Origin of the sequence: Escherichia sp. HH41S (assembly GCF_009820115.1) — a bacterium.
Lineage (GTDB): Bacteria > Pseudomonadota > Gammaproteobacteria > Enterobacterales > Enterobacteriaceae > Escherichia > Escherichia coli_F.
On the sequence record NZ_VNXE01000068.1, the window covers coordinates 1 to 57,671 of the forward strand.

Consider the following 57,671-nt stretch of genomic DNA (forward strand, 5'->3'; position numbering starts at 1 on the left):
TTTTATTACATAACTGAAGAAAGCATTGCATTCCGGGAGCGTCCATATATGTTACCTCGCGCCCGACCCGGTAGCCGTAAGGGATAAGCCGAGGGCACCGCGCAGCGGCGATTATGTTCGCCAGAGCCCGGGGGTGCAGGGGGCGGCGGCGACTGGTCGCCCCCTGCGCGCTCCTTGCGCTAGTGATTATATGAAGCAATGTACATGACAGGAGCGCAACAGGATGAGAGACTGAAATATTCTCGTTATTTTCGGATCTGATGACGTTAATTAATTTTAAAATATCATCTTAAATACGCCAGTCACCACCAGTAGTCCAATCAGGAAAATAATCAATACAGCCCAGAGTATAATTTTCATTGGCGTTCCTTTATTTGTGAGTGTCGAATAAGTATAGGAAAAAACGAAGCCCTTTGCCTTTACTCATAAGTGATTAAGATAAATCGGAGAATATCATTCACTTACTGTATATTTTTCTGAATATGTCGTTTTATTGCCACTGATGTATTGCCACGCGAAACTAAAAAATATATTGCATCACACGGTAATCTCCGCGCACCTTTTCTTACCTGACTATTCCTCCATGAATCGTGATTCCTTTTACCCAGCCATCGCCTGTTTTCCTCTGTTACTGATGCTGGCCGGGTGTGCGCCTATGCATGAAACCCGCCAGGCGTTAAGCCAGCAAACACCCGCTGCGCAAGTTGACACCGCATTACCCACGGCGCTGAAAAATGGTTGGCCAGACAGCCAATGGTGGCTGGAGTATCACGATAATCAACTTACTTCATTAATTAACAATGCACTGCAGAACGCACCGGATATGCAGGTGGCTGAACAGCGCATTCAGCTGGCTGAAGCCCAGGCGAAGGCAGTTGCCACTCAGGATGGCCCTCAGATCGATTTTTCTGCGGATATGGAGCGGCAAAAAATGTCGGCAGAAGGGCTAATGGGGCCGTTTGCTCTGAACGATCCTGCCGCAGGTACGACCGGTCCGTGGTACACCAATGGTACTTTTGGCTTAACGGCGGGCTGGCATCTTGATATTTGGGGAAAGAATCGGGCGGAGGTTACTGCTCGCCTGGGTACAGTTAAAGCACGGGCGGCGGAACGCGAGCAAACCCGCCAATTGCTGGCTGGCAGCGTTGCCCGCCTTTACTGGGAGTGGCAAACCCAGGCAGCGTTAAACACTGTTTTGCAGCAAATCGAAAAAGAGCAGAACACCATTATCGCGACCGATCGCCAGCTATATCAGAACGGGATTACTTCTTCAGTTGAAGGTGTGGAAACCGATATTAATGCCAGCAAGACCCGGCAGCAGCTCAACGATGTCGTGGGAAAAATGAAAATTATTGAGGCACGGTTAAGCGCACTTACAAATCACCAGATAAAGTCATTGAAGCTTAAACCGGTTGAGTTGCCGAAAGTGGCAAGTCAGCTTCCAGATGAACTGGGGTATTCATTGCTGGCACGGCGGGCAGATTTGCAGGCAGCGCATTGGTACGTTGAGTCATCGTTAAGCACCATTGATGCGGCAAAAGCGGCATTTTACCCTGACATCAACCTGATGGCCTTCCTGCAACAGGATTCATTGCACTTAAGCGACCTGTTCCGTCATTCCGCGCAGCAAATGGGCGTTACGGCAGGCCTGACACTACCCATTTTTGATAGCGGTCGTCTTAACGCCAATCTGGATATCGCGAAAGCCGAAAGCAACTTGTCGATCGCCAGCTACAACAAAGCGGTGGTTGAAGCGGTGAATGATGTGGCGCGGGCTGCCAGTCAGGTTCAGACATTGGCCGAGAAAAACCTGCATCAGGCGCAAATTGAACGCGATGCCTTACGTGTGGTAGGTCTTGCACAGGCGCGCTTTAACGCGGGCATCATTGCCGGTTCCCGCGTCAGCGAAGCCAGAATCCCGGCGCTGCGTGAGCGTGCCAATGGCCTGTTATTGCAAGGGCAGTGGCTGGATGCCTCCATTCAACTCACTGGTGCGTTGGGCGGGGGTTACAAACGCTGATGATATACGCCTTCTATACTTAACGTTTATTCAGCGTTAAGTGGAGAACTCGATGGCACAGGTCGCGATTATTACCGCCTCCGATTCGGGGATCGGCAAAGAGTGCGCGTTATTACTGGCGCAGCAGGGGTTTGATATTGGTATTACCTGGCACTCAGATGAAGAAGGGGCAAAAGATACCGCGCGTGAGGTGGTAAGCCACGGCGTACGTGCGGAGATGGTGCAGCTGGATCTCGGTAAACTGCCAGAGGGGGCACTGGCGCTGGAGAAACTTATTCAACGGCTGGGGCGCATCGATGTGCTCGTGAATAATGCGGGCACAATGACCAAAGCGCCGTTTCTTGATATGGCTTTCGATGAGTGGCGCAAGATTTTTACCGTTGATGTTGATGGTGCATTTTTATGCTCGCAAATTGCGGCCCGCCAGATGGTGAAACAAGGGCAGGGCGGTCGCATCATCAACATTACGTCGGTACATGAACATACGCCGCTGCCGGATGCCAGCGCCTATACTGCCGCTAAACATGCACTCGGTGGGCTAACCAAAGCGATGGCGCTTGAGCTGGTCAGGCATAAGATTTTGGTGAATGCAGTCGCGCCTGGGGCTATCGCCACGCCAATGAATGGCTTGGATGACGGCGACGTGAAGCCCGACGCGGAGCCTTCGATTCCCCTGCGGCGTTTCGGCGCAACGCATGAGATTGCCAGCCTGGTGGCGTGGTTATGCTCTGAAGGCGCAAATTACACCACCGGGCAGTCGTTAATTGTCGATGGTGGCTTTATGCTGGCGAATCCGCAGTTCAACCCAGAATAGCACTGTGAGGTGCGTGGTTATTTCAATGGGTAATATTTGGTAGGCATGATAAGACGTGCAAGCGTCGCATCAGGCATAGTGCGACGGATGTCGGATGCGGCGCAAACCGCCTTATCCGAGGCAATGGTTTTACGCCTGATCATCCGGCTTTTTCTTCCCGCGCCGTTTCAGCCACCAGCGCACGCCAACCACCAGAACCACGACCAGAATCAACCAGACCCAGTGCTTCAAATGCTGGTCGAGATTGTGCAACCACGGCGCAATCACCTGACCACCAGCATAACCGATAGTGGTAAAAATCAACGCCCAGGCAAATGCGCCGAGAATATTCAGCGGCAGAAAGATTTTCGGCGGCAGCTGGCTGGCACCAATCAGCGTCGGGCCAATGACCCGAAAGCCATACATAAAACGCGTACCAATGACAAACAGATACGGATGGCGCTGGATAAGTTTCTGCGCCCGCTCAATTTTATCCTGATGCTTAGAGAAGCGGCGTAACAGCTTGCCACCAAACCGCCGCCCGCACAGATAAAGCACCTGGTCGCCAATCATGCCGCCAAGCGCTACAGAAAGTACCACCAGCGGGAACTTTAATAACCCCTGATGTGCCGCAACGCCTCCCAGCAACGTCACGGTTTCACCTTCCGCCAGACTTCCGAGCACCAGCGCAGCATAACCATATTGTGAGATGAGTGTATTGAGATCCATAGGCCCGTCTGTCTCCCTTTGGTTGCCTGTAAGCATACACCCTGTGAATCATTCACGCTGAAAAAGGACGCTCATCAGACGGTGCAAATTCTATGAATGCACAAAAAATAATCACAAGCTGACTTATACTTGAACTGTCAGGTTCATGAACTCACAACAAGGGGGCGGTATGAGCCATGTCTGGGGACTGTTTTCCCATCCCGATCGTGAAATGCAGGTGATTAATCGCGAAAACGAAACGATTTCTCATCACTACACCCACCACGTTTTGCTGATGGCGGCAATTCCGGTGATTTGCGCCTTCATTGGCACCACGCAAATTGGCTGGAATTTTGGCGATGGCACTATCCTGAAGTTATCCTGGTTCACCGGACTGGCGCTGGCCGTCTTGTTTTATGGCGTTATGCTGGCTGGGGTCGCGGTGATGGGGCGGGTCATCTGGTGGATGGCGCGCAATTATCCGCAGCGTCCGTCACTTGCGCACTGCATGGTCTTTGCGGGCTACGTTGCAACTCCGCTGTTTTTAAGCGGTCTGGTGGCGCTTTATCCGCTGGTCTGGTTGTGTGCGCTGGTCGGCACGGTGGCGCTGTTTTACACCGGCTACCTGCTTTACCTCGGTATTCCAAGCTTCCTGAATATCAACAAAGAGGAAGGCCTTAGCTTCTCCAGTTCGACGCTGGCGATTGGCGTGCTGGTACTGGAAGTGCTGCTCGCCCTTACCGTTATACTATGGGGCTACGGTTATCGTTTGTTCTAGAAAGTTCCTTTGTGTTGCATTGCTGGCGTAAATGTCAGCAATGCAGCATTTCCTCACGATTCTCCTTTGACGATCGCACTTTTTGCTCGTTATGATGGCGTCGCTAGCCTCAGTAAATCCTTACTCCGGCGGTGCGCAACCTGTGCGCGTGAACCACTATCTGAATGCTCATCATGCCGAAATTTCGAGTTTCTTTATTTAGCCTGGCCCTGATGCTGGCTGTGCCTTTTGCGCCGCAGGCCGTTGCGAAAACGGCAGCCGCTACCACCGCTTCACAACCGGAAATTGCCTCCGGTAGCGCGATGATTGTTGATCTGAATACCAACAAAGTGATCTATTCGAACCACCCGGATTTGGTGCGTCCGATTGCGTCTATCAGTAAATTAATGACCGCGATGGTTGTGCTGGATGCACGATTGCCGCTGGATGAAAAACTGAAAGTGGATATCAGCCAGACGCCGGAGATGAAAGGGGTCTATTCGCGCGTACGACTGAACAGCGAAATCAGCCGTAAAGATATGCTGTTGCTGGCGCTGATGTCTTCAGAAAACCGCGCGGCGGCAAGCCTTGCGCACCATTATCCCGGTGGTTACAAAGCATTTATTAAGGCGATGAATGCGAAAGCGAAATCGCTCGGAATGAACAACACGCGCTTTGTTGAACCGACCGGATTGTCGGTGCATAACGTTTCAACCGCTCGTGATTTAACCAAACTGCTCATTGCCAGCAAACAATATCCGTTGATTGGTCAGTTAAGTACTACCAGGGAAGATATGGCAACCTTCTCTAACCCGACGTATACGCTGCCGTTCCGCAATACTAACCATCTGGTGTATCGCGATAACTGGAATATTCAGTTAACCAAAACCGGTTTTACCAATGCGGCGGGCCATTGTCTGGTGATGCGCACGGTTATCAATAATAAACCGGTGGCGCTGGTAGTGATGGATGCGTTTGGCAAATATACCCATTTTGCCGATGCCAGCCGCCTGCGTACCTGGATTGAAACCGGTAAAGTGATGCCTGTTCCGGCAGCAGCGTTGAGCTATAAAAAACAAAAAGCTGCTCAGATGGCGGCGGCGGGGCAGACGGCGCAGAACGATTAAGGGTAGGCAGGATAAGGCGTTTACGCCGCATCCGGCATTCGGAGCACAATGCCTGATGCGATGCTTGCGCATCTTATCAGGCCTACAAACGTGACGCGTCCGTAGGCAGGATAAGGCGTTCACGCCGCATCCGGCATTCGGTGCACGATGCCTGATGCGATGCTTACGCATCTTATCAGGCCTACGTCTGCATCAGGCATCCAGCCGTATTTACTCCACTTCCTGCCAGTTTTTCCGCTTACTGGTTTTACCGATCCCCGGATTCATGCTGTTGGTCGGATCGTTCTCGCGATAGAACTTCTGCAACGTCTCCGGTGCTTTATACAAATGACCGACGTTATGCTCGGCAGGGTATTGCGCGCCGCGCTGCTGTAGCAGTTCCAGCATCTGTTCTTTCAACGCATGCACATCCACGCCTTTTTTAACGATGTAATCCTGATGGAAGACATAGCACATAAAATGGCCGTAATAGAGCTTGTGCACCAGCTGGCAGTCGATCTCCGGCGGTAAATGCTCATACCACTCGGTGTCGTTACGCCGCAGAGCGATATCCAGCGCCAGAATGTCTTCGACTTCATCGGAATGCACGGCCTGATAACGAATTGCTGCGCCCGCAGCGGCGAAACGGTGTAAAAACGCTTTGCTGCCTTCTTCCGGCGTACAGACAAAGAAATCGCCCTCGGCCTGTTTGAAATAATCCACCAGCCACGATTTAGCTTCGCCGACGCCATCGCCCGCCATTTTTAACAGCAGATGATGTTCATATTTATCGCGCCAGCTTTTCATGCGCGGTGGTAAATGGCTGGGGAACAAGTGACCGAATTTTTGCATCGCACGGTCGGTAAAATGCGGACGGAAGAATTTCACTTTCTCCAGCATCGCATCGGTACGTCCCTTGAGATTAAAGAAGAACGGCATCTTATCGGTGCCTAACTTATCAATCATCAGGAAGGTGTCTTTGCCGTATTTTTCCGCAATATCGTAGATATCCCGGTGCATATATTCCCCGGCAACTGGCAGATTTTCGAAATTAGCCAGAATATGACGGCGGATTTCGGTCAGTACTTCCGGCTGGTTGGTGCCGATATAAAACACCTGCTGATTTTTTTCTGCTTCGAAGGTATCAAGACGTACCGCAAAGACGGCCAGTTTACCGGCGCAACCGGAGGATTCAAACAGGCGATCCGGGTCGGCGTTATAACGTGCTGGTGTGTCGGCTTCAATATCACGAACGCGGTGGACATAGTCATAATCGTGGGCGTGACGACCATCGTGGCGCACATCGTCATCTTTGATGCGATCGTCATCCAGCTTGCTAAGGATCTGCTCCGGCGTTTCGCCGAGATCAATCCCCAGATGGTTCACCAGCGTCAGTTTGCCGTCTTCATTTATACGCGCGAATAACGACATTTCGGTATACGCCGGGCCACGCTGCACCAGCGAGCCGCCGGAGTTGTTACAAATACCGCCGATGACTGATGCGCCTATACACGATGATCCAATCACTGAGTGCGGTTCGCGTCCCAGCGGTTTGAGGGCTTTTTCCAGCGAATAGAGTGTGGTGCCCGGATAGGCCAGCACTTGTTCGCCTTTGCCGAGAACATGTAGTTTGTCGAGACGCAGGGTGCTGATGATCACGATATCGCGATCATAGTCGTTACCGTTTGGCGTCGAGCCTTCGGTCAGGCCGGTATTAGCAGCCTGCATCAGAATAATTTTGTCGGCGGTGACGCAGGCTTTCAGCACCCGCCACAATTCCAGTAGTGAGCCAGGGAAAACGACAGCCAGCGCGTCGCCTTGACCAGAACGGAAGCCCTTGCGATAGCGGGCCGTTTTTGCGGGATCGGTGAGCAGGTGTGAATGACCGACCAGACGGGCAAGTTCATTCAAAAAGGCTTTATTATCAGTTGTTGTCATGGAAGACATTTTCCACTCCTTGTGGTGGCGAAAAAATATCACAAACTAGCATAGCGCCTTGTATGACAATTCAGCGAGTGAATATTTTGAAAATTCAGACAATAAACTGAGCATTCTTTTTCTCTCTCCATCATGCTTATGGCAAACTACGGTTTTTGCACCATTTTCGCTGCCTCGTCGGGCAACAGAGGAAGAATAATCCATATGAAATGGCTATGTTCAGTAGGTATCGCGGTGAGTCTGGCCCTGCAACCAGCACTGGCGGATGATTTATTCGGTAACCATCCATTAACGCCTGAAGCGCGTGATGCGTTCGTCACCGAACTGCTCAAGAAAATGACAGTTGATGAGAAAATTGGTCAGCTGCGCTTAATCAGCGTCGGCCCGGATAACCCGAAAGAGGCGATCCGCGAGATGATCAAAGACGGGCAGGTTGGAGCGATTTTCAACACCGTAACCCGTCAGGATATCCGCGCCATGCAGGATCAGGTGATGGAACTGAGCCGCCTGAAAATTCCTCTCTTCTTTGCTTACGATGTGCTGCACGGTCAACGCACGGTGTTCCCGATTAGCCTCGGTCTGGCCTCTTCTTTTAATCTTGATGCGGTGAAAACGGTCGGACGTGTCTCTGCTTATGAAGCGGCAGATGATGGCCTGAATATGACCTGGGCACCGATGGTCGATGTCTCGCGCGATCCGCGCTGGGGACGTGCTTCCGAAGGTTTTGGGGAAGATACGTATCTCACTTCGATTATGGGTAAGACTATGGTGGAAGCGATGCAGGGTAAAAGCCCGGCAGATCGCTACTCGGTGATGACCAGCGTCAAACACTTTGCCGCTTACGGCGCGGTAGAAGGCGGTAAAGAGTACAACACCGTCGATATGAGTCCGCAGCGCCTGTTTAACGACTATATGCCGCCGTACAAAGCGGGGCTGGATGCAGGCAGCGGTGCGGTAATGGTGGCGCTGAACTCGCTGAATGGCACGCCAGCAACTTCCGACTCCTGGCTGCTGAAAGATGTGCTGCGCGATCAGTGGGGCTTTAAAGGCATTACCGTTTCCGATCATGGCGCAATCAAAGAGCTGATTAAACATGGCACGGCGGCAGACCCGGAAGATGCGGTGCGCGTGGCGCTGAAATCCGGCATCAACATGAGTATGAGCGATGAGTATTACTCGAAGTATCTGCCTGGGTTGATCAAATCCGGCAAAGTGACGATGGAAGAGCTGGACGACGCTGCCCGCCACGTGCTGAACGTCAAATATGATATGGGGCTGTTCAACGACCCATACAGCCACCTTGGACCGAAAGAGTCTGACCCGGTGGATACTAATGCTGAAAGCCGCCTGCACCGCAAAGAAGCGCGTGAAGTGGCACGCGAAAGCCTGGTGTTGCTGAAAAACCGTCTCGAAACGTTACCGCTGAAAAAATCAGCCACCATTGCGGTGGTTGGGCCACTGGCGGACAGCAAACGTGACGTGATGGGCAGCTGGTCCGCAGCCGGTGTTGCCGATCAATCCGTGACCGTACTGACCGGGATTAAAAATGCCGTCGGTGAAAACGGTAAAGTGCTGTACGCCAAAGGGGCGAACGTTACCAGTGACAAAGGCATTATCGATTTCCTGAATCAGTATGAAGAGGCGGTCAAAGTCGATCCGCGTTCGCCCCAAGAGATGATTGATGAAGCGGTGCAAACCGCGAAACAATCTGATGTGGTGGTGGCTGTGGTCGGTGAAGCTCAGGGGATGGCGCACGAGGCTTCCAGCCGTACCGATATTACTATTCCGCAAAGCCAACGTGACTTGATTGCGGCGCTGAAAGCCACCGGTAAACCGCTGGTGCTGGTGCTGATGAACGGACGTCCACTGGCGCTGGTGAAAGAAGATCAGCAGGCTGATGCGATTCTGGAAACCTGGTTTGCGGGGACTGAAGGCGGTAATGCGATTGCCGATGTGTTGTTTGGCGATTACAACCCGTCGGGCAAGCTGCCGATGTCCTTCCCGCGTTCTGTCGGGCAGATCCCGGTGTACTACAGCCATCTGAATACCGGTCGGCCGTATAATGCCGACAAGCCGAACAAATACACTTCGCGTTATTTTGATGAAGCTAACGGGGCGCTGTATCCGTTCGGCTATGGTCTGAGCTATACCACCTTCACCGTCTCTGATGTGAAACTTTCTGCGCCGACCATGAAGCGTGACGGCAAAGTGACCGCCAGTGTGCAGGTGACGAACACCGGTAAGCGCGAAGGGGCGACGGTAGTGCAGATGTACTTGCAGGATGTGACGGCTTCCATGAGTCGCCCGGTGAAGCAGCTGAAAGGCTTTGAGAAAATCACCCTGAAACCGGGCGAAACTCAGACCGTCAGCTTCCCGATTGATATCGAGGCGCTGAAGTTCTGGAATCAACAGATGAAATATGACGCCGAGCCTGGCAAGTTCAATGTCTTTATCGGCACTGATTCCGCACGCGTTAAGAAAGGCGAGTTTGAGTTGCTGTAATGCTTTAGTAAGGGCGCGACGTCTGCGCCCTTTGCCTGATGCGTTGCGCTTATCAGGCCTTCGCGGGTTTTTAACCTCTTGAATTTTCGCTGTTTGTAGGCCGGATAAGGCGTTTACGCCGCATCCGGCAAGAAACGCCGGGCAAAATATGCCCTTTAAGTATTTATCTGATTCTGCAACTGAATCCTTCCGCTCAGGCTAACCCCGCCATTATCAACTATGCTTTTCTCTTAATTCGCTGAAAACAACAGTAAAAGAATGAGGAAAGCATCATGCCACTCTCAAAGCTCTGGGCAGGTTCACTGGTTTTGTTGGCAGCCGTGAGCCTGCCGCTACAGGCGGCTTCCCCCGTTAAAGTCGGTTCGAAAATCGATACCGAAGGCGCGCTACTCGGCAACATTATTTTGCAAGTGCTGGAAAGCCACGGCGTACCGACGGTGAATAAAGTCCAGTTGGGAACCACGCCGGTGGTGCGCGGGGCGATTACTTCCGGTGAACTGGATATCTATCCGGAATATACCGGCAATGGCGCGTTTTTCTTTAAAGATGAAAACGATGCGGCGTGGAAAAATGCCGGGCAAGGCTACGAGAAAGTCAAAAAGCTCGATGCAGAACAAAACAAGTTAATCTGGCTGACGCCTGCGCCTGCAAATAACACCTGGACCATCGCCGTGCGTCAGGATGTTGCAGAGAAAAACAAACTCACTTCGCTTGCCGACCTGAGTCGTTATCTGAAAGACGGTGGCACCTTCAAACTGGCGGCCTCAGCAGAGTTTATCGAACGCGCCGATGCCTTACCCGCTTTTGAAAAAGCCTATGGCTTTAAGCTCAGTCAGGATCAGTTGCTGTCACTGGCCGGTGGCGACACTGCGGTGACAATCAAAGCTGCTGCCCAGCAAACATCCGGCGTTAATGCGGCGATGGCTTACGGCACCGACGGCCCGGTCGCGGCGCTGGGGCTGCAAACCTTAAGCGATCCGCAAGGCGTGCAACCTATCTACGCGCCTGCACCAGTGGTGCGTGAATCGGTGTTGAAGGAGTATCCGCAAATGGCACAGTGGCTACAGCCAGTCTTCGCCAGCCTCGATGCAAAAACATTGCAGCAACTGAATGCCAGCATTGCTGTGGAAGGACTGGATGCCAAAAAAGTGGCTGCCGACTACCTGAAACAAAAAGGGTGGACGAAGTAATTTCCCGTGACTTATTTCCGTATTAATCCTGTTCTGGCGCTGCTACTGTTGCTGACGGCAATCGCAGCGGCGCTGCCGTTTATCAGTTACGCGCCTAATCGTTTAGTCTCGGGTGAGGGGCGTCATCTCTGGCAGCTGTGGCCGCAAACGATCTGGATGCTGGTGGGCGTTGGTTGCGCCTGGCTGACCGCCTGTTTTATTCCCGGTAAAAAAGGCAGCATTTTTGCACTCATTCTGGCGCAATTCGTCTTCATATTGCTGGTGTGGGGCGCGGGAAAGGCGGCGACACAACTGGCGCAAAATGGCAGTGCGCTGGCGCGTACCAGCCTCGGCAGTGGTTTCTGGCTGGCTGCGGCGCTGGCATTGCTGGCCTGTAGCGATGCCATCCGCCGAATCTCCACGCATCCGCTGTGGCGCTGGTTGTTGCATATGCAGATTGCCATTATTCCGCTGTGGTTGCTGTATTCCGGCGCGCTTAACGATCTCTCGCTAATGAAAGAATACGCCAACCGTCAGGATGTATTTAATGACGCGCTGGCGCAACATCTGACGTTGCTGTTTGGTGCGGTGCTGCCTGCGTTAGTGATTGGTGTGCCGCTGGGCGTCTGGTGCTACTTTTCCACTGCGCGGCAGGGGGCGATTTTTTCTCTGCTGAATGTCATTCAGACCGTGCCTTCGGTGGCGCTCTTTGGCCTGTTGATTGCGCCGCTTGCCGCGCTGGTTACGGCCTTTCCGTGGCTGGGTAAGCTCGGCATAGCAGGAACCGGAATGACACCCGCACTGATTGCGCTGGTGCTCTATGCCTTGCTGCCGCTGGTGCGCGGTGTGGTAGTCGGCTTGAACCAGATCCCGCGCGATGTGCTGGAGAGCGCCAGAGCGATGGGCATGAGCGGGGCGCAGCGATTCCTGCATGTTCAGTTACCGCTGGCGTTACCGGTATTTCTGCGCAGCCTGCGGGTGGTGATGGTGCAAACCGTCGGCATGGCGGTGATTGCGGCGTTAATCGGCGCAGGCGGTTTTGGTGCGCTGGTTTTCCAGGGGCTGCTAAGCAGTGCCATTGATTTAGTGTTGCTGGGGGTGATCCCGGTAATCGTACTGGCGGTGCTGATCGACGCACTGTTCGATCTGTTTATCGCACTGCTGAAGGTGAAACGTAATGATTGAATTTAGCCATGTCAGCAAACTGTTCGGCACACAAAAAGCCGTTAACGATCTCAATCTCAATTTTCAGGAGGGGAGTTTTTCGGTGCTGATTGGTACATCAGGCTCCGGTAAATCCACCACATTGAAAATGATCAACCGTCTGGTAGAGCATGACAGCGGAGTGATCCGCTTTGCCGGAGAAGAAATTCGCTCGCTGCCAGTGCTGGAGTTGCGCCGCCGGATGGGCTATGCCATTCAATCTATTGGCCTGTTTCCCCACTGGAGCGTGGCGCAAAACATTGCCACTGTGCCGCAATTACAAAAATGGCCTCGGGCGCGGATCGACGACCGTATTGACGAATTAATGGCGCTACTGGGGCTGGAGCCAAATTTGCGTGAGCGTTATCCGCATCAGCTTTCCGGCGGTCAGCAGCAACGTGTGGGAGTGGCGCGCGCACTGGCTGCCGATCCGCAAGTCTTATTGATGGATGAACCCTTTGGCGCACTGGACCCGGTAACGCGCGGTGCGTTGCAACAAGAGATGACGCGCATTCACCGTTTGCTGGGGCGTACCATTGTGCTGGTCACTCATGATATTGATGAGGCGCTACGGCTGGCAGAACATCTGGTATTGATGGATCACGGTGAAGTGGTGCAGCAGGGTAATCCTCTGGCGATGCTGACTCGTCCGGCGAATGATTTCGTCCGCCAGTTTTTTGGCCGTAGTGAACTGGGTGTGCGCCTGCTTTCGTTACGTAGCGTGGCGGATTATGTGCGTCGCGAAGAGCGGGCTGAAGGTGAGGCGCTGGCAGAAGAGATGACGCTACGCGATGCGCTCTCCCTGTTTGTCGCGCGGGGATGCGAAGTGCTGCCGGTGGTGAACACGCAGGGCCAGCCTTGCGGTACGCTGCATTTTCAGGATCTGCTGGTGGAGGCGTAAGCGTATGAAGATGTTGCGCGATCCGCTGTTCTGGCTCATTGCTCTGTTTGTGGCGCTGATTTTCTGGCTGCCTTACAGCCAGCCGCTGTTTGCTGCCTTGTTCCCACAACTGCCACGACCCGTTTATCAGCAAGAAAGTTTTGCCGTCCTGGCGCTGGCCCATTTCTGGCTGGTGGGAATTTCGAGTTTGTTTGCTGTGATCATTGGCGTTGGTGCCGGAATTGCCGTCACTCGACCGTGGGGCGCGGAATTTCGCCCACTGGTAGAAACTATCGCTGCCGTTGGGCAGACTTTTCCGCCTGTCGCGGTGCTGGCGATTGCTGTTCCGGTGATGGGGTTTGGTCTGCAACCGGCGATTATCGCCTTGATCCTGTACGGTGTGCTGCCCGTCCTGCAGGCGACACTTGCCGGGCTGGGAGCGATTGATGCCAGCGTGACAGAAGTTGCTAAGGGTATGGGAATGAGCCGTGGACAGCAACTGCGTAAGGTCGAGCTACCGCTGGCGGCTCCGGTGATTCTGGCGGGTGTGCGAACTTCGGTGATTATCAACATTGGTACGGCGACGATCGCCTCAACGGTAGGGGCCAGCACGCTGGGTACGCCCATCATCATCGGGCTTAGCGGATTTAATACCGCGTATGTGATCCAGGGGGCGTTACTGGTGGCACTGGCGGCGATCATCGCAGACCGCCTGTTTGAAAGGCTGGTGCAGGCGCTTAGCCAGCACGCAAAATAAAGGTATAACCTGCGAGCATGACGCCACCAATTCCGCCTAACGCCATAAAAAGGAACAGGGCGATGACCCCAATTTTAGCTATGCGCATAATGCACTCCTTATGTTAACGAAAGGATTGTACAGTAAAGCGCATTTGTTAACGAATCATTAAATGCCGAGTGGGAAAATATCATGGCCTTGTTCCTGCCAACTGGTAAGTTGCTGCTGTTGGGCAGAGGTTCGATTTTCACCGCACCACACCAGCAATGTACGGCCTTCGAACAGTTCAGGGCGTAGTTGATTGAGCGAGTGGGCGAGGACATCAATGCGCCATCCTTGTTGACTGGCAATCCAGCCCTCTAGCCACAGACGGGTGGTATCCTGAATATTCCAGCCAACCACCAGCGCATCTTTACCTTGTTTTTTACGTGCCGAAGCCAGACAAATGGCGATGTAGTTGATCAGTACGCCGTCGAGGATCGCCAGCAGCGCCTGGAGAGTCGGTTGTTGGCACTGAAGTCGTCGGCGCAGAGGAATAAACAGGTGCGTGGTGAGTGTCTGGGCGGGGTAATCCTGACCGCGCTCTTTGATCCACGTTCGCAGGCTATGCAGATTGCCGCTTTGCAGGTAAGTCAGTAATGTTTCTTGCTGATCGCGCCAGCCGTTCTGCACATCAACATTTTCATTACTGAGCAGCATTTTAACTTTGCTGACCTGCACGCCGTTGTCGATCCAGCGTTTGATCTCGCGGATCCGGTCAATATCGGCATCATTGAACAGCCGATGACCGCCGTCTGTCCGTTGCGGTTTCAGCAATCCGTAACGCCTCTGCCACGCGCGTAACGTGACAGGGTTAATATCACAAAGCAACGCCACTTCACCAATTGTGTAAAGCGCCATCGTCTCACCCTTGCTCGCGAGGTCCCAGTTTAACTTTAGACGCAGTTTTGCGAACCAGGTAGTTTTGCCCGTTTTTTGTTCATCTATAGGGTGATTTTATTTTTGCCAGGCGATTTTGAGTGATCGTACTCACGAATTCTCATTTTTCTGCAAGAGTTCAAAGAAAGTTAAACGCAGGCAATGTATGTTACGCGTTTTAAAGGGAAGTGTGGTTTGCGGGTATGTACGATTTTAATCTGGTGTTGCTGCTGCTTCAGCAGATGTGCGTTTTTTTAGTCATTGCGTGGTTAATGAGTAAAACGCCATTATTCATACCGTTAATGCAGGTCACGGTTCGTCTGCCGCATAAATTTCTCTGCTACATCGTCTTTTCCATCTTCTGCATCATGGGCACCTGGTTTGGGCTGCACATTGACGATTCTATTGCCAATACCCGTGCGATTGGTGCGGTAATGGGGGGCTTACTCGGTGGTCCAGTCGTCGGTGGGCTGGTTGGTCTGACCGGCGGGTTACATCGATATTCGATGGGGGGCATGACCGCGCTAAGTTGCATGATCTCGACCATCGTTGAAGGATTGCTCGGCGGCCTGGTACACAGCATCCTGATCCGTCGCGGGCGTACTGATAAAGTCTTTAATCCCATTACCGCGGGTGCCGTCACGTTCGTCGCTGAAATGGTGCAAATGCTGATCATCCTGGCTATCGCCCGACCTTATGAAGATGCGGTGCGTCTGGTGAGTAATATTGCTGCGCCAATGATGGTCACCAATACCGTCGGCGCGGCGCTGTTTATGCGTATATTGCTCGATAAACGCGCGATGTTTGAAAAATACACTTCGGCTTTTTCTGCTACTGCGCTGAAAGTGGCTGCCTCGACGGAAGGCATTTTGCGCCAGGGGTTTAACGAAGTGAACAGCATGAAAGTGGCACAGGTGCTGTATCAGGAGCTGGATATTGGTGCAGTCGCGATTACCGATCGAGAGAAATTGCTGGCCTTTACCGGAATTGGTGACGACCACCATTTACCCGGCAAACCGATTTCTTCGACTTATACCTTAAAAGCGATTGAAACCGGTGAAGTGGTCTACGCCGATGGCAACGAAGTGCCTTACCGTTGCTCGTTGCATCCGCAATGCAAACTGGGTTCGACGCTGGTGATTCCGTTGCGTGGTGAAAATCAGCGGGTGATGGGCACCATCAAATTGTATGAAGCCAAAAACCGTTTGTTCAGTTCAATCAATCGCACGCTGGGCGAGGGGATTGCGCAATTGCTTTCGGCGCAGATCCTCGCCGGGCAATATGAGCGGCAAAAAGCGATGCTCACCCAGTCAGAGATCAAACTGCTTCACGCCCAGGTGAACCCCCATTTTTTGTTTAATGCGCTTAACACCATTAAAGCGGTGATCCGCCGCGACAGCGAACAGGCCAGTCAGCTGGTGCAGTATCTTTCCACTTTTTTCCGTAAAAACTTAAAGCGGCCTTCGGAGTTTGTTACTCTCGCCGACGAAATTGAACATGTGAATGCTTATCTGCAAATTGAAAAGGCGCGCTTCCAGTCGCGGTTGCAGGTCAACATTGCTATTCCGCAAGAATTATCCCAGCAGCAATTGCCCGCGTTTACCCTGCAACCGATTGTGGAAAACGCCATTAAACATGGGACATCACAACTGCTGGATACAGGGCGAGTAGCAATCAGCGCCCGACGTGAGGGGCAACATTTGATGCTGGAGATCGAAGACAATGCTGGCTTGTATCAACCGGTAACCAATGCCAGCGGGCTGGGGATGAATCTGGTGGATAAGCGTTTACGTGAACGGTTTGGCGATGACTATGGGATAAGCGTCGCCTGTGAACCTGATAATTACACCCGAATAACGTTACGACTACCATGGAGGGACGAGGCATGATTAAAGTCTTAATTGTCGATGACGAACCGTTAGCACGGGAGAACCTGCGCGTATTTTTGCAGGAGCAGAGTGATATTGAAATTGTCGGCGAGTGTTCAAACGCTGTAGAAGGGATCGGCGCGGTGCATAAACTGCGCCCGGACGTGCTGTTTCTCGATATCCAGATGCCGCGTATTAGCGGTCTGGAAATGGTGGGGATGCTCGACCCGGAACATCGTCCGTATATCGTTTTTCTCACCGCGTTTGACGAATACGCCATTAAAGCCTTTGAAGAACATGCATTTGATTATCTCCTGAAGCCAATTGATGAAGCGCGGCTGGAGAAAACGCTGGCGCGTTTGCGTCAGGAGCGCAGCAAGCAGGATGTTTCGCTGTTACCGGAAAATCAACAGGCGCTGAAATTTATCCCTTGTACGGGGCATAGTCGGATTTATTTGCTGCAAATGAGAGATGTAGCATTTGTCAGCAGTCGGATGAGCGGTGTCTACGTTACCAGCCACGAAGGGAAAGAAGGTTTTACCGAACTGACTTTGCGCACCCTGGAGAGCCGTACACCACTACTGCGCTGCCATCGTCAGTACCTGGTTAACCTCGCGCATTTACAGGAGATTCGTCTGGAAGATAACGGCCAGGCCGAGTTGATTTTACGTAATGGCTTAACTGTTCCGGTCAGCCGCCGCTATCTGAAAAGTTTAAAAGAGGCGATTGGCCTGTAAAAGACTGCTAAAATGGTTTTTTGCCTCATCAACACCTGAAGGCCTCATGCTAAGTAACGATATTCTGCGCAGCGTGCGCTACATTTTGAAAGCCAATAATAACGACCTGGTGCGCATTCTGGCGCTGGGTAATGTCGAAGCCACTGCGGAACAGATCGCCGTCTGGCTACGCAAAGAAGACGAAGAAGGGTTTCAGCGTTGTCCGGACATTGTTCTGTCTTCATTCCTGAATGGCCTGATTTATGAAAAACGTGGCAAGGATGAGTCAGCGCCGGCACTGGAGCCGGAACGTCGCATTAATAACAACATCGTGCTGAAAAAATTACGTATCGCGTTTTCGCTGAAAACTGATGATATTCTGGCGATCCTTACCGAACAGCAGTTCCGCGTTTCGATGCCGGAAATTACGGCGATGATGCGTGCACCGGATCATAAAAACTTCCGCGAATGCGGCGATCAATTTTTACGTTATTTTTTGCGTGGACTGGCAGCGCGCCAGCATGTGAAGAAAAGCTAAGACGGGCATGGCGGCCATGCGAAAAACATGGCCGCCGACAGATTATTTCACTTCTTTAAAACCAGCGGCTTTCATCACCAGTTCCATTTGCGCCATAGTGATACCTTTTTTGGCATCTTCAGCAGAAACGTTGATACCTGAAATACCCTGCAGGGCTTTAAAATCAACTTTTTCCATATCGATAGTCACGTTTTCCTGAGCATAAGTATCGGTAAAGGTTAATTTTTCTTCAACGCCAGGGATGTTTTTATATTTGGCACTTAACGGCTCAAGTGTCTTGGCGGCATCTTCTTTGGTGGTTGCACCAATGGAGGCAAATTGAATTTTGGTTTCAGAAGATTGCTTAAGAACCTTGTCACCTTTGTAGACATAGGTAATAGCAATTTCAGTACCGTTCAGATTAGCGCTAAATTTCTTCGATTCTTCTTTGTCACCGCAGCCAGCAAGAGAGAAAACCAGAACAGATGCAACAACAAGGGAAAACAGCTTATTGAAAGCCTTCATGTAAAACTCCATTTTATTTAATCAAGGAACTGGTGACCACACCAGGGGCCACATAGGATATGCCTAATACCTTGGCGTGAGCAGTCCGGAACTGGAGTAGAACTCTTTGTAAAAAGCACTATTTGTCCTTGTTACTCAAGCAAGGTTAATAATTGTTCGCAAAGCAAAACGCAGTTATTCATTGCATCTCCCCGTGCCTCGCCTTCTGTATTACGAAATTGTGCCAACACATGTGCCAGCCGATAAAAACCCACCGCAGTGAGGTCATTCGCCAGCAACTCTGCCTGACCAATAGCACTCTGTTCCTGATAGCGCCAGCCGTTATGGAGCAGTTGAATAAGTAACGCCTGGCAGCGCATCAGCAACTGATGAGCGGTAGACGGCACAGGCAAAACGCTGGCAGAAGGTAGCGGTGCCACAGGCGCAGTTTCTGCGTCCAGCGCCCAGGCGCGGGTTTTTGTCATCATCACCCGTGGTTCCAGTGTCAATTGCCCCTCTACAAAACTGACAAAGCCAGAAACCAGACTAACGGGATCTTCTGTTTGTTGTAACAGAGCTGCCATGCGTTCAATAGCAAAGGGCGCACTGGCTGAAGCTGGCAGTGATAACGTCAGCACATTATCTTCACCTTCGCCACTGATTACCTGCGCATCCAGTGTCTGCCGACTGCTGTCCCAACCGAGTGAAATGCACTCTTCTACTGGCAGAATAAATAAGTTATCGACCTGGTTAAGCGGTCGTATGGCGGCTGGCGGACGTTGGCGTAAATATTCCCGCAAAGCCACAATGCCCGGCTGGCGCAGTGGTGCGCTCAACATTTGCCAGGCATCAGGCGACAGCGGAACAACACTGCTTAAGCGGTTGCGGGTAGCTAACAGCAACTCGCCATCAGCACTGCGTTTTGCTGCTTGTGAAACAATTTGCCCACCCGCCAGCGCGCCAGCCTGAAAACTAAACAGCCGCCGTTTTGCCGCTGGAGAGTTATCCTGTTCACTTCTCGGCCAACTGCGCGAAAGATGCAAAATACTGCCGGTGTCGGGATCGGTGAACCAGATGCGTAAACCATACCGCTCATTATCCTGCCAGCAACGCATACCTAGTGACACCAGCCGCAAATGATCAAGCTTTGCTTCGCCAGCAATGCCTGCGCCAATGACCGTGCGCCACGGTATGGGCGGTACTTCACCGACACTGTCACGTCGCGCCATCTCTTGTGCACTGTTCAAGCGACTGGTTAACGCCGCAAGCTGGCACAAGCATTTTCCGGCATGATAGTAGCTGGCGCGGGCGTGGAAGGCATCAACGCTTGCCCGTAGCTGTCGTAGTGATTCACTTACCCAACGCCAGTTGCAGCGTTCCGCCGCTTGCTGCGCGCGGCTGAAAGCGGCCTCGTAGTGGATTGACGGTTGGCTGATCCCGCCCAGCCATAATGCCTGACTTAATTGCTGAACATATTGACGACATGCTTTACCTTCGTCGCTGGAAAACGGATCGTCAGATGATGTGACGTGTTCACTGTGCATCTGCCAGATCAAATGAGTAAATTCTGCTTGTTGATTTTTGGCCTCGACGAAGGCCTGCACAGCCAGTGCTACGTGTTCACACAGCGTTCCTTCAATACAATCACAACGGGCGAAACGAATGCTGCTGCGGGAATAAAAACGCACATCGCTCATCGGTAAGCGGGCAGAGGGAATTTCGCCCGGCGTGCAGAACAACTCAATGGTGATGCCTTTAGCGACCAGCGCCTGCGCGCGTTTACGCGTGGTATTGGGCAGGGTAGCCAGTTCTTCCTGCCAGATTGCCGGATCCCACTCTTCTTCTTTTTCCGTAGGCTGGGCAGTGGCACAAAGTCGTTGATAACTTAACACCAGCATCACGCGATGACGGCACATGCCGCTGGCCCCGCAGCTGCATTGAGCCTCTTTCAGTGCCTGACTGTTCGCCAGCCGGGTACGGACACCGTCACTGAACGTGGCGATTAAGGCGCCGTTCTCATGGCTGATTTCTGGAACATTACCATTTTCCAGTTCCTTAAGGCTGCGCTTAACAAAACCGGCATTGCTTAACGCCGTCAGTGCCTGCGGTGTTAGTTCTAATAATTCCGGACGTAGTGAATTCATGACTGAAGATTCTCCGCCAGCCAGGAAGCCAGTTCGCCCGGCGTCATCGCGGCTATTTGTGCGCCGACATTTACCAGCGCCTGGGCTGTGTCGCGGTCGTAGCAAGGTGTTGCGGTGCTATCGAGCGCTGCCAGTCCCAGCACTTTGATGCCGCTCTGGACACACTTTTTCACCTGATGCGTCAGCAAAGATGATGAACCCCCTTCATAAAAATCGCTCACGAGTATGATGACGCTTTTCGCTGGTTGTTCAATAAGTTGCCGACCATATTCCACGGCACTGGCGATATTGGTCCCGCCGCCCAATTGTACTTTCATTAATAACTCTACCGGATCGGCAACGTCGGCAGTGAGATCGACGACGTTAGTGTCAAAAGCGACCAGATGGGTACGAATGCCGGGTAACTGCCATAAACAGGCCGCCATCACCGCTGAGTGGATCACCGAGTCAACCATCGATCCGCTTTGATCAACCAGTAACACCAGCTGCCATTGTTCGCTATGGCGCTTAATGCGACTGTTAAAGCGGGGGGATTCGATATACAACTTGCCGTGTTGCGGATGCCAGTGTTGCAGGTTGGCTCGCAGGGTACTTTTGAAATCGAAATTACGCGCCAGTGGAATAAATGAGCGGCGACGACGATCGCGGACACCAGAAAAAGCCTGACGAACTTCCTTTGCCAGTCGCGCCATAATTTCTTCAACAACCTGGCGCACTATCCGGCGGGCGGCAGCCAGCACTTCGGGATTCATCAGATGTTTGGTGTGCAAAACGGCGCGTAACAGGCTTTCAGAGGGCTGCATACGTTCCAGCACGTCGAGATTTGTCACTACATCTTCAATGCCATAGCGCAGTACAGCATCGCTTTCCAGCCGCTCAATCACCTGTTGCGGAAACAGCGTGTGAATACTGTTGATCCAATCAGGGGTGGTGAGATTTGAGCCACCTAATCCACCGGAGCGTTCACCACGCTGGAGCCGTTCAGGGTCGCGCCCGTACAGCCACTCCAGCGCGTGGTCTATCCGCCGGGCGTTGTCATCCAGCCCACAAAGCGTCGTTTCTGCCGCTTCGCCAAGAATTAATCGCCAGCGTTGTAGCTCACGAGTGGTCAGAAGATCGTTCAGTTCAGACATGGAAAACTCCCCAGTGTTGCAGTGATGCCAGTGCCTGCTGTTCGAGTTGTTGATGATGTGCAATGGCTTGCGGTGGGCAATGCAACGGCATTTGCAGCGCCGAAACGGGAAGCTGAGCGAGCTGGTAATGCTCAAGCACCTGATGCGCCAGCGTCCCGCGTTCTCGTGGCGGTAGCCAGGCCATCGCCGCGCGCAAATCGGGCAGGGCGTTAATAAAATCGACGTCACTCAGTTGATTCAAATGGCTGCTGAAACCGGCGATAAATGCAGGCTGACTGGCCAGTTGATGGCGGGCTAATGCCAGCAAACCGTGCAGCGCCTCGCCAGATTGTGCCGGGGATAATTGTGCCAGCATCGTCAGCGCCGCTTCGGCACTGGCGTTGGGATGTTCCAGACGCATCAGCGCGCCAAGGGCCGCACCGCGATCCAGCGCTGGGGCATGAATCGCCTGACTGCGACGTTCCAGTAAGGCTACCGCCGCAGAAAGCGAAACGCCGGGTAAATTAACGCCGCTATTTAGATCGCGCAGGATATGGCAAAGCGCCTGCCAGCTATGCAGGTGAGCGTGAAACTCCTTCTCATCCGGCCTGCCGTTGGATTCACATAGCCACAGTGTGCGATCGATAGCCGCGTATAACGTCGTCTGTAATATCTGCGCGCCTTGCATACCGCTGATTTCATCGAGCTGCCACAAGGCGTAAAGCACTTCCAGCGCCAGGCCCATTTCGGCAAACTGATTTTCCTTGGCGATTAATAATGTGAGTTGTTCCAGTAATTGCTGACTGAAGGACGCCAGACCCGCTAACGCGGCCTGGCTAAGACATGTGGTGATGCCGCTGATTCCACCCGCGTCCAGCATATCGGCTTCTAATTTATTGCGTGCGGCCTCCTGGAGTGTGGCACCAAAGCAGGCGGCTTCAATCAATGCCGCATGTTGGCTAAGTGGCTGGGTTAATGTCCAGCGTTCTTCACCGTTGCCCGCCAGCGTCAGTGTACTTCCTTGCTCGCGCACAATGCCGGGAATCTCCAGTATTACCAACTGATGTAGCACCTGACTTTGCGCCAGTCCATCGGGGGTAAAGCGATTTAAGGTAAGCTCCGCCGGAAGAGAGATTCCGGTACGTTCCAGTTCGCAGGTGACATCTTTTGGCAGAGGTGGCTGTGGCGTCGAGGGGGCAAGTTTACCGAATCCGTCACCTGCTAATGTGTCTATCAACGTTACCAGTATCGGATCGGTATCGGGATGAATAACGCCGCGATAGCTCCACGGCAACGGCGCATTCAAGGCTTCTTTAATCAGCGAGCCTGCTATGGCATCCAGCCAGTCAGCGCGTAACGGTAGTGTATGACCGCGCAACTGTGCCAGCGCCATCGCATGTAAATGAGCGGCAGCCATATCCGCGGTTGAAGCAGGCAATTTGTGCTGGCGCAAACGGGTAAGAACCGTTTTTAGTAGTTGTTCACCTGCCTGCTGCAAGCCCCACCGCCAGCACCAGTTTTGCCAGACCGGGGCAGGCATTCCTGAAAGGTATCCTGCCAGCACATCAAGGCGCTTTTCACTGTATGGCGTGAGATAGCAACCTGTAACGGCATCATCCTGTGAGAGCAATTCTGGCTTGTTAATTTCTTGTGGGCATTCGCGCCACATTTTTGCAAGTGCCGGAGCGTGCCAGCCTCCGCAGACGACTAATACGTCGCCATTATTTTGCTGCATCGCCCATGCAATCCAGCGGGCCATAAAGGCTTCGCGCTGACGATTGAGTGCATCGCCGGAGGCGTCGCCCCGCAGTTGTGCAAAATAGTGCGCCAGTGCAGAGGGTAATATAGTTTGCTGGCTTTCATCTTCGAACAAGTGATCCCACAAGGTGTCGCTGTTATCCATGCGGGTGGCACGCAGCAGAAAGGCCTGGCTTTCCTCTTGCATATCAGGCGAATCATCCTCTTCTTCACTTTGCGCCCAGCAAGGCAAATCGATGAAGTAAGTTTGTGCCTGAATACGACGTGCGGCTTGTAGCGCCTGCCACTCCGGCGAAAATTCAGCAAATGGCGTCCAGGCACCACGCCCGGGGGCCGCACCGTCCTGATACTGGCAATAACTGTAAATAGCTACCGGAAGCTGGTGGGCTAACAACAGTTCGTCTACCCGGTCATTAAAATCAGCCGGGCCTTCAATCAACACGTATCGTGGCCGCTGGCTTTCGATTAACGATTTCACCAGCCGGGCGCAGGCCGGACTATGATGCCGGATGCCGACAATTAACGGCTCGCTCATGCATCTTTCCTCACGGCAGGCGGTGGCGAGCTTGATAATAAGCCTGCCAGTGAGCTTCTTTATGTGTAGCGACACGTTGTTCGAAGTAACGGCGCAGACGTGCGCGATCTTCTTCGTTATCTTTGACGATGGTTCCGGCAATACAGTCCACCAGGTCGGCTGGCTCCCCCGCGCGATTCGCTAAAAACCAGGCGCGGACGCCCACAGCGTGGGCCACGTTCACGGCTTCAGCGGTGGACATAATCGCTGTCAGTGTATCCATTGACGTTTTCTTTTCGCCGTTGGCACGCAGATCGCGGAAGGTGCGGACCAGTAACTCAAGTACCGCGTCAGGCACTTTATGCGGAATACCGCTATGGGCCAACAAACGCGCCGAAGCACTGGCGATCAGTTCCAGCTCCTGGGCGAAATCCATAATCGGAAAGACAGTTTCAAAATCGAATCGACGTTTTAGTGCCGCGCTCATTTCATTAACGCCGCGATCGCGGGTATTGGCGGTGGCAATAATATTAAAGCCTTCCCGCGCATAGAGCTGACTGGCTTCACCAGTGAGTTCCGGCACCGTCATAACCCTGTCAGAAAGCATACCTAACAGACAGTCTTGTACTTCCAGTGGTGTACGCGTTATCTCTTCAAAACGGACAATTTTGCCGTCGCGCATTCCCTGGTAGAGCGGGGCAGGGACCAGCGCTTCCGTTGACGGACCATGATTAATAAGCAGGGCGTAGTTCCAGCCGTACTTGATTTGATCTTCGGTGGTAGATGCGCCGCCCTGGATAGTTAACCCAGCATCGCCGCTAATAGCGGTTGCCAGTAATTCAGACAGGAGAGATTTTGCGGTGCCAGGTTCCCCCACCAACATCAAACCGCGCCCGGTAGCAAGAGTGACTAACATGCGTTCGACAGCGGAGGGACTAATCACGACTTTACGGCTGATATTTTGCGCGCTATCGCCAAGAATAAAAGAACGGGCCGCAGGCAAACTTAACTGCCAACCGGGCGGGCAAGGTGCGTTATCATTTTGCTTTAATTTTGCCAGTTCATCGGCGTATAACACAGCGGCAGGCGGACGCTGCAGATGATTATTCTGCGGTGACATATATTCATCCCTGAAATGTATTAATCAAATAAACGATATTTTACGCGCAATAAATGTTTGGCGCATTAGTTGTTTGAGCGGAAAATATCTGGAAAGCAGATCACAGTAAATAAAAAAACCTGCTGGTGAGGCAGGTTCTTTTATTTACTACTTTGACGATAACTTGCTGATTGTGCAACATCGTGTTCCAACGAACGAATTATAACCACCGCTGGACCCCGTTGCAATTAAGATAATGAGATTTATAATCCTGACAGTTGGGAGGTTGCGCCGGATCGAACCAATTTCAAGTCCTGGCTACCGGACGGGTGGTGCCGCAGGTAGTGCCCTGATCCGGAGTGCAACATCGTGGTCCAACATACGTAAACCAGTATCGACAGGCAGTGTAAGGGTAAGATGCTGGTGTTGCGCTCCTTAATAAGGAGAGCGGATGGACACGCTGACACAAAAGTTAACCGTGCTCATTGCCGTACTGGAGTTATTAGTGGCTCTGTTACGGTTGATTGATTTGTTGAAGTAACGGGCAAATTGAAACGCATCTAAGGGGGAAAATACCGCTTCCCCCTTTAATAAAATGATTATTGCTTCCATTAATTCACCCGATAACTTTTTTCTTATTTATTAATTCATCGATTTTATAATCAACGTACCATTTGGCTGGGATGTGAATATTTATGGTGGCTATTGGCGAAAAATATCTGGAAACCAGATCGCGGAAAATAAAAAAACCTGCTGGTGAGGCAGGTTCTTTTATTTACAACTTTGACGTTAAGTTACTGATTATGCAACATGGCGCCCCAACGAACGAATTATAACGACCTACGGACCCCGTTGCAATTAAGATAATGAGATTTATAATCCTGACTGTTGGGAAGTTGCGCCGGATCGAACCAATTTCAAGTCCTGGCTACCGGACGGGTGGTGCCGCAGGTGGTGCTCTGATCCGGAGTGCAACATGGCGACTCAACATACGTAAACCAGTATCGACAGGCAGTGTAAGGGTAAGGTCCTGGTGTTGCGCTCCTTAATAAGGAGAGCGGATGGACACGCTGACACAAAAGTTAACTGTGCTCATTGCCGTACTGGAGTTATTAGTGGCTCTGTTACGGTTGATTGATTTGTTGAAGTAGCTGGCAAATCGAAACGCATCTAAGGGGGAATACCGTTTCCCCCTTTAATAAAGCTATACTCGCCATACTTCAAGTTGCATATGCTGCGGCTGCGGGTTATTCGGCCCATCCATGGACCTCACCCCTTACGGGGCCGCTACAAGTAGCGTTCAAATCCGCTCCATGCGGATTTGTCGTTCACTCCAGTCACTTACTTTAGTAAGCTCCTGGGGATTCACTCGCTTATCGCCTTCCTGCAACTTGAATTATTTAGAGTATATTATTCTATTTCTTGGTTGAATATATTCTGTAGTTCACGATTAAAAATGGCTATTACCGTTTCTGGTGATTCACCTCGTAATTTTCGCTCATCAATAAATTCATCTCTTATATAAATCAACGCATCATTTATTAGCGGGTCGACATCCTCTCGATCACGTTGATGAAATGTTGGACGTAGCCGGAATCGTTCCTGTCGATAGACGGAACCTGTAAATAATTCAGAGCATTTATGGATCTCAAGTCTGAAGGAAAACGGATCTTCAGGTACAGGGACTTCATAATCATAAGTAGCGACCAGCTCTTTTTGCACGATCATCGCTTTTCCCGGTGGTAAGTCGTGTTGATAACGGGCAGTCGCATCACTGCCCGCTGTGTTTTAATGGAAAATGACGTCAGGTGCGCTTAACGCTTCACTCAAATCAAACGTATCGAGTTCGGCAAAAGTGACAGATTTATTGTCACGGTACACTCGAAGAGAACGGAAGCTCATTAGCGCTTTGCTATCAGCACTGTAGTGGTTAAAACCGGGTGAAAACTTAAGGACCAGCCGATACTCGCCCAGGTCATAGACACATGCGTCCTCAAAACCTGACTCCCAGCCTTTGTATCGCATTCCCATAAGTTGCCCAACGGTTGCGGATTTACCTTCCCAGCGAGTCAGGCTGTTACTGGCTGACTCGTCAGGTGTGAGCAGCACTGTGCGCCGCATCAACTGGCGAAAAGGCGGCATAATTTCGTAATCGGCAAAAACCTGTGCAAATTCACTGCGCATTTCTGCTGTCATTTCTAACGGGTGGGCAATGCCAATCAGAGCATCCGCAGGCAGGTCAATTGGCTCATCTTGTGCGTTGCAGAACTCCCCCTCAGCGGCCACACGAAAGGCGTTGAGTAAACGACGCGGTTCATTTGCCGGATAAACCGCCCATATTAATCGCTGAGTAACCAGGCGAGTAAAGGGATGATTAACAAACAGAGAATGAAAATCTGCCAGCGACCAGCGTCGGGTGGTGCGTAGGGCAGTTTCAAGACGCGGGAGCAGGTTTTTGCTCACCTGAGTGGCATCTTTTTTTAGCCCTTTTAGTCGGGCCAGTGCCTCGGGCGCTTTCAGTTGATCGTCATCGGCGCGCAACCGGGGAACACTTTTCTGGCGAACGTTTTGCTGATCAAAGATAACCGGGTTGAGGTTTTCATCGAAGCGAACGGTAAACTGCCGGGGTCCAAAATCAAATATCAACGCCTGCGGATCATCCAGGCCCAGTGTTGGGACTAATCTGTCCGCTAACTCTTCCTGGCTTAGTCCACGATTTTCTGCGACCACCTGAAGAAATTCCGCCGCGTTATCACGTAAGGGACGGGATTTCGCCCGTTGCGATATATGATGCAGCTGTATCAGCGCCATATCATTATTCATCAGGGTAAGTATGTTCAGGCCACTGACGGCACGGGCAGATTTGCCTTCCTGTGGCCAGGCGAGGATCTGTGTTGTCAGATCCCGAGCCGTGCTTTCGTCACCAAAGAGACTTAACGCCAAAAAAGCCCAGTTGTCTTTTGCGGGGGCGCCAGCCTGTTGCCAGGCGGTGAAGAGATCCCAGGCAAAAGCGGCCAGCGTTTGTGGCTGGCAGAACGTTTTCAGTTGTTCCAGCCCACAATAAAAACGTCCGCCCTGGGTAAAGCGCAGCATTTCGCCGATAATTTCCAGAGCATCATCAGTAACAGGTTGATTATTATTTATAAGTCGTGGTCTGGACCACATTGTCGGATGCCAGAAATCAGGAGCTTTTGGAATGCGTGCTGGGTAAATCTCTATTGGACTCTGTTTAAGTAATTGCTCCAGGGCAGGCCATACATCTGTACGCTGCCAACGATTGGCTACAGTTTGTAGCAATTCGCCATGTCCTTGTTCATACAGTAAACGCAGAGCATTGAGTGCCGCTTCGCTGTTATCGCCAGACCTGGCAAAGATTAATGGGATCAGCGCCGTAGCCGTATGCTCCGGCCATTGTAAAATCCACTGGCGAGCCAGATTACGCTGGCCCGCAAAACGATGCCAGACGCGGGCAACGGGCAGCGCCAGTTCTGTTGCGCCAAAATGAATCAGCAGCGGAAATATCTCTTTGGGATGTCGGGCAAAGGCGGTGATTAATCCGGGCAAAGCATCGGTACCCAGGACACTTAACAGATATTCTACCCCGGTGTAATGAAAATCAGCCGCGACAATTTGTTGCCAGCACGATACCGCCATTTCGCGCGGCATTTGCGCGATAAGATACAGGTTCCATACTCCCCAACGCTTTTCATCAGTGTAATTAAATTTGCGTTGGAAAGTTCGCCACCCCTCCATCAACGCAACACTATCTTGTGCCAGTAATGCGCTGGCGGCCTCTTCCCGGTAGTGTTTATTTTCATTCTGTTTTGCCTGATAATTGAGCAATCTTCCTACTGAAGTATGTGTCTCTAGTTGATCGGTATCCAGAGCATCCAATTGTCCTTTGAGAATAAACTCATTAAACTTCCACCTGTGATCTTCAAAACCTAATTCCCGCAAGAAGGTATCGGTTCCTCTGCTAGCGAGACGTTCGTCAAAAGGCATGGCGCTAAAATGGCTGATTGTAGTTTGCTGTTCCTGCGTCCAGTGTTCCTGGGACGACCTGTACGCTTGCGGTACAAGCGTAAGTTCAGGTAGCGAAAAGTGAGTTATGGAAGTCTTTTTCCTGCCACGCCATGGTGGTGAAACGAGGATTTCAGGCAGACTGCTGTTATCGGTGCTATCAATAACCGGTTTTGGCGATGCCGATAAATAACTATTCACCACTGCCTGGGCTTGAGTACTTAACCACGGCATCACCTCTTCTGCCAGTTGTGGCTGCGATGCCATCAGCGTTTGTAACAGCGTATGCCAGTATTCATCACGTGCTTTTTGCTGTGCAGGCAGCTTTTTGTCTTCGATGATAGGATAACCAGGGCGCGTAGGGGGGGCTTTTAACGCCAGTAGTTCTGCCAGTGCGGCGAGCGTCGCATGGGGAAAGTTTTTACTGTATTTAGCCACACGCTGCAGGCTGGGTTTGTTTTTATCGGCAACTAACAGCAAGATGCGAATAACTTGCGGATGGTTAATTTGTACCAGCAGGCTACCGCAATCTTCTTTATGGGCATACATCGCGAGGCGTGGAACGGCTGCAATTCCTTGTTCGCGCAAAAGGGCGGCGCAGGCCGCGTAGCCGAAGTGGTTTTCATGCGACATGTAGCTGGCTTCGCGATCGCTAAATATATCCTGGCTCCAGTAGCGTTCGAGTTTTCTCACCGCTCTGGGGTCATTAGCAACAACTTTTAACCACTCCTTAGAATGAAAATGAGTCCGCGGGCATTCAAGGCCTACCAACTCATTGGCGATTTCTGGTTTCTCCGGGAGGATGAGTGCAATAAAAGGACGGCGAACTTGGGGTAGTCCTGGCAGTGCGGCAATGAGTTTGTCGGCGCAACGCTGCCAGCAGCTTTCCTCTGCCAGAGAGAGATGCTTACGTAGTCGGAGATCGAATTCGTTATAGGTTTCTGAGCGATAACCATAACCATAACCATAGCCATAGCCATAGTCCTCCTTCTGATACTGCAATGTTACTACCAGAGGATCGCTCTCATAACACCGCGCAATAAACTGGCGTGCAATCACCACCTCAGTCGCATATTCCAGCCCCTCTTGTTGGACGATTTCGTCGAGCAACTGTTGGCTGTCATTTTGCGCGATACAGGCTAGCGCCGCCATTGTCCGGGCCGGAATTGAGGGTTTGTGCTCGCCGATCAAGTTGATGGCTTGCGTAATGGCCGACTGCCACTCCAGTGAAAAATTTTCATAACGCCAGACAATGTTTTTTTTCTTCTCAGCAATGTGTAGCAATTTATCACCCAGTGTCTGGATGAGGCTTTCAGTGATAACAGGCACTGGTTCGCCCGGCCAATTGCGATGGCTGAGTGGTGTTTTGCCTTTTTTATATTTCAGTTCCAGTTGGGCGTTATCCGCCAGCCACGGTAATTCCTTGTCCATGTTCTTTCCTTATTCAAACAGGGCTTCAATATCATTAATCAACTCGCTGGCGGTGATGTCATCGAGTGCGGAGAACTGCGCTTCCTGTGTTGAATGACTCCCCCAGCCATAGCTTTCTGCTTTGCCTTCCCATAGCCACAGCTTGCTTAAGAGTTGCTCGGCACTGAGTTCGGCTGGCGACATACCAACTGCAAATCCTTCATCGATTTCCATGATTAATGACCAGCGGCCCAGAGGTTTGATCATCCAGCCGATCCAGCCTCCGTCTTGCGGTTCACCACGCACCCAGCCTTTATTCGACAGCCCCATAACCCGACCGCTCGGGCATTTTCTGCCTGCCCAGCGGGTTAGTTCGCTGGCATTGCGCTCGGTTTCTGTCAGGGCGTAACTGTTACGGTCGAGCTGGCGGAACGGCGGTAGCAGTTCGTAGTCGGCAAAAAGCTGACCAAAGGCGGCAGCATCCGTGGGTGATATTTCCAGAACGTGAGGAATGCCAACAGAGATATCGCCTTCCGGCAGGGTGAAAAGATCATCGTCAGCGGTGCTGTAGCTGTTATCTTCTGCCACCCGGAAACAGGCCAGTAGCTCGTTTTCGGTGCTATAAACGCCCCAAATCAGACGGCGGGTTAAGTGGCGAACCAGCGGATGCTCAACCAGGAATAGCTGGAAGTTTTCCGGCGACCAGCGGCGGCGCAGGCACATGGCGGATTCCAGCCTTGCCACCTGCTGGGCGGCAACGGTACGCGCATCTTTTTTCAGCAGTTTGTAGCGGTTAACTGCATCGTTCGCTTGAGTTTCATCATCGCTTTTGTTCGGTTTAGGCAAGTCTTTCAGGCGGCTGCCGGAAGCATCACGCACAAACGGTTTTAAGGTTTCATCAAAGCTGACGGTGAACTGCCGTGGCCCGAAATCCAGCAGCAGCGAACCGTTATCATCCAGACCGAGATCGGGCGCTAAGCGATCTTCAAGTTCTGCCACTGTGAGTTCGCGGCTTTCGGCAATGTCGGCAATTTTTTCTTTTGCCCGCTCCTGTAATGCTTTGAATTTCAGTTTCTGAGCAATGCCGTTAAGCTGCATCAGGGCGATATCGCTGCCGATAGCGGCGAGGATATCAAGCCCGACGGTGGCACGTTTATGCTGGGATTCACCAGGCCAGGCGCGGATTAATGGCGTCAGTTTGCGGGCGGTGTCATCGTTACCGAGAACACCTAATGCAGTGAACGCCCAGCTCTCTTTCGACGGCACGCCAGCGGTCTGCCAGGCGGTAAACAGATCCCAGGCAAACTCAGCCAGTGAGTCGGCAGTACAGGCGTCTTTCACCTGTAATAACCCCGGATACAGAGTATCTTCCTGAGGGAAGCGGAGCATTTTACCGAGGTGGAAGAGGGCGCTATCTGGCAGTGATTGGGCGTTTGCTTTTAATACCGGGCGTGTCCAGAGCGATGGCTGATAAAAGGCCGGAAGTGTCGGGATTTTAGTCGGGTGATTATCTAAGGGATCGAGCGCAAGTAGAGCGTTCACCGCATCGGTTACTTCCGGCTGGTTATAACGCTGGGCGATTTCTTGCAGTAATGACGGATAACCACTTTCAATCAACATACGTAAGGCGGCGCGGGCGTTATCCTGGGCTTCACCAGCTTTGCCGAGTGCCGCAGGCAACAGGCCGGTAATGGCATGTTCCGGATATTTCAGCAGCCAGGTGCGGGCGTCTTGTCGTAGAGTTTTGAGTTTGTTAAAGGCGCGGGCGACGGCAGGAGCCAGTTCCGTTGCGGCAAAATAATTAGCAACCGCAAAACCTTCTTGAGGGTAGCGTGAAAACGAGTGTAGAAAACCACTCATACCTGCCAGTCGCAAATAAAGCATGACAGGTTTTACCGCGGTATGCGGCTCTTTGCTGAGAAACTCCCATAGTTTAATCGCTTTTTGCATAGGTAAAAAGGGAAGTGAGTTGAGATGCCACTCCCCCTGATACGGTGCATGGTGGGCTTTAAATATTTGGATGAGTGTAGCGAAGTCCTCACGTTCCCATGCGTCAATTGCCGAGTCAGAAGCGCCGATATATTTATATGTGTCAAAATCCCAGCGGCGATACCCCAGCGAGTAAAGGAAATCTTTAGCACCTTCACCTGGCTTATGCGATTCCCAGTCCCAATGAGTTTGAAACTCTTTTGCTTCTGTGTCGGTTATTGTGCATATGGATTTGAGTTTGAGCGGTGCTAAATCCAACACCGGAATCGTCGATTTTTTCTTTTTCGAAAGCCAGGGAGGGGAGACTAATACGGCAGGCAACATATCGGCGCAGGCATGGTTTGAGGGCTGTGTCAGTTGTTGCTGGCATGATTTCAGCATTGCAGCTGCGGGTGTCGAAAGCCAGGGAATGACCTGTTCTGCCAGTGCTGGTTGCGAGATAAGCATCGTCATTAGCATAATGCGCCAACTATTCTCTTCTTTTTGCACTAGAAGTTCCGCCAGTGCTGCCAGTGCTGCGTGTGGGAACGCAGCGCAGGCTTTCGTCATTCGATCGTGACAGCGTTTAGTATGCCCGGCTACACGTATGAGCAGTGTTAATGCGAACGGATGATTGATATGACGCAATACATCTGCGCAGTAGTCACTTGCGGCATAGGGAGCAAATCGGGGCAGGGCTGCAACACCTTGCTCCTGTAATACGGTGGCTGACAATATCGCACCACAATAGTAATCATCAAAAATGGCATATGGCTCGTGATATTTTTCTAATGAGGCAAGAATGTGCTCATCAGTCGCCACTATTTTTAGCCACTCAAGCGAGGGTAATTTTTTTTCCCCAGTAGACGCTGGGCAATTTCATGTGCAATTTCTGGTTTTTCGGGTAATAACAAAGCAATTAATGGTTGCCGCCATTCTGGAATATGTGGAATTGCGGCAATAAGTTTTTGCGCACATTTTTGCCAGAGAGACTCTTCCGCCAGTGATAAATGTTTCCGTAGGCGTAATTCAAAACTGGAATATTGCTGCAAGTTATCAGGTGCAATGCCAGACGGCAGAATAATAATGATATTATTCGCATAATTCCATTCAATATCAATCTGTTGAAGGTGTATTATTACATCAGTAGCATATTCCAGACCGCCTTCCTGAATGATCTGATCCATAACATCCTCACGCACTTTATATCTTGTGCATTTCATTTCAAGTGCCGTGAGTACAGCCATTACTGGTGATGGTAACTGTGTTGTTTTCAGGCAGTCGATCTGACTGATCGCCTGGGCGACGGTGTTTTGCCATACTAAAGAACAGGCGCTGAAGTCAAATGTGGCTGTTTTATTATCCCGTTGCGACACGCTACAGGCTAAGCGACGTAACTGGGTCAAGTTGTCTGCTTGCTGAACAGGAACTCCGGGAAAGCGGCGATGGCTTAACGTGGTGTGTACAACTTCGGGCGGAAAAACGACAGCAATATCTTTCGCCAGCCACGGTAAAACATCATCTGTATTTTTGTCAGCCACACGGGCTTCTGCTACGCAAAAGGGTTGTTCCTGAATAATGGTGGATAAGGCCGCTACCTTGAGAGAATCCGTTACCGTTTGGGAAGGTTGCAAAGAATTATCCTTCGCTTGCCCCACATACCCCTTCTTCACCTTCTCCGCAATCAGCCTCAGTTCCGCTTTTTCCGCCGCCGCAGCATCAGCAAAGCTTTTTACCTGGCTTTGCCCGTTGGTACTGACTTTGCCCCAACTAATATGCAGCTCGTTTCCCTGTTGCTCCACTGCCCAGAATTTATGTGATTTTTCGTCCTGATAAATATAGGTTTTCATTGCTAATTCCTTTTAATCAAACAGTGATTCGATGTCGTTAATCAGCTCGCTGGCGGTGATGTCGTCGAGCACGGAGAAAGTGGGTGAGGATTGTTTACCATAGCGATCATAAGGGGCAGTGATTTTTACGCTTTCGACAGGCAGCAGGTCGCTATACCCCGTTTCGCCATAAATCAATGAAAAAGGTTCTGTTTCAAGTTCGAGAGCGCCATAAGGGGTAGATTTGCGCATCGCATAGACGCTGCCGCTTTCTTCCAGACGTTGCCAGCCTCTGCGTTCCAGCCCGACAATGCGTCCGGCCTGGCAGAGACGTCCGTCCCAGCGTGACAATTCATGGGTATCACGCTCGTTATCCGCAAGGTGGTAACAACCACGATCAAGCTGTTGGAAAGGGGGAAGCAGTTCGTAATCAATGTATATTTGCCTGAATGCAGCGGCGGATTCAGGGGAGATTTCCAGCACATGCGGAATACCGATGTTTCCTGCTGGCAGCGTGAATAGCTCATCCTGCACATCGCTGTAAGTGCTGTCTTCTGCCACGCGAAAACAGGTAATAAGGGCGTTTTCATCGTTATAAACCCCCCATAACAGCCGTCGGGTTAAGTGACGTACCAGCGGATGCTCCACCAGAAACAGGCGGAACTGTTTTGCCGTCCAGCGTCTGCGCTGACACATAGCCTGCTCCAGACGATCAATCTGCTGACTGGCAATGGCGCGCACATCTTTTTTCAACTGTTTGAAGAGGTTAACTGCGTCAGTTGCCAGTGTTTTATCATCGCTCTGGTTGGGCTTAGGTAAATCTTTCAGGAGTTTGCTGTTTGCATCGCGCACTACAGGTTTTAAGGTTTCGTCAAAACCAACGGTAAATTGACGTGGGCCGAAATCAAGTATCAGCGAGCCACTGCTATCAAGCCCTAAATCTGGAGCCAGGCGGTCTTCCAGTTCAGCCATAGTCAGCCCACGGTTTTCAGCAACTATGTTGATTTTCTCGCGGGCATGTTCCTGTAATGCTTTGAATTTAATCTTTTGTGCAATGCCATTAAGCAGCATCAGCGCAATATCGCTACCGATACTGGCTAACACATCCAGCCCAGAAACCGCGCGTTTATGCTGGGATTCACCCGGCCAGGCCCGGATAAGCGGGGTTAGTTTACGCGCGGTGTCGTCATTGCCTAAAATCCCCAGCGAGGTAAATGCCCAGTTTTCTTTTGCGGGAGCGCCAGCTTCCATCCATGCCGTGTAGAGATCCCAGCCAAAGTCAGCCAGTGATTCCCGGGTGAAGGTCTCTTTGATGATCGCCAGCCCAGCGTAGGCGGTAATGTCGCGAGGAAAGCTCAGCATAGTGCCCAGGTGGCGCATAGCGTCATCTGGTAGAGGCAGGTTGTTACTTTTAAGCCGTGGTCTGCGCCATAAGGTGAACTGATAAAAGCCGGGCAGTGGGGCGATTTTTGCGGGATATTCTTCCAGAGGATCGCTATCAAATAATGTTGCCAGCGCAGCTAAAACATCAGGTTGATTATATCCTTGCGCGATTTTCTCAATCGTTTCTCGCTGGTTTAATTTCACTAGCAGGCGGAGCGCCTGGCGGGCATATTCCCGATTTTGGCACGGTTTGCCCAGCGCCAAAGGCAGTAGCCCGGCGGCGGCATGGCGCGGGTTATTTGCCAGCCAATTAACGGCATCCTTGTAAGCCATTTTTTTCTGTAACCGCTGCGCCATTGGTAAGGCTAGTTCACTGGCCCCAATAAAGAGGGTGAATATCCACAGTCGTTGATGATCTCGTTGCAAGCAGGTCATAAACGCAGGAATGGCCGTACTACCAAAAACTGCCAGAATCTCTTTCTCACCTGAATATCGCTCCTCAATGATTATTTGGTTGAGAAATGAAATCGCCTGTTGTCCCGGTAAGTAACAAAGCGCAGATAAATTCCAGCTTTTGTTGGCATTGTTGTGATATTTCGCAAACTCAGCTTTTAGTGCTGGAAAATCAAAGCGCAACAAGGCATCAACAGCGCTTTGCGGTATGTATTTTTTTTCATGTAAGTCATCTTCGCAATGCAGCCATACATTAAAACCTAATTGCCAAAGGATTTGTTGTTCTGGTGTAAAAGGAATGAAAGATGTCTCCCAGCTTTCTTTTTCAATTAGCGGCAGGTCGGTAAATAAGGTTTGCTGTGATGACTGATATTGCGCGATTTCACTGAATCTGGATATGTCAGTGTGACTGATTAACTCTGTAATTCCAGGTGTGATGTCAGTGACGGAAGGGATGGGAAGTACCGGTAAATCAAATACGGGTATTACATTCTTTTTCTTATTTATTGCCCACGGTGGAGCGACAAGCAGTTCTGGCAACATATCCGCAGTGGCATACTCACATTCTTCAGCGACTAACTGAGGACGACATTCAGATAAGATGCCTGCCGCTTTAGCACTAACCCAGGGAACGACGTCGCGTACTAACTCTGGCGTGACGGTAACCAGTTTGACAAGCGCGTTGCGCCACTGTGCATCTTCATGTATTGCCAGCAAAGTAGCATAAGCGGCAATAGCCGCAGCGGGATGTTTTTGGCAGGCTTTGCTTAAGTATTCCAGGTGCTTTTTCTTGCCATTTACACCGAGGATCAGAATTTGAATCGCATCCGGGTGATTCGTTTTCCATAGCCATTTGACAAGATCTTCAGTCTCGCTGATGCGCTCGAAGAGATAAGTGGGATTGTCAGAATGCTCTTCCACAAACTCAGTAAGTATCCGGCTTACACCGCGCACGCCATTATTCGCCAGCAACATTGCCAGATAAGCGCGAAAATCACGATGTAATGGTGGGAAGTCGTATTTTTCGGTTGTAGTCAGAGCAGCGTCATTGGTTACCACCAGTCTTAACCAGGTCATCGCCGGGACGTTTTGATCTGCATAATGTAGTGCCATAGCATTGGCAATATCCGGGCGTTCAGGGATCAGTAATGCAGCAAAAGGTTGCCGTGCGGGGGATAGCGTCGGAATTGCGGCGAGTACTTTATCTACACAGCGTTGCCACTCATCTTCTGAAGCGAGTGAAAGATGATGGCATAGACGTTGATGCCAGTTCGGTAGCGATTCTGCTTCGTGATCTGGAGGAATAATGGTCGTGACGACGCCTTTTACTGATTTATATTTTAGTTGAAGAGCGAGAAGGGCAATTTCAACGGTAGTTTCCAGACCACAGCGAATGATTAAGTCATCGACCAGTTCATCTTGAGAGTAAGAATTCCAGAAACTCCAGAGCAATGCCGCATCAGATTGCGCACTCCCTGTCTGTTTATTACCCAGAATTCGCATTTGTAACTCAGTAAAAGCCTGCTGCCAGTTTTCTGGATAAGAACGGTAATTGTTGTCGGGGTCATATGCCCTGGTGTTATTCGCGATGCGCTTCCATATTTGACCATCTTTGTGCAGATAATTGATATCTCTGGGGCGAGAGCGATGTGGAAAAGCAAATCGGTTAATATCGTCGGTTACCGGAATGGCTGCATCATCAGCCAGCCATAGGCGTTTGTTTTTACTCTCGGGTGAAGTTTTAACGTCAGGAGTGACTTTGGTGACGGGGGGGATATGCACGTTTGCCGAAGCGTCTTCCACATAGCCTTTTTTCGTTTTCTCAGTGATAAGCTTCAGTTCCGCTTTTTCCGCCGCCGCAGCATCCGCAAAGCTTTTTATCTGGCTTTGCCCTTGGGTGCCAACTTTTCCCCAACTGATATGCAACTCGTTACCTTGCTGTCCCACCGCCCAGAATTTATGCGATTTTTCGTCCTGATAGATATAACTCTTCATCCGCGTTCCCTGTATTTATATCCAGTTATAAGCGGATGCTAGCAGTTAATGAAAAAAATTAAGAGCGTTAAACAAACAAGAAAACAACTTTAGGAATTCATAAAGAAAAGGCGCTGTCGATGCAGCGCCTTGAAGGGGGATTATTTCACCTGATGGCCCGGTTTAGCACCGGCATCCGGGCTTAGCAGGAAAATATCTTTCCCGCCAGGACCAGCAGCCATCACCATGCCTTCAGAGATACCGAAGCGCATTTTACGTGGTGCCAGGTTAGCCACCATAATGGTGTGACGACCAATCAGTGCCTGCGGATCCGGGTAAGCAGAACGAATGCCGGAGAAGACGTTGCGTTTTTCACCGCCGAGATCCAGCGTCAGGCGCAGCAGTTTGTCAGAACCTTCAACAAACTCTGCGTTTTCAATCAGCGCCACGCGCAGGTCAACTTTAGCGAAGTCGTCAAAGGTGATGGTTTCCTGAATCGGATCATCTGCCAGTGGGCCAGTAACTGGCGCGGTAGTGGCTTTCACTTCTTCTTTAGACGCTTCCACCAGTGCTTCAACCTGCTTCATATCGATGCGGTTATACAGCGCCTTGAACGGATTCACTTTATGGCCCAGCAGCGGTTGCTGGATGCCATCCCAGGTTAGTTCCGTATTGAGGAATGCTTCTGCACGCTCGGTCAGTTTTGGCAGTACCGGCTTCAGGTAAGTCATCAGTACGCGGAACAGGTTAATGCCCATAGAGCAAATCGCCTGCAGGTCAGCATCGCGACCTTCCTGCTTCGCCACCACCCACGGAGCCTGTTCATCGACATAGCGGTTAGCCAGATCAGCCAGCGCCATAATTTCGCGCACTGCTTTACCAAATTCGCGGCTTTCCCATGCTTCACCAATCACTTCAGCGGCATCCGTGAAGGTTTTGTACAACTGCGGGTCAGCCAGTTCGCTTGCCAACACGCCGTCAAAACGCTTGTTGATAAAGCCCGCGTTACGGGATGCCAGGTTTACAACCTTATTAACGATATCGGCATTCACGCGCTGGACGAAATCCTCGAGGTTGAGATCGATATCATCAATGCGCGAAGAGAGTTTCGCAGTGTAGTAGTAACGCAGGCTGTCAGCGTCAAAATGATTCAGCCAGGTGCTGGCTTTAATAAAGGTGCCGCGAGACTTGGACATCTTCGCGCCGTTCACCGTTACATAGCCGTGAACAAACAGGTTGGTCGGCTTGCGGAAGTTGCTACCTTCCAACATGGCAGGCCAGAACAGGCTGTGGAAGTAAACAATATCTTTACCGATGAAGTGGTACAGCTCGGCGGTGGAGTCTTTCTTCCAGTATTCATCGAAGCTTACGCTGTCGCCGCGCTTGTCACACAGATTCTTGAAAGAACCCATGTAGCCAATCGGTGCGTCCAGCCAGACGTAGAAATATTTGCCCGGCGCGTTCGGAATTTCAAAACCGAAGTAAGGGGCGTCGCGGGAGATATCCCATTGTTGCAGGCCAGATTCAAACCACTCCTGCATTTTGTTTGCCACCTGCTCCTGCAACGCACCGCTGCGGGTCCATGCCTGCAGCATTTCGCTGAAAGAGGGCAGATCAAAGAAGAAGTGTTCAGAATCACGCATTACCGGGGTAGCGCCAGAAACCACCGATTTCGGCTCGATCAGTTCAGTCGGGCTGTAGGTCGCGCCGCAGACTTCGCAGTTATCGCCGTATTGATCCGGGGATTTACATTTCGGGCAGGTGCCTTTTACAAAACGGTCCGGCAGGAACATGCCTTTTTCCGGATCGTACAGCTGAGAGATGGTGCGGTTTTTAATAAAACCGTTTTCTTTCAGGCGAGAGTAGATAAGTTCTGACAACTGGCGGTTCTCTTCGCTGTGCGTCGAGTGATAGTTGTCATAGCTGATGTTAAAGCCTGCGAAATCAGTCTGATGCTCCTGACTCATTTCGCCAATCATCTGCTCCGGAGTGATACCAAGCTGCTGAGCTTTCAACATGATTGGTGTACCGTGGGCATCGTCGGCGCAGATGAAGTTGACCTCGTGGCCGCGCATTCGCTGGTAACGGACCCAGACATCAGCCTGGATGTGCTCCAGCATATGGCCGAGGTGGATTGAGCCGTTAGCGTACGGCAGTGCGCACGTCACCAGAATTTTCTTCGCGACTTGAGTCATAGTAGGCATTACTTCTTAATAGTGAAAAGGGGTTAGATAGTACCAAATGGGAAAATGTTAAGTAAGTACTTCTCTATATTCTTCAGGTAAACTATCAGCTGATGGTTTATCTATACAAAAAAGGAGTCGGGATGAACGAACAATCCCAGGCCAAATCACCAGAAGCCTTGCGCGCAATGGTCGCCGGGACACTGGCCAATTTTCAGCACCCAACCCTGAAGCATAACCTCACCACGCTGAAAGCGTTGCACCATGTCGCCTGGATGGACGACACGTTGCATGTGGAACTGGTTATGCCATTCGTCTGGCATAGCGCGTTCGAAGAGTTAAAAGAGCAATGTAGCGCCGAACTGCTGCGCATCACCGGGGCGAAAGCTATCGACTGGAAACTGTCGCACAATATCGCCACCTTAAAACGCGTGAAGAATCAGCCGGGAATTAACGGCGTGAAGAACATCATTGCGGTCAGCTCCGGTAAAGGCGGCGTGGGTAAATCCTCCACGGCGGTAAATCTGGCGCTGGCACTGGCGGCGGAAGGGGCGAAAGTCGGCATTCTGGACGCCGATATCTACGGCCCATCAATACCCACCATGCTGGGCGCAGAAAATCAGCGTCCAACTTCGCCGGACGGTACCCATATGGCACCGATTATGTCTCATGGACTGGCAACCAATTCAATTGGTTATCTGGTCACTGACGACAATGCGATGGTGTGGCGTGGTCCGATGGCGAGCAAGGCGTTAATGCAGATGTTGCAGGAAACCTTGTGGCCGGATCTCGACTATCTGGTGCTTGATATGCCGCCAGGCACCGGTGACATTCAATTGACACTGGCACAAAACATTCCAGTAACTGGCGCGGTAGTGGTCACCACCCCGCAGGACATTGCGTTGATCGATGCGAAAAAAGGCATTGTGATGTTCGAGAAAGTCGAGGTTCCGGTGCTCGGTATTGTCGAGAACATGAGTGTGCATATTTGCAGTAACTGTGGTCACCATGAACCGATTTTCGGTACCGGTGGTGCAGAGAAACTGGCCGAGAAATACCACACGCAGTTGCTGGGGCAGATGCCGTTACATATTTCCTTACGTGAAGATCTCGATAAAGGCACGCCAACAGTTATCAGCCGTCCGGAGAGCGAATTTACTGCTATCTACCGCCAGCTGGCTGACCGCGTTGCAGCCCAGCTTTATTGGCAGGGAGAAGTCATTCCTGGCGAGATTTCCTTCCGCGCGGTCTGACGCGTATTAACCTTTTTGGTTGTTTTTCATACACCGCAGAGATGTTACATTGATGCGGTGTATTTGTTTTTGCCGCATTAATGAACACTTATTTAATGCTGCGAATATTCTGCGGACCTTCGTCCGAAACTCTATAAAGTCGATTGATCGTACAGGCAATGCATCATTATCATCCTTCGTGGCTGTGTAGTGGATGTACAGCTATAGTTTGTTATGCACTCATTCTATCCAGGCATAACCTTTACTACAGGGATAACGTTCAATGAATAAGTACTGGCTGTCAGGAATTATTTTTCTTGCCTATGGAATGGCTTCTCCCGCGTTCTCTTCACAGACTGCCACATTAACGATTAATGGCAGGATCAGTCCCCCAACATGCAGTATGGCTATGGTTAATGGTCAACCTCAACAGCATTGTGGTCAGTTAACGTATGATGTTGATACCCGTCATCAGGTTTCTTCGCCAGTCAAAGGTGTGACGACAGAAGTGGTTGTTGCAGGTAGCGATAGCAAACGTCGAATCGTGTTAAATCGCTACGATTAATTTGCCACCCTGGTTTTTTAAGCGGATTTAGAAAGCTGAAATCATTCGTGTGAATGATTTCAGCTTTTTTATTGATATTAATAATACCATTTAAAAAAATCTGCATTAATTAATAGATGTGATAAATATTTAATATGCTTAAGTATTTGTTGTATTTATATTGCAATGGTTAATTTGTTTTAAATCAATAAAACAATATGTTTACATTGCGGCAACATTTTTGATGTGAGAAATTTGTTTCCAAGAGATACAGACTCTTAACAACCAAAAAATAAATTTTATTAAGGAACATATTATGAAACGTTCAATTATTGCTGCCGCTGTCTTTTCTTCTTTTTTTATGAGCGCTGGGGTATTTGCCGCAGACGTTGATACCGGAACATTAACCATTAAAGGGAATATTGCAGAATCTCCGTGTAAATTCGAAGCGGGTGGCGATTCAGTAAGTATTAATATGCCAACTGTACCAACTACTGTCTTTGAAGGTAAAGCTAAATACTCGACCTATGATGATGCAGTCGGTGTAACCAGCAGCATGTTAAAAATTAGCTGTCCGAAAGAAGTTGCTGGTGTAAAACTCTCGTTGATTACCAACGATAAAATAACCGGAAACGATAAGGCGATAGCCAGTAGCAACGATACCGTGGGGTACTATCTCTATTTAGGTGATAACAGCGATGTCCTGGATGTTTCTGCACCTTTTAACATTGAGAGTTATAAAACAGCGGAAGGTCAATATGCTATTCCGTTTAAAGCAAAATACCTGAAGCTGACAGATAACTCAGTGCAATCAGGTGATGTGTTATCTTCTCTGGTTATGCGTGTGGCGCAGGATTAATAAATAAAATTTCAAATTTCTCCAGGTAATAAACATGGCCGCTATCCCCATGGCGGCCTTTTAATTTAAGAGGCATTAAGATGAAAGGATTATTAGCTTTACTTATTTCTTCTATGGTCCTTCCTGCGCATGCCGGAATTGTTATCTACGGGACGCGCATTATTTACCCGGCAGAAAATAAAGAAGTGATGGTGCAGTTGATGAACCAGGGAAACCGTTCTTCGCTGCTGCAGGCGTGGATTGATGATGGCGATACGTCGTTACCACCAGAAAAAATTCAGGTTCCTTTCATGTTAACGCCACCAGTGGCAAAAATAGGGGCAAATTCCGGGCAGCAAGTAAAAATCAAAATTATGTCGAATAAACTGCCCACTAATAAAGAGAGCATTTTTTATCTGAATGTTCTGGATATTCCACCAAATAGTCCAGAGCAAGAGGGCAAGAATGCACTGAAATTTGCAATGCAAAACAGAATCAAATTGTTTTACCGGCCTGCGGGTATTGCACCGGTAAATAAAGCGACATTTAAAAAGTTACTGGTAAATCGCAGTGGCAATGGATTGGTGATAAAAAATGACTCAGCAAATTGGGTAACGATTTCGGATGTCAAAGCTAATAATGTCAAAGTCAATTATGAAACTATTATGATTGCCCCCTTGGAAAGTCAGAGTATTAATGTCAAAAGTAATAATGCGAATAACTGGTATCTGACCATTATCGATGACCATGGCAACTATATTAGTGACAAAATTTAATTGCAGGAGCTGCCTATGTTGAGAATGACCCCACTTGCATCAGCAATCGTAGCGTTATTGCTCGGCATTGAAGCTTATGCAGCTGAAGAAACCTTTGATACCCATTTTATGATAGGTGGAATGAAAGACCAGCAGGTTGCAAATATTCGTCTTGATGATAATCAACCCTTGCCGGGGCAATATGACATCGATATTTATGTCAATAAGCAATGGCGCGGGAAATATGAGATTATTGTTAAAGACAACCCGCAAGAAACATGTTTATCCAGGGAAATTATCAAGCGGTTAGGCATTAATACCGATAACATTGCCAGCGGTAAGCAATGTTTAACATTTGAGCAACTTGTTCACGGTGGGAGCTATACCTGGGATATCGGAGTTTTTCGTCTCGATTTCAGTGTACCGCAGGCGTGGGTGGAGGAACTGGAAAGTGGCTATGTTCCACCGGAAAACTGGGAGCGGGGTATTAATGCGTTTTATACCTCTTATTATGTGAGTCAGTATTACAGCGACTATAAAGCGTCGGGTAATAGCAAGAGTACATATGTACGTTTTAACAGCGGGTTAAATTTACTGGGGTGGCAACTGCATTCTGATGCCAGTTTCAGTAAAACAAATAGCAATCCAGGGGTGTGGAAAAGCAATACCCTGTATCTGGAACGTGGATTTGCCCAACTTCTCGGCACGCTTCGCGTGGGTGATATGTACACATCAAGCGATATTTTCGATTCTGTTCGCTTCAGCGGTGTGCGGTTGTTTCGTGATATGCAGATGTTGCCTAACTCGAAACAAAATTTTACTCCACGGGTGCAGGGGATTGCTCAGAGTAACGCGCTGGTAACGATTGAACAGAACGGTTTTGTGGTTTATCAGAAAGAGGTTCCTCCTGGCCCGTTTGCGATTACAGATTTGCAGTTGGCCGGTGGTGGAGCAGATCTTGATGTCAGCGTGAAAGAGGCGGACGGTTCGGTAACCACCTATCTGGTGCCTTATGCAGCAGTGCCGAATATGCTGCAACCCGGCGTGTCGAAATATGATTTTGCGGCTGGTCGTAGCCATATTGAAGGGGCGAGCAAACAAAGTGATTTTGTTCAGGCGGGTTATCAGTATGGTTTTAATAACTTATTGACGCTGTATGGCGGATCGATGGTCGCGAATAATTATTACGCGTTCACTTTGGGCACAGGCTGGAATACACGCATTGGTGCCATTTCCGTCGATGCCACGATGTCGCATAGTAAACAAGACAACGGCGATGTGTTTGACGGGCAAAGTTATCAAATTGCCTACAACAAATTTGTGAGCCAAACGTCAACGCGTTTTGGTCTGGCGGCCTGGCGTTATTCGTCGCGTGATTACCGGACATTTAACGATCACGTTTGGGCAAACAATAAAGATAATTATCGCCGTGATGAAAACGATATCTATGACATTGCCGATTATTACCAGAACGATTTTGGCCGTAAAAATAGCTTTTCTGCCAATATGAGCCAGTCATTGCCAGAAGGCTGGGGTTCTGTGTCCTTAAGTACGTTATGGCGAGATTACTGGGGGCGTAGCGGCAGCAGTAAGGATTATCAGTTGAGTTATTCCAACAACCTGCGACGGATAAGCTATACCCTCGCGGCAAGCCAGGCTTATGACGAGAATCATCATGAAGAGAAACGTTTTAATATTTTTATATCGATTCCCTTTGATTGGGGTGATGACGTTACGACGCCTCGTCGGCAAATATATATGTCTAACTCAACGACGTTTGATGATCAGGGTTTTGCCTCAAATAATACGGGATTATCGGGAACCGTTGGAAGCCGGGATCAATTTAACTATGGGGTCAACCTGAGTCATCAGCATCAGGGAAATGAAACGACAGCTGGCGCGAATTTGACCTGGAACGCGCCGGTTGCGACAGTGAATGGCAGTTATAGTCAGTCGAGTACTTATCGACAGGCTGGAGCCAGTATTTCAGGGGGCATTGTCGCCTGGTCGGGTGGCGTTAATCTGGCGAACCGTCTTTCCGAAACGTTTGCTGTAATGAACGCACCTGGAATTAAAGATGCTTATGTCAATGGGCAAAAATATCGTACAACAAATCGTAATGGAGTGGTGGTATACGACGGAATGACACCTTATCGGGAAAATCACCTGATGCTGGATGTGTCGCAAAGCGATAGTGAAACAGAATTACGTGGTAACCGGAAAATTGCCGCACCTTATCGCGGCGCGGTCGTACTGGTTAATTTTGATACCGATCAGCGCAAGCCCTGGTTTATAAAAGCGTTAAGAACGGATGGGCAACCATTAACGTTTGGTTATGAAGTCAATGATATCCATGGTCATAATATTGGCGTTGTCGGCCAGGGAAGCCAGTTATTTATTCGCACCAATGAAGTACCGCCATCGGTTAATGTAGCAATTGATAAGCAACAAGGGCTTTCATGCACAATCACCTTCGGTAAAGAGATTGATGAAAGTAGAAATTATATTTGCCAGTAATAGTCAGGTGGTTCTATGAAAATTCGCATAATGCTATTTATATTAACGATGATGGTTATGCCTGTGAGCTATGCAGCATGTTATAGTGAGTTATCTGTTCAGCACAATTTGATTGTTCAGGGGGATTTTGCACTTACTCAAACACAAACGGCGACATATGAGCATAATTTCAACGATTCATCATGTGTGAGTACAAATACCATCACTCCCATGAATTCATCGGATATTATTGTTGGGCTGTATAACGATACTATTAAATTAAATTTACATTTTGAATGGATCAATAAAAACAACATCACGTTGTCAAATAATCAGACCAGTTTCACCAATGGTTATTCGGTAACGGTGATACCTGCGGCCAGTAATGCAAAAGTGAATGTTTCTGCGGGGGGCGGCGGTTCAGTGATGATTAATGGTGTTGCGACATTATCCAGTGCTTCATCATCGACACGCGGGAGTGCTGCAGTACAATTTTTACTGTGTTTATTCGGTGGCAAGTCATGGGATGCATGTGTAAATAGCTACAGAAATGCATTGGCACAAAATGCAGGTGTCTATTCCTTTAATCTGACATTGTCATACAACCCGATAACCACAACCTGCAAACCGGACGATTTATTAATTACTTTAGAGAGTATTCCCATTTCACAATTACCAGCTACAGGTAACAAAGCAACAATAAATAGTAACAAAGGGGATATTGTTCTGCGTTGTAAAAACTTATTAGGTCAACAAAATCAAACATCACGGAAAATGCAGGTGTATTTATCAAGTTCTGATTTGTTAACCAACAGCAACACAATACTGAAAGGTGCGGAAGATAATGGCGTAGGATTTATTCTTGAAAGTAATGGTTCTCCAGTCACACTTTTAAATATCACTAACAGCAGTAAAGAATACACAAATTTAAAAGAAATTGCGGCAAAGTCAAAACTTACAGATACAACGGTTTCAATTCCGGTAACTGCCAGTTACTACGTCTACGATACAAATAAAGTTAAATCTGGCGCTCTGGAGGCTACCGCCTTAATCAACGTGAAATATGATTAATAACAAGTAAGACGAGCAAGTGGCTAATAATAAAAAATAACAAGGTGTCTGCATTTCCCCCTCATGATGAGGGGGCTTTTTTTAGCGATGATAAAAAATCTCACCGTCGTAGGCTTTAATGATTTTACCGTCGGCATCGTTGATCAACACGTATGCGCCACCCATATAGGTCCAGTGCGTTCCGGCATCAGGAGCGGGCAGGTTACGTAACTGCCACTGCTTAATGTTGTACTCATCGGTGCGGTACATCTCTGGGACGGTATCGCCTGGTTTGAAATGCTTAAAGTCAGCAATGAAACTGCTTAACTCATACTTAGAAATTCCCGAGGTATTGGTCGAACCCGCGGTGGCTGGTGCGGCCCAGGCGGCACTGGTAACCAGCAAAAGCACACCCAGCAACATCTTATTTTTAATGGTCATAAACTCTCCACTTTGGGGATCTGTAATATCAGTCGCATATCTTTCCTGCCATACAATATAACTGACAAGCGATATTTTGTTAGTGATCCCATGATTTCGTAAAAAGTGTAAATGAAAGGATGCCCTAAAAGCATCCTTAGCGAGCAGAGAGCCAGCGGAAATAGCTGATTTAAGAATCATCCTGGGCTGAAGATAACATGCAGCCTATCGCATAATGCCCATAAAGCCATGCACGCCCATATACACCCCAACTAAGCCAATCAACAGACTGGAAAAATAGGGGGCACGTTTAGCGAGAGTGTTAAATCCGCTCCAGCGTTTTGCGACCTGCTGAACGCTGATTGCTGCGCCAACGCCTACGGTGACTAGCGTTAACGCCAGGCCAATGCTGAAACTGACGACCAGTGTTGCGCCCAGTGTCAGGGCTTTCAACTGAATGCAAATCAACAGCACGGTAATTGCTGCCGGGCAGGGGATAAGGCCACCGGTTAAGCCAAATAACAAAATTTGCCAGTTGGTGACCTCTCTACCATCGAAGCGTCGTTTAATGTCATTGGCATGGGCTCGTGCATGAGCATCCTGATACTCCCCATGTTCGTGATGGTGATGATGTCCATGGTCGTGGTGATCTTCGTGATCGTGATGATACTCATGATCATGCCCGTGCATATTCTCCAGCCAGTTGCGTTCGCCGCGCCAGGTACGCCAGAACATCCAGAACGCGGTGCCAATAATGATCACCGCGGAAATCAACTGGAGCCACGGTTCTGCAGATTGAGCAGTAAAACGTTTGCTGATCACCATCCCGCCAAAGGCAATCAACCAGACCACCGCGGTATGCGAAATGGTTGCTGCCAGTCCGAGCATCACCGCCTGTTTAATGGTGCCTTTGATGGCGATGATAAACGCCGCCATCATCGTTTTTGAGTGCCCTGGTTCCAGGCCATGAAGCGCACCAAGTAAGATGGCGCTGGGGATGAAGAACCAGGCATTTCCTTGCTGAAGAAGAGTGGTAAATTCGGTCATGATAATAATTCTTAGTATTAATTCGGCAATCCGATTCTACTCCCCCCCAGTACCTGATACTACCCCCCAGTAGAATAATAGTGCTATGATTTTTCATGTTCTTGTTAACCAGGTGTTGCCATGTCTCATACAATCCGTGATAAACAGAAACTGAAAGCGCGTGCCAGTAAGATTCAGGGTCAGGTCGTGGCGCTCAAGAAAATGCTCGACGAGCCGCACGAATGCACAGCTGTTCTACAACAGATTGCTGCTATCCGTGGCGCGGTAAACGGCCTGATGCGCGAAGTGATTAAGGGGCATCTGACGGAACACATCGTTCACCAGGGGGATGAGCTAAAACGTGAAGAAGATCTGGATGTCGTTCTGAAGGTGTTGGATTCTTATATCAAATGAAAGTGCCTAATATGGCCGTAGTTGAGGCAATAAATAGAGGGACAAGTGACGTTAAGCTGAATTAGAGTAAATGGCGTGAGGACACACGCCATTCGAGGATATAGTTTGATTAATTTTCGAAAAATTGCTTCACAGCCCAGCCACCATGACCACCTGGAGTTATGAATGAAACAAAACCTTTGTCATCGACGCTCTGGATTTCTACTGTCATTGATTCATCTAACACGCGACATTTATTGGATGTAATGAGACTCAGCATAGCCTGTTGGTCATTGTCCTGGATGTAACTGATCATCTCGTAAAAGTCAGTTAACTTTTTACAGTTAAATGTACCTTCTTTAAGTGTTGCGCTGTCTCCGTGACTTAGTGCGAATGCATTTGGCATCATTGCCACAAAGATGACGGTAACGAATAGTTTTTTCATTGTAGCCTCTTATAATTCAGAACATTCACTGATGTTGTAAGTGCCTTTTCTACCATCATCGTTTACGAGATGTAGCACGAAGATGATGGGATTGGCATCAATGAAAGATACAGAGACGTTCCCGCTTTCGGTGCTATACATCTTTGCAATCTGTTTTTCACCAATATATGAAAGATCCCAACTCACTCCGTTCAAGCTAAAATGCATCTGTTTGCCGTCAATATCGATGGAGGATTGTGCCGTAACGGTTTTCCCATTGCTGCCAATTTGACCCTGCTGAAGAGCATCACATTTATAGGAGCTTGCATAAGTAAATAGAGGTAGTAGCAGAAGTGCAGCAAAAATTTTACTCTTCATATTTTCCCTTTGCTTGGATTTGGGTTACCTATTTTGGGGTAGTCATTATAAAACTATTAATTAGTAAAATGAACAAGTTTTCATTTGTTTAGTAATGGTATTGTTTAGGTTTGAAATTATTACGTACTTTCATAGCAATAGGTTGGATAAACAGCAGTTCAGGGAACAAGTTGCACTATCTACATACTTTCCCGCTTTCCATTGTATGTTAGGTATAGATAGCCTTTGCCCGTAAGACTAAAAATATTAGAAATGACTCATTCGAATACCTTCTATTCACCTTAATATAGGTTTGATTATTGTAATCGTTTAATGTTTCTTATGGATTTTTTCCTACTTTTCATTTGCATAATATAGGGGGCACAGCATGCTCTTGAAATTAATTATTAAGATATTTAAATTTTACAGCACACAACTACTTTTCGTTGTCTTATGTGTTGAACGTACTTCGAGTATAGGTAGGGTTGTATATATATTGCGTGGGTAGAGTTAGAATAGAGGAGGCATCATTTATAGAATATTCAAGAACGTTAACCTGTGATCAATAAATAAAAATATCAAATGGTGTTCAAACATATTTTTCTATGAAAAATCCAGCCATCTATGATGAATTTTTAGATCCATTTTAATTAAAGTATGATTATGAACCAATATTTAGCCAAGAATGGTGGTATAGCGCGTATCCAATGATACCGGAAAACGCATCTATGAAGTCCTTGTTTATCTCTATAAGAGGAAATCAACACTAATAAAATATAGTGATGTAACACATCGAGCAGGTTGCTCTGATGCTGGTCTTCAACTGTGGCTTAAACAGCTATCAAACTTCGGTGTTATTGAGATGAAAGAATTATCTTTCTCAACTTTCAATCTCAAAAAGCTAGAGGAAATAGACCTTAATTATTCCACTCTCTAAACTTATCTCTTTATTTAAAGTAAAAATGAAAATATTATGGTATCAGCTACGTGGTGGTAACTGGTGTTTATGATCATAGGTACACATATACAGGGAACCCTGGAAAACAAAAGTAATATATTGATGATTTCGTTTGTTATAACTTCGTGGTATCAAGTCCGGCGGCTTTGAGTCGCTCGGTAAGATTTCTCATTTTGCTGAACTCTGTACCAAAGCTGGCTTTAAGTCCTACACCTTCGCAAAACTCTTTTGCCGTGACGTTTTTAAGATGGTCAGCGTATTTGATCATCTGGAGGTGCATTTCCATCGTTTGGCTATTTCGTGGTGCGCTGCTAATGGCTTGCTTAATGTTCTCGTAGATCTGGGTTTCTGTCATTTTTTATCTCACCTATCAAATTTAGATAAATAATATAAATTAGCTAAATAAGATAATCAATAGTTTTTACCATATGAATAATGGATGTGGATTGTTTCTTTTTCATTTCTGATATGGAGTACAAAATGGGGTCACAATGAAGAAGCGATGGATGGAGGCGAGCTTGCATCTGCAAGCCTCTTCCCCTAATCTGGCACAAAATATAGAGATTCAACCAAACGACTCGGGGTGCCCTTCTGCGTGAAGGCTGAGAAATACCCGTATCACCTGATCTGGATAATGCCAGCGTAGGGAAGTCACGGACCACCAGGTCATTGCTTCTTCACGTTATGGCAGGAGCAAACTATGCAAGTCGACCTGCTGAGTTCCGCGCAATCTGCGCACACGTTACACCTTTTTCACCAACATTCCCCTCTTGTGCACTGCATGACCAACGATGTGGTGCAAACCTTTACTGCCAATACCTTGCTGGCGCTCGGTGCATCGCCAGCGATGGTTATCGAAACCGAAGAGGCCAGTCAGTTTGCGGCTATCGCCAGTGCCTTGCTGATTAACGTTGGCACACTGACGCAGCTACGCGCACAGGCGATGCGTGCCGCCGTTGAGCAAGCAAAAAGCTCTCAAACACCCTGGACGCTTGATCCGGTTGCGGTTGGTGCACTCGACTATCGCCGCCGTTTTTGTCTGGAACTTCTGTCTCATAAGCCAACCGCCATACGTGGTAATGCTTCGGAAATCATGGCATTAGCTGGCGTTGCTAATGGTGGACGGGGAGTGGATACCACTGACGCCGCAGCTAATGCGATACCCGCTGCACAAACACTGGCACGGGAAACTGGCGCAATCGTCGTGGTCACAGGCGAGGTGGATTATGTTACCGATGGGCATCGTATCGTTGGCATTCACGGTGGCGATCCGCTAATGACCAAAGTGGTAGGAACTGGCTGTGCATTATCGGCAGTTGTCGCTGCCTGTTGTGCATTACCAGGCGATATGCTGGAAAATATCGCATCTGCCTGTCACTGGATGAAACAAGCCGGAGAACGCGCCGTCGCCAGAAGTGAAGGGCCTGGCAGTTTTGTTCCCCATTTTCTTGATGCGCTCTGGCAATTGACGCAGGAGGTGCAGGCATGAAACGGATTAACGCTCTGACGATTGCCGGTACTGATCCGAGTGGTGGTGCGGGGATTCAGGCCGATCTTAAAACCTTCTCGGCACTTGGCGCTTATGGTTGCTCAGTGATTACTGCATTGGTGGCGCAAAATACCCGTGGCGTACAGTCGGTGTATCGCATTGAGCCTGATTTTGTCGCCGCCCAGCTCGATTCGGTGTTCAGTGATGTGCGAATCGACACCACTAAAATCGGTATGTTGGCGGAAACCGATATTGTTGAAGCGGTGGCAGAACGGTTGCAACGTTATCAGATCCAAAACGTGGTGCTCGACACCGTTATGCTGGCAAAAAGCGGCGACCCGCTGCTTTCACCTTCGGCGGTTGCTACGCTGCGTAGTCGATTATTGCCACAGGTTTCATTAATAACGCCAAACTTGCCCGAAGCAGCCGCCTTGCTCGACGCGCCACACGCGCGCAACGAACAGGAAATGCTGGAACAAGGGCGATCGCTGTTGGCGATGGGCTGTGGCGCAGTGCTAATGAAAGGTGGTCATCTGGATGATGAGCAAAGCCCGGACTGGCTGTTTACCCGCGAGGGTGAACAACGGTTTACCGCACCGCGCATTATGACCCAAAACACCCACGGCACTGGTTGTACGCTCTCTGCGGCGTTGGCTGCACTGCGCCCGCGCCATACAAACTGGGCTGACACCGTACAGGAGGCAAAAAGCTGGCTTTCATCGGCATTAGCCCAGGCCGACACGCTGGAAGTTGGTCACGGTATTGGTCCGGTTCACCACTTCCACGCCTGGTGGTGAGCACCGTACTATAGCTGCTTTGGTTATTGTCAGTCTTTGGCGCTGACATTCAGGGATGAAACCAATGCAGCTGAGCATCACCAGTCGAAAAAAATTCACCGCTTTATTATGCGCTCTTGGGCTAATTTCCATCGTTGCAATTTATCCGCGTCAGACGGTGAATTTTTTCTACTCGACAGCAATTCAGATTAAAGACTACATCCACTTCTACGGTTATCGTCCGGTCAAATCTTTTGCTATTCGCATTCCTGCCAGTTACACCATTCATGGTATTGATGTTTCACGCTGGCAGGAGCGAATCGACTGGCAGCGGGTGGCAAAAATGCGCGATAACGGTATTCGCTTGCAATTTGCCTTTATCAAGGCGACGGAGGGCGAAAAGCTGGTGGACCCCTATTTTTCGCGTAACTGGCAACTAAGCCGCGAAAATGGCCTGCTGCGCGGGGCGTATCATTATTTCTCCCCGTCGGTATCCGCTTCAGTTCAGGCGCGATTATTTCTGCAAACGGTGGATTTCTCACAAGGCGATTTCCCTGCCGTGCTGGACGTAGAAGAACGGGGAAAATTATCGGCAAAAGAATTACGCAAGCGGGTAAGTCAGTGGCTAAAAATGGTCGAAAAACGCACGGGAAAAAAGCCGATTATTTACTCAGGAGCCGTTTTTTATCACACCAATCTGGCGGGCTATTTCAATGAATATCCGTGGTGGGTGGCTCACTATTATCAACGTCGTCCGGACAATGACGGCATGGCCTGGCGCTTCTGGCAGCATTCCGACCGTGGACAGGTAGATGGCATTAATGGTCCGGTGGATTTTAATGTGTTTAATGGCACGGTGGAGGAGTTGCAGGCATTCGTTGATGGGATTAAAGAAACGCCTTAAATAAGAAGCAGTGATATACTCCCACCAGACTCCCTGGCAGGAAAAAGACAAATGGAACAAGCGCATACCCAGCTGATTGCCCAACTGAACGAACGTATTTTAGCGGCGGATAACACGCCGCTTTATATTAAGTTTGCCGAAACGGTGAAAAATGCCGTGCGCAGCGGGGTGCTGGAACATGGCAATATTTTACCCGGCGAGCGCGATTTAAGTCAGTTAACCGGCGTTTCGCGTATTACGGTGCGCAAGGCGATGCAGGCGCTGGAAGAAGAGGGCGTGGTGACACGTTCGCGCGGCTACGGCACGCAGATTAATAACATCTTTGAATACTCGTTAAAAGAAGCGCGAGGATTTTCTCAGCAGGTGGTGTTGCGCGGGAAAAAACCAGATACGCTATGGGTTAACAAGCGAGTGGTTAAATGCCCTGAAGAGGTGGCGCAGCAATTGGCGGTCGAAGCGGGTAGTGATGTCTTTTTGCTTAAGCGTATTCGCTATGTTGATGAAGAAGCGGTCTCTATTGAGGAGTCGTGGGTTCCGGCGCATTTAATTCATGATGTTGATGCCATCGGAATCTCTCTTTATGACTACTTCCGCAGTCAGCATATTTTTCCAAAGCGTACCCGTTCCCGCGTTAGCGCCCGGATGCCGGATGCCGAGTTTCAGTCACATATTCAATTAGATAGTAAAATACCGGTGCTGGTGATCAAGCAAGTGGCGCTTGACCAACAGCAACGGCCTATTGAGTACAGCATCAGCCACTGTCGCAGTGATCTATACGTTTTTGTGTGTGAGGAGTAGTTCCTCGCGGGTTGGCGCGCAATCACCGCCGCGATGCCCGACAACCCACGACGCCACTGCATTGCCCAGCAATACGGCATCCGCCAGTGGCAAACCAGAGGCCAGTCCAGCTAATACGCCACCTGCATGACTGTCGCCCGCCCCAATGGTGTCTACAACTTGCGTTGGAAATGCCGGGATGCAGCCAGAAGCGTTATTGCTGAAATACCATGCGCCTTCTTTATCCAGACGAACGATCAACGGCGCGGCAAATTTCTCCTGCCATTGCTTGCCAAGTGTTGTTATCTCTGCTGATAAAGCAAAACGTTCGGCGGCAATCTCACCCTCCTGACGATTGAGTGACACTAAAGGTCGACAGGCCATGATTCGCGCCAGTAATGCATCCGGGATATCGCCAATACGTGGGCCAAAATCGATGAACGGCGTCACGTCTTGCAGACTCTCCAGCCATTCCACTAACAATTCACCGCAGGGCGAGGCCAGTTGATAACCGGAAAAATAGAGCAGGCTGCCAGGCGCAACGGTTAATCGCGCCAACCATTCGCGATTCCACTGATTTTCCACACCACTGAACGACATAAACGTGCGTTCACCATCAGGCTCAACCAGCGCCAGACACCAGCCGTTATCGCCTTCGGCGTTATCGATGAGGCTGATTAATCCTTCTTTCGCCATCCGGTTACGAATAATTTCCGCCCACACACCCTGGCCGAGCGGCAGGGCATTACCCGCTTCGATACCGAGGCGATTTAACGCCACGGCAATATTCAGTGCACAGCCGCCAACGTTAACGCTCTGCTGTTTCAGTTCGATATCGCACCCACGCCAGGGTAGGGCATAAGCGTCGGCGATCACATCAATGACCGCCGCGCCGACGACCATCACCGGCTGACGCGTGGTTAATTCAGGCAGCAGCGTGTGTAATCGAGCGCCGCTCATACCGCCTCCCGTTGTTGGCGATACTTCGCCAGCGCCGTGGCGTAATGATTAAAATCAAGCTGATTTACCGCATCCAGCTCCGTCTTAAACGCAGGATCGATAGCGTTAACGCCATGCAATGCGCCGCAAATCGCCGTCGCCATAGCGCCGATGGTGTCTGTGTCGCCGCCAAGATTGGCGCACAGAATGGCGCAACGGTTCGGGTCGGTTTGTGCTAGTTCAACCAGCGCAATGGCGCACGGAACGGACTCAATAGTACTGGTACCTGCCCCAACCACCTGATACAGCTGTTCGCTGGCGGATTCGGTGCCGTCGGCATTGCGCACAATTTTCAGCGCAATCTCCAGACGTGCTGCCAGTGAGGCGCTGAAGGTAGTGATGCGTTTTTGCTGTGCATGTCGCGCAATTGAAGGCAGTGAATCAACAATCGCTGACCAGCTTTCTCCGTCAATGGCACGAGAAACCGCCCATGCGATGACTACCGCGCCTGCCACCGCCAGATCGGATTTATGAGTCGGGCTGGACGCCAGCGCTACATCATCAATAAAGGAGTCAACATCACGCGCCGGAAGCAAACAACCTAATGGCGAGACGCGCATCGCTGCGCCGTTAGTCACGCCATTGTTTTCCAGTTCAGCAACGGGTTTACCGTCGCGAATGGCGTTGAGAGCAATCTTCGAAGTCGGACCTAGTACGTTTTTGTTAAAGGCGTCGAAACGCAGCGCCCAGTCGAGAATATTACGCCCAATCAGATCCGGATCGATCTCGCCTTCACGTTCCAGTAACGCATCCGCCAGACACAGCGCCATTGAGGTATCGTCGGTGAATTCGGCGCGGTTAAAATAACAGGCCGCGTTATTCTCCTTTGGTCCAGGCAGAAAACGGTCAATCCAGCCAAAGTGTGCTTTAACGCGGGAGCGTGGCCAAAGCTCGGACGGCATCCCCATCGCATCCCCTAACGCCTGCCCGTAAAGAGCACCGAGAATACGTTCTGTTTTCATTTAACTTCCCCTTGTGTCAACGCAATATCGCGATCATCGACCTTGATAGCCGTAATTTCGTTGTCGGATTCGCGGAAAAAAATCATGAACAGCACGGCGATAATGGCAATCATCACCGCGCCGAAAGTCCACATCCCGGACCAGTTGAAAGTCAGTCCGTTTACCGGTTCCGGATAAGCGAACATCTTTTCCATCATCACACCGCCAAGACGATAGCCGAGCAAACTGCCGAATCCCTGGCAGCAGAGCGTGATCAGCTCCTGCGCAGCGGTACGCATATGCACGGGGGCTTTTTTATCGACATAGATGTAAGCGGTAACGTAGTAAAAATCGTAACTTACTCCATGCAGCAAAATGCCGAGGAACAGTAACGCGTAGGTGAAATATTCATCCGCACTACCGTAAATAAAGAAGCCATAGCGGATCGCTGCGGTGACCAGACCAAGTAATAATACCTTTTTGATACCAAAGCGTTTGGTAAAAAACGGCAATGCCAGCATAAAGAAGATTTCAGAGAACTGGCCGAGCGTCATCCAGCCGGTGGCGTTTTTCATGCCGACTTCTGTCAGATAACCGTTGGCAAAGATGTAATAGAACGCCAGTGGCATCGCAAACAGGAATGAACAGAAGAAAAAGACGAGGAAGTTTTTATCACGCAGCAGGATCAGCGCATCCAGGCCGAGCATGACTTTAATGTCCATTTTGCCGGTGCTTTTTGGCGGCGTGTCGGGCAGGAAAAACGCAAACACACCGAGCAGAGCAGAACTTCCGGCGGTAATCAGCAGCGGGATGTTGGTCGGAGAGATATCGTCATATCCCAGCATCTGAGGCAGGAATCCGCAGACCAGACCAGAGGCAATCCAGCCGATAGTCCCCAGTACACGAATGCGTGGGAAATCACGCTCCACATCCGGCACGTTGGCAAAAGCGATACTGTTAGTCAGCGCAATGGTCGGCATATAGGTTAGCGAGTAGGCCAGCAGTAATGGGAAGAACCCGGCAAAAGTGGTCTGTTGCGCAGCGAAATACATCAGCGCCGCACCAGCGAACATCAATACCGCCAGCACTTTCTGCGCCGAGAAAAAGCGG

General features: G+C 49.9%; 45 protein-coding genes, 1 pseudogene and 1 riboswitch (1 of these 47 running past the window's edge). Of the genes and pseudogenes, 23 read left to right on the plus strand and 23 right to left on the minus strand.

The window, feature by feature from the left end:
- Positions 1 to 276: 276 nt before the first annotated feature.
- Positions 277 to 360 carry a small membrane protein YohP gene (gene yohP / locus FQZ95_RS26730; protein ID WP_000691708.1) on the minus strand — a complete coding sequence of 28 codons (84 nt, stop codon included), beginning with the start codon at positions 358 to 360 and terminating at the stop codon, positions 277 to 279.
- 223 nt (positions 361 to 583) lie between these two features.
- Here yohP and mdtQ point away from each other — a divergent pair, with 223 nt between their 5' ends.
- Complete coding sequence (gene mdtQ, locus FQZ95_RS14315) at positions 584 to 2,020, plus strand: multidrug resistance outer membrane protein MdtQ (protein WP_202384150.1); 1,437 nt, start codon at positions 584 to 586, stop codon at positions 2,018 to 2,020.
- 52 nt (positions 2,021 to 2,072) lie between these two features.
- A complete protein-coding gene (locus FQZ95_RS14320; RefSeq protein ID WP_160530338.1) occupies positions 2,073 to 2,834 on the plus strand; it encodes an SDR family oxidoreductase in 762 nt (253 codons plus the stop codon).
- A 129-nt stretch (positions 2,835 to 2,963) separates the two neighbouring features.
- Here FQZ95_RS14320 and FQZ95_RS14325 read toward each other — a convergent pair whose 3' ends face one another.
- Entirely contained in the window at positions 2,964 to 3,542 is a 579-nt protein-coding gene (locus tag FQZ95_RS14325; protein WP_001353099.1) for a DedA family protein, read from the minus strand.
- Positions 3,543 to 3,711: 169 nt separating this feature from the next.
- On the opposite strand from FQZ95_RS14325, the gene FQZ95_RS14330 reads away from it, so the two are divergent.
- Together FQZ95_RS14330 and pbpG are read left to right on the plus strand one after the other, a co-directional pair.
- Positions 3,712 to 4,299 carry a Yip1 family protein gene (locus FQZ95_RS14330; RefSeq protein WP_001295454.1) on the plus strand — a complete coding sequence of 196 codons (588 nt, stop codon included), beginning with the start codon at positions 3,712 to 3,714 and terminating at the stop codon, positions 4,297 to 4,299.
- A gap of 173 nt (positions 4,300 to 4,472) precedes the next feature.
- Complete coding sequence (gene pbpG / locus FQZ95_RS14335; protein ID WP_001319943.1) at positions 4,473 to 5,405, plus strand: D-alanyl-D-alanine endopeptidase; 933 nt, start codon at positions 4,473 to 4,475, stop codon at positions 5,403 to 5,405.
- A 210-nt stretch (positions 5,406 to 5,615) separates the two neighbouring features.
- On the opposite strand, the gene dld is transcribed toward pbpG, so the two are convergent.
- On the minus strand, positions 5,616 to 7,331 hold the full coding sequence (gene dld / locus FQZ95_RS14340; RefSeq protein ID WP_000097375.1) for a D-lactate dehydrogenase: 1,716 nt from the start codon (positions 7,329 to 7,331) through the stop codon (positions 5,616 to 5,618).
- 195 nt (positions 7,332 to 7,526) lie between these two features.
- On the opposite strand from dld, the gene bglX reads away from it, so the two are divergent.
- The 5 genes from bglX (at position 7,527) to yehW (ending at position 13,833) form a co-directional block, all read left to right on the plus strand.
- On the plus strand, positions 7,527 to 9,824 hold the full coding sequence (bglX, locus tag FQZ95_RS14345) for a beta-glucosidase BglX (protein WP_000871488.1): 2,298 nt from the start codon (positions 7,527 to 7,529) through the stop codon (positions 9,822 to 9,824).
- A 272-nt stretch (positions 9,825 to 10,096) separates the two neighbouring features.
- Positions 10,097 to 11,014: a glycine betaine ABC transporter substrate-binding protein OsmF gene (gene osmF / locus FQZ95_RS14350; RefSeq protein ID WP_045145351.1), complete on the plus strand. Its 918-nt coding sequence runs from the start codon at positions 10,097 to 10,099 to the stop codon at positions 11,012 to 11,014.
- 6 nt (positions 11,015 to 11,020) lie between these two features.
- A complete protein-coding gene (gene yehY, locus FQZ95_RS14355) occupies positions 11,021 to 12,178 on the plus strand; it encodes a glycine betaine ABC transporter permease YehY (protein WP_088541323.1) in 1,158 nt (385 codons plus the stop codon).
- Positions 12,171 to 13,097 carry a glycine betaine ABC transporter ATP binding protein YehX gene (gene yehX, locus FQZ95_RS14360; protein WP_032184583.1) on the plus strand — a complete coding sequence of 309 codons (927 nt, stop codon included), beginning with the start codon at positions 12,171 to 12,173 and terminating at the stop codon, positions 13,095 to 13,097. The genes yehY and yehX overlap by 8 nt, the downstream gene beginning before the upstream one ends.
- A 4-nt stretch (positions 13,098 to 13,101) precedes the next feature.
- The gene (yehW, locus tag FQZ95_RS14365) at positions 13,102 to 13,833 is read left to right on the plus strand and encodes a glycine betaine ABC transporter permease YehW (protein ID WP_160530339.1); all 732 of its coding nucleotides are present in this window, start codon (positions 13,102 to 13,104) and stop codon (positions 13,831 to 13,833) included.
- Here the strand turns inward: yehW and FQZ95_RS14370 are convergent.
- Both FQZ95_RS14370 and mlrA read right to left on the minus strand, forming a co-directional pair.
- Positions 13,814 to 13,921, minus strand: a complete 108-nt coding sequence (locus FQZ95_RS14370; RefSeq protein WP_001216963.1) for a protein YohO — start codon at positions 13,919 to 13,921, stop codon at positions 13,814 to 13,816. The genes yehW and FQZ95_RS14370 overlap by 20 nt on opposite strands.
- 59 nt (positions 13,922 to 13,980) lie before the next feature.
- Positions 13,981 to 14,712, minus strand: coding sequence for an HTH-type transcriptional regulator MlrA (mlrA, locus tag FQZ95_RS14375; protein WP_001240401.1), 732 nt, complete (start codon positions 14,710 to 14,712; stop codon positions 13,981 to 13,983).
- Positions 14,713 to 14,933: 221 nt separating this feature from the next.
- On the opposite strand from mlrA, the gene btsS reads away from it, so the two are divergent.
- Genes btsS through FQZ95_RS14390 form a run of 3 tightly spaced genes read left to right on the plus strand, consistent with a single transcriptional unit; the run spans position 14,934 to position 17,852 of the window.
- Positions 14,934 to 16,619 (plus strand): two-component regulatory system sensor histidine kinase BtsS, encoded by a 1,686-nt coding sequence (btsS, locus tag FQZ95_RS14380; protein ID WP_024212152.1) that lies wholly within the window; start codon positions 14,934 to 14,936, stop codon positions 16,617 to 16,619.
- Positions 16,616 to 17,335 (plus strand): two-component system response regulator BtsR, encoded by a 720-nt coding sequence (btsR, locus tag FQZ95_RS14385; protein WP_001353101.1) that lies wholly within the window; start codon positions 16,616 to 16,618, stop codon positions 17,333 to 17,335. Before btsS ends, btsR begins: the two co-directional genes overlap by 4 nt.
- 46 nt (positions 17,336 to 17,381) lie before the next feature.
- Complete coding sequence (locus tag FQZ95_RS14390; RefSeq protein ID WP_001295430.1) at positions 17,382 to 17,852, plus strand: DUF1456 family protein; 471 nt, start codon at positions 17,382 to 17,384, stop codon at positions 17,850 to 17,852.
- A gap of 42 nt (positions 17,853 to 17,894) precedes the next feature.
- Here the strand turns inward: FQZ95_RS14390 and FQZ95_RS14395 are convergent, their stop codons facing one another.
- From FQZ95_RS14395 to metG, 10 genes and pseudogenes are all read right to left on the minus strand, one after another.
- Entirely contained in the window at positions 17,895 to 18,356 is a 462-nt protein-coding gene (locus FQZ95_RS14395; protein WP_001353103.1) for a YehR family lipoprotein, read from the minus strand.
- Between the two features lie 131 nt (positions 18,357 to 18,487).
- Positions 18,488 to 20,479 carry an SWIM zinc finger family protein gene (locus tag FQZ95_RS14400; protein ID WP_160530340.1) on the minus strand — a complete coding sequence of 664 codons (1,992 nt, stop codon included), beginning with the start codon at positions 20,477 to 20,479 and terminating at the stop codon, positions 18,488 to 18,490.
- Positions 20,476 to 21,612 (minus strand): VWA domain-containing protein, encoded by a 1,137-nt coding sequence (locus FQZ95_RS14405; RefSeq protein ID WP_088541327.1) that lies wholly within the window; start codon positions 21,610 to 21,612, stop codon positions 20,476 to 20,478. The genes FQZ95_RS14400 and FQZ95_RS14405 overlap by 4 nt, the downstream gene beginning before the upstream one ends.
- The gene (locus FQZ95_RS14410) at positions 21,605 to 23,884 is read right to left on the minus strand and encodes a DUF5682 family protein (protein WP_160530341.1); all 2,280 of its coding nucleotides are present in this window, start codon (positions 23,882 to 23,884) and stop codon (positions 21,605 to 21,607) included. Before FQZ95_RS14410 ends, FQZ95_RS14405 begins: the two co-directional genes overlap by 8 nt.
- A gap of 10 nt (positions 23,885 to 23,894) precedes the next feature.
- On the minus strand, positions 23,895 to 24,983 hold the full coding sequence (locus FQZ95_RS14415) for an ATP-binding protein (protein WP_160530342.1): 1,089 nt from the start codon (positions 24,981 to 24,983) through the stop codon (positions 23,895 to 23,897).
- Positions 24,984 to 26,372: 1,389 nt separating this feature from the next.
- Positions 26,373 to 26,690: a protein YehK gene (gene yehK, locus FQZ95_RS14420; protein ID WP_032184577.1), complete on the minus strand. Its 318-nt coding sequence runs from the start codon at positions 26,688 to 26,690 to the stop codon at positions 26,373 to 26,375.
- A gap of 60 nt (positions 26,691 to 26,750) precedes the next feature.
- A complete protein-coding gene (locus FQZ95_RS14425) occupies positions 26,751 to 30,413 on the minus strand; it encodes a DUF4132 domain-containing protein (RefSeq protein WP_160530343.1) in 3,663 nt (1,220 codons plus the stop codon).
- Between the two features lie 9 nt (positions 30,414 to 30,422).
- Positions 30,423 to 34,210 (minus strand): annotated as a pseudogene (locus FQZ95_RS14430) (DUF4132 domain-containing protein).
- A 12-nt stretch (positions 34,211 to 34,222) separates the two neighbouring features.
- On the minus strand, positions 34,223 to 38,020 hold the full coding sequence (locus FQZ95_RS14435) for a DUF4132 domain-containing protein (RefSeq protein WP_160530344.1): 3,798 nt from the start codon (positions 38,018 to 38,020) through the stop codon (positions 34,223 to 34,225).
- Positions 38,021 to 38,160: 140 nt separating this feature from the next.
- Positions 38,161 to 40,194, minus strand: a complete 2,034-nt coding sequence (gene metG, locus FQZ95_RS14440; RefSeq protein ID WP_015953546.1) for a methionine--tRNA ligase — start codon at positions 40,192 to 40,194, stop codon at positions 38,161 to 38,163.
- A gap of 131 nt (positions 40,195 to 40,325) precedes the next feature.
- Here metG and apbC point away from each other — a divergent pair, with 131 nt between their 5' ends.
- The 6 genes from apbC (at position 40,326) to FQZ95_RS14470 (ending at position 47,118) form a co-directional block, all read left to right on the plus strand.
- Positions 40,326 to 41,435: an iron-sulfur cluster carrier protein ApbC gene (apbC, locus tag FQZ95_RS14445; RefSeq protein WP_001005448.1), complete on the plus strand. Its 1,110-nt coding sequence runs from the start codon at positions 40,326 to 40,328 to the stop codon at positions 41,433 to 41,435.
- A 262-nt stretch (positions 41,436 to 41,697) separates the two neighbouring features.
- Positions 41,698 to 41,979: a YehE family protein gene (locus tag FQZ95_RS14450; protein ID WP_001046488.1), complete on the plus strand. Its 282-nt coding sequence runs from the start codon at positions 41,698 to 41,700 to the stop codon at positions 41,977 to 41,979.
- A gap of 295 nt (positions 41,980 to 42,274) precedes the next feature.
- The gene (locus FQZ95_RS14455; protein WP_000830468.1) at positions 42,275 to 42,817 is read left to right on the plus strand and encodes a fimbrial protein; all 543 of its coding nucleotides are present in this window, start codon (positions 42,275 to 42,277) and stop codon (positions 42,815 to 42,817) included.
- Between the two features lie 80 nt (positions 42,818 to 42,897).
- A complete protein-coding gene (locus FQZ95_RS14460) occupies positions 42,898 to 43,572 on the plus strand; it encodes a fimbria/pilus periplasmic chaperone (RefSeq protein ID WP_000677343.1) in 675 nt (224 codons plus the stop codon).
- Between the two features lie 15 nt (positions 43,573 to 43,587).
- A complete protein-coding gene (locus tag FQZ95_RS14465; protein WP_160530345.1) occupies positions 43,588 to 46,068 on the plus strand; it encodes a fimbrial biogenesis outer membrane usher protein in 2,481 nt (826 codons plus the stop codon).
- Positions 46,069 to 46,083: 15 nt separating this feature from the next.
- On the plus strand, positions 46,084 to 47,118 hold the full coding sequence (locus FQZ95_RS14470; protein ID WP_160530346.1) for a putative fimbrial-like adhesin protein: 1,035 nt from the start codon (positions 46,084 to 46,086) through the stop codon (positions 47,116 to 47,118).
- A gap of 81 nt (positions 47,119 to 47,199) precedes the next feature.
- Here FQZ95_RS14470 and rcnB read toward each other — a convergent pair whose 3' ends face one another.
- Together rcnB and rcnA are read right to left on the minus strand one after the other, a co-directional pair.
- Positions 47,200 to 47,538, minus strand: coding sequence for a Ni(II)/Co(II) efflux transporter accessory subunit RcnB (rcnB, locus tag FQZ95_RS14475; RefSeq protein ID WP_160530347.1), 339 nt, complete (start codon positions 47,536 to 47,538; stop codon positions 47,200 to 47,202).
- A 204-nt stretch (positions 47,539 to 47,742) separates the two neighbouring features.
- Positions 47,743 to 48,564 carry a nickel/cobalt efflux protein RcnA gene (gene rcnA, locus FQZ95_RS14480; protein ID WP_000134588.1) on the minus strand — a complete coding sequence of 274 codons (822 nt, stop codon included), beginning with the start codon at positions 48,562 to 48,564 and terminating at the stop codon, positions 47,743 to 47,745.
- Between the two features lie 120 nt (positions 48,565 to 48,684).
- Between rcnA and rcnR the strand changes: the two genes are divergently transcribed.
- On the plus strand, positions 48,685 to 48,957 hold the full coding sequence (gene rcnR, locus FQZ95_RS14485; RefSeq protein WP_160530348.1) for a Ni(II)/Co(II)-binding transcriptional repressor RcnR: 273 nt from the start codon (positions 48,685 to 48,687) through the stop codon (positions 48,955 to 48,957).
- A gap of 109 nt (positions 48,958 to 49,066) precedes the next feature.
- On the opposite strand, the gene FQZ95_RS14490 is transcribed toward rcnR, so the two are convergent.
- The 3 genes from FQZ95_RS14490 to FQZ95_RS14500 form a co-directional block, all read right to left on the minus strand.
- The gene (locus FQZ95_RS14490) at positions 49,067 to 49,381 is read right to left on the minus strand and encodes a hypothetical protein (protein ID WP_160530349.1); all 315 of its coding nucleotides are present in this window, start codon (positions 49,379 to 49,381) and stop codon (positions 49,067 to 49,069) included.
- A gap of 9 nt (positions 49,382 to 49,390) precedes the next feature.
- The gene (locus FQZ95_RS14495; RefSeq protein ID WP_032303347.1) at positions 49,391 to 49,738 is read right to left on the minus strand and encodes a hypothetical protein; all 348 of its coding nucleotides are present in this window, start codon (positions 49,736 to 49,738) and stop codon (positions 49,391 to 49,393) included.
- Positions 49,739 to 50,790: 1,052 nt separating this feature from the next.
- Positions 50,791 to 51,030, minus strand: a complete 240-nt coding sequence (locus FQZ95_RS14500) for an HTH-like domain-containing protein (protein ID WP_032303346.1) — start codon at positions 51,028 to 51,030, stop codon at positions 50,791 to 50,793.
- Between the two features lie 214 nt (positions 51,031 to 51,244).
- Positions 51,245 to 51,341: riboswitch (TPP riboswitch) on the plus strand.
- Positions 51,342 to 51,375: 34 nt separating this feature from the next.
- On the opposite strand from FQZ95_RS14500, the gene thiM reads away from it, so the two are divergent.
- From thiM to FQZ95_RS14520, 4 genes are all read left to right on the plus strand, one after another.
- Positions 51,376 to 52,164, plus strand: a complete 789-nt coding sequence (gene thiM / locus FQZ95_RS14505) for a hydroxyethylthiazole kinase (protein ID WP_160530350.1) — start codon at positions 51,376 to 51,378, stop codon at positions 52,162 to 52,164.
- The gene (gene thiD / locus FQZ95_RS14510) at positions 52,161 to 52,961 is read left to right on the plus strand and encodes a bifunctional hydroxymethylpyrimidine kinase/phosphomethylpyrimidine kinase (RefSeq protein WP_032303342.1); all 801 of its coding nucleotides are present in this window, start codon (positions 52,161 to 52,163) and stop codon (positions 52,959 to 52,961) included. Before thiM ends, thiD begins: the two co-directional genes overlap by 4 nt.
- Positions 52,962 to 53,025: 64 nt before the next feature.
- Positions 53,026 to 53,844 (plus strand): glycoside hydrolase family 25 protein, encoded by an 819-nt coding sequence (locus FQZ95_RS14515; RefSeq protein ID WP_032303341.1) that lies wholly within the window; start codon positions 53,026 to 53,028, stop codon positions 53,842 to 53,844.
- A 51-nt stretch (positions 53,845 to 53,895) separates the two neighbouring features.
- Positions 53,896 to 54,642 (plus strand): GntR family transcriptional regulator, encoded by a 747-nt coding sequence (locus tag FQZ95_RS14520; protein ID WP_000434034.1) that lies wholly within the window; start codon positions 53,896 to 53,898, stop codon positions 54,640 to 54,642.
- Here FQZ95_RS14520 and FQZ95_RS14525 read toward each other — a convergent pair.
- The 3 genes in view from FQZ95_RS14525 to FQZ95_RS14535 are tightly spaced (each overlapping or abutting the next) and all read right to left on the minus strand, a layout consistent with a single transcriptional unit that may run on beyond the window.
- Positions 54,616 to 55,581: a carbohydrate kinase family protein gene (locus FQZ95_RS14525; protein ID WP_039021741.1), complete on the minus strand. Its 966-nt coding sequence runs from the start codon at positions 55,579 to 55,581 to the stop codon at positions 54,616 to 54,618. The two genes, FQZ95_RS14520 and FQZ95_RS14525, sit on opposite strands and share 27 nt — an antisense overlap.
- Entirely contained in the window at positions 55,578 to 56,582 is a 1,005-nt protein-coding gene (locus tag FQZ95_RS14530) for an ADP-ribosylglycohydrolase family protein (RefSeq protein WP_160530351.1), read from the minus strand. Before FQZ95_RS14530 ends, FQZ95_RS14525 begins: the two co-directional genes overlap by 4 nt.
- On the minus strand, positions 56,579 to 57,671 hold the 3' portion of the coding sequence (locus FQZ95_RS14535) for a nucleoside permease (protein ID WP_160530352.1). Its footprint extends 185 nt past the window's final position; only the last 1,093 of its 1,278 coding nucleotides appear in the window; its start codon lies off the right edge, out of view; it ends in the stop codon at positions 56,579 to 56,581. The genes FQZ95_RS14530 and FQZ95_RS14535 overlap by 4 nt, the downstream gene beginning before the upstream one ends.

Excerpts from the sequence above, each read along its gene's own strand:
- FQZ95_RS14500 (WP_032303346.1), bottom strand. The coding sequence starts at position 51,030 with ATGACAGAAACCCAGATCTACGAGAACATTAAGCAAGCCATTAGCAGC.
- yohP (WP_000691708.1), bottom strand. The coding sequence starts at position 360 with ATGAAAATTATACTCTGGGCTGTATTGATTATTTTCCTGATTGGACTA.
- pbpG (WP_001319943.1), top strand. The coding sequence starts at position 4,473 with ATGCCGAAATTTCGAGTTTCTTTATTTAGCCTGGCCCTGATGCTGGCT.
- mlrA (WP_001240401.1), bottom strand. The coding sequence starts at position 14,712 with ATGGCGCTTTACACAATTGGTGAAGTGGCGTTGCTTTGTGATATTAAC.
- FQZ95_RS14395 (WP_001353103.1), bottom strand. The coding sequence starts at position 18,356 with ATGAAGGCTTTCAATAAGCTGTTTTCCCTTGTTGTTGCATCTGTTCTG.
- thiM (WP_160530350.1), top strand. The coding sequence starts at position 51,376 with ATGCAAGTCGACCTGCTGAGTTCCGCGCAATCTGCGCACACGTTACAC.
- FQZ95_RS14470 (WP_160530346.1), top strand. The coding sequence starts at position 46,084 with ATGAAAATTCGCATAATGCTATTTATATTAACGATGATGGTTATGCCT.
- FQZ95_RS14320 (WP_160530338.1), top strand. The coding sequence starts at position 2,073 with ATGGCACAGGTCGCGATTATTACCGCCTCCGATTCGGGGATCGGCAAA.
- rcnR (WP_160530348.1), top strand. The coding sequence starts at position 48,685 with ATGTCTCATACAATCCGTGATAAACAGAAACTGAAAGCGCGTGCCAGT.
- dld (WP_000097375.1), bottom strand. The coding sequence starts at position 7,331 with ATGTCTTCCATGACAACAACTGATAATAAAGCCTTTTTGAATGAACTT.
- FQZ95_RS14415 (WP_160530342.1), bottom strand. The coding sequence starts at position 24,983 with ATGTCACCGCAGAATAATCATCTGCAGCGTCCGCCTGCCGCTGTGTTA.
- mdtQ (WP_202384150.1), top strand. The coding sequence starts at position 584 with ATGAATCGTGATTCCTTTTACCCAGCCATCGCCTGTTTTCCTCTGTTA.
- FQZ95_RS14520 (WP_000434034.1), top strand. The coding sequence starts at position 53,896 with ATGGAACAAGCGCATACCCAGCTGATTGCCCAACTGAACGAACGTATT.
- FQZ95_RS14465 (WP_160530345.1), top strand. The coding sequence starts at position 43,588 with ATGTTGAGAATGACCCCACTTGCATCAGCAATCGTAGCGTTATTGCTC.
- FQZ95_RS14390 (WP_001295430.1), top strand. The coding sequence starts at position 17,382 with ATGCTAAGTAACGATATTCTGCGCAGCGTGCGCTACATTTTGAAAGCC.
- FQZ95_RS14410 (WP_160530341.1), bottom strand. The coding sequence starts at position 23,884 with ATGAGCGAGCCGTTAATTGTCGGCATCCGGCATCATAGTCCGGCCTGC.
- rcnB (WP_160530347.1), bottom strand. The coding sequence starts at position 47,538 with ATGACCATTAAAAATAAGATGTTGCTGGGTGTGCTTTTGCTGGTTACC.
- FQZ95_RS14325 (WP_001353099.1), bottom strand. The coding sequence starts at position 3,542 with ATGGATCTCAATACACTCATCTCACAATATGGTTATGCTGCGCTGGTG.
- FQZ95_RS14330 (WP_001295454.1), top strand. The coding sequence starts at position 3,712 with ATGAGCCATGTCTGGGGACTGTTTTCCCATCCCGATCGTGAAATGCAG.
- FQZ95_RS14490 (WP_160530349.1), bottom strand. The coding sequence starts at position 49,381 with ATGAAAAAACTATTCGTTACCGTCATCTTTGTGGCAATGATGCCAAAT.
- btsR (WP_001353101.1), top strand. The coding sequence starts at position 16,616 with ATGATTAAAGTCTTAATTGTCGATGACGAACCGTTAGCACGGGAGAAC.
- apbC (WP_001005448.1), top strand. The coding sequence starts at position 40,326 with ATGAACGAACAATCCCAGGCCAAATCACCAGAAGCCTTGCGCGCAATG.
- osmF (WP_045145351.1), top strand. The coding sequence starts at position 10,097 with ATGCCACTCTCAAAGCTCTGGGCAGGTTCACTGGTTTTGTTGGCAGCC.
- FQZ95_RS14405 (WP_088541327.1), bottom strand. The coding sequence starts at position 21,612 with ATGTCTGAACTGAACGATCTTCTGACCACTCGTGAGCTACAACGCTGG.
- FQZ95_RS14425 (WP_160530343.1), bottom strand. The coding sequence starts at position 30,413 with ATGGACAAGGAATTACCGTGGCTGGCGGATAACGCCCAACTGGAACTG.
- FQZ95_RS14455 (WP_000830468.1), top strand. The coding sequence starts at position 42,275 with ATGAAACGTTCAATTATTGCTGCCGCTGTCTTTTCTTCTTTTTTTATG.
- btsS (WP_024212152.1), top strand. The coding sequence starts at position 14,934 with ATGTACGATTTTAATCTGGTGTTGCTGCTGCTTCAGCAGATGTGCGTT.
- FQZ95_RS14435 (WP_160530344.1), bottom strand. The coding sequence starts at position 38,020 with ATGAAGAGTTATATCTATCAGGACGAAAAATCGCATAAATTCTGGGCG.
- FQZ95_RS14460 (WP_000677343.1), top strand. The coding sequence starts at position 42,898 with ATGAAAGGATTATTAGCTTTACTTATTTCTTCTATGGTCCTTCCTGCG.
- FQZ95_RS14530 (WP_160530351.1), bottom strand. The coding sequence starts at position 56,582 with ATGAAAACAGAACGTATTCTCGGTGCTCTTTACGGGCAGGCGTTAGGG.
- FQZ95_RS14370 (WP_001216963.1), bottom strand. The coding sequence starts at position 13,921 with ATGCGCATAGCTAAAATTGGGGTCATCGCCCTGTTCCTTTTTATGGCG.
- FQZ95_RS14495 (WP_032303347.1), bottom strand. The coding sequence starts at position 49,738 with ATGAAGAGTAAAATTTTTGCTGCACTTCTGCTACTACCTCTATTTACT.
- FQZ95_RS14400 (WP_160530340.1), bottom strand. The coding sequence starts at position 20,479 with ATGAATTCACTACGTCCGGAATTATTAGAACTAACACCGCAGGCACTG.
- FQZ95_RS14450 (WP_001046488.1), top strand. The coding sequence starts at position 41,698 with ATGAATAAGTACTGGCTGTCAGGAATTATTTTTCTTGCCTATGGAATG.
- yehK (WP_032184577.1), bottom strand. The coding sequence starts at position 26,690 with ATGATCGTGCAAAAAGAGCTGGTCGCTACTTATGATTATGAAGTCCCT.
- metG (WP_015953546.1), bottom strand. The coding sequence starts at position 40,194 with ATGACTCAAGTCGCGAAGAAAATTCTGGTGACGTGCGCACTGCCGTAC.
- thiD (WP_032303342.1), top strand. The coding sequence starts at position 52,161 with ATGAAACGGATTAACGCTCTGACGATTGCCGGTACTGATCCGAGTGGT.
- FQZ95_RS14515 (WP_032303341.1), top strand. The coding sequence starts at position 53,026 with ATGCAGCTGAGCATCACCAGTCGAAAAAAATTCACCGCTTTATTATGC.
- FQZ95_RS14525 (WP_039021741.1), bottom strand. The coding sequence starts at position 55,581 with ATGAGCGGCGCTCGATTACACACGCTGCTGCCTGAATTAACCACGCGT.
- bglX (WP_000871488.1), top strand. The coding sequence starts at position 7,527 with ATGAAATGGCTATGTTCAGTAGGTATCGCGGTGAGTCTGGCCCTGCAA.
- rcnA (WP_000134588.1), bottom strand. The coding sequence starts at position 48,564 with ATGACCGAATTTACCACTCTTCTTCAGCAAGGAAATGCCTGGTTCTTC.
- yehW (WP_160530339.1), top strand. The coding sequence starts at position 13,102 with ATGAAGATGTTGCGCGATCCGCTGTTCTGGCTCATTGCTCTGTTTGTG.
- yehX (WP_032184583.1), top strand. The coding sequence starts at position 12,171 with ATGATTGAATTTAGCCATGTCAGCAAACTGTTCGGCACACAAAAAGCC.